The organism is Pseudorhodoferax sp. Leaf267 (assembly GCF_001422405.1).
Classification (GTDB): Bacteria; Pseudomonadota; Gammaproteobacteria; order Burkholderiales; family Burkholderiaceae_C; genus Pseudorhodoferax.
This window is the reverse complement of sequence record NZ_LMMV01000001.1, coordinates 896660-951855: the sequence shown is the minus strand read 5'-3', so window position 1 is coordinate 951855 and position 55196 is coordinate 896660. Positions and strand designations below refer to the sequence as shown.

The 55196-nt window shown below is 69.1% G+C and carries 51 protein-coding genes, 1 tRNA gene and 2 pseudogenes (2 of these 54 running past the window's edge); 19 read left to right on the top strand and 35 right to left on the bottom strand.

Features of this window, described 5'->3' with window-relative positions; genetic code table 11:
- Nucleotides 1–511 carry the 3' portion of a tripartite tricarboxylate transporter substrate binding protein gene (locus tag ASF43_RS04185; protein ID WP_056177017.1) on the top strand. It extends 467 nt beyond the left edge of the window, so 511 of the gene's 978 nt are visible here — the last part of the coding sequence; its start codon lies off the left edge, out of view; the stop codon is at nt 509–511.
- Between the two features lie 36 nt (nt 512–547).
- On the opposite strand, the gene ASF43_RS04180 is transcribed toward ASF43_RS04185, so the two are convergent.
- The 9 genes from ASF43_RS04180 to ASF43_RS04140 form a co-directional block, all read right to left on the bottom strand.
- Nucleotides 548–829: a type II toxin-antitoxin system RelE/ParE family toxin gene (locus tag ASF43_RS04180; protein WP_056177014.1), complete on the bottom strand. Its 282-nt coding sequence runs from the start codon at nt 827–829 to the stop codon at nt 548–550.
- Complete coding sequence (locus tag ASF43_RS04175; protein ID WP_056178095.1) at nt 826–1089, bottom strand: CopG family ribbon-helix-helix protein; 264 nt, start codon at nt 1087–1089, stop codon at nt 826–828. The genes ASF43_RS04180 and ASF43_RS04175 overlap by 4 nt, the downstream gene beginning before the upstream one ends.
- A 91-nt stretch (nt 1090–1180) precedes the next feature.
- Complete coding sequence (locus ASF43_RS04170) at nt 1181–1621, bottom strand: BLUF domain-containing protein (RefSeq protein WP_056177010.1); 441 nt, start codon at nt 1619–1621, stop codon at nt 1181–1183.
- 66 nt (nt 1622–1687) lie between these two features.
- The gene (locus tag ASF43_RS04165; protein ID WP_056177008.1) at nt 1688–2785 is read right to left on the bottom strand and encodes an SMP-30/gluconolactonase/LRE family protein; all 1098 of its coding nucleotides are present in this window, start codon (nt 2783–2785) and stop codon (nt 1688–1690) included.
- A gap of 30 nt (nt 2786–2815) precedes the next feature.
- On the bottom strand, nt 2816–3604 hold the full coding sequence (locus tag ASF43_RS04160) for an HpcH/HpaI aldolase/citrate lyase family protein (protein WP_056177005.1): 789 nt from the start codon (nt 3602–3604) through the stop codon (nt 2816–2818).
- 40 nt (nt 3605–3644) lie between these two features.
- Nucleotides 3645–4529, bottom strand: coding sequence for a 2-hydroxy-3-oxopropionate reductase (locus ASF43_RS04155; protein ID WP_056177002.1), 885 nt, complete (start codon nt 4527–4529; stop codon nt 3645–3647).
- A 43-nt stretch (nt 4530–4572) separates the two neighbouring features.
- Nucleotides 4573–6153 (bottom strand): galactarate dehydratase, encoded by a 1581-nt coding sequence (gene garD, locus ASF43_RS04150; protein WP_056176999.1) that lies wholly within the window; start codon nt 6151–6153, stop codon nt 4573–4575.
- Nucleotides 6154–6181: 28 nt separating this feature from the next.
- Nucleotides 6182–7312 carry a mandelate racemase/muconate lactonizing enzyme family protein gene (locus ASF43_RS04145; RefSeq protein ID WP_056176997.1) on the bottom strand — a complete coding sequence of 377 codons (1131 nt, stop codon included), beginning with the start codon at nt 7310–7312 and terminating at the stop codon, nt 6182–6184.
- Between the two features lie 165 nt (nt 7313–7477).
- A complete protein-coding gene (locus tag ASF43_RS04140; protein ID WP_056176994.1) occupies nt 7478–8434 on the bottom strand; it encodes a tripartite tricarboxylate transporter substrate binding protein in 957 nt (318 codons plus the stop codon).
- 163 nt (nt 8435–8597) lie between these two features.
- On the opposite strand from ASF43_RS04140, the gene ASF43_RS04135 reads away from it, so the two are divergent.
- Nucleotides 8598–9605, top strand: a complete 1008-nt coding sequence (locus ASF43_RS04135; protein WP_056176992.1) for a LacI family DNA-binding transcriptional regulator — start codon at nt 8598–8600, stop codon at nt 9603–9605.
- Nucleotides 9606–9663: 58 nt separating this feature from the next.
- On the opposite strand, the gene ASF43_RS04130 is transcribed toward ASF43_RS04135, so the two are convergent.
- From ASF43_RS04130 to ASF43_RS04110, 6 genes are all read right to left on the bottom strand, one after another.
- Entirely contained in the window at nt 9664–9996 is a 333-nt protein-coding gene (locus ASF43_RS04130; RefSeq protein WP_056176989.1) for a DUF4148 domain-containing protein, read from the bottom strand.
- 168 nt (nt 9997–10164) lie between these two features.
- On the bottom strand, nt 10165–10725 hold the full coding sequence (gene rrtA / locus ASF43_RS04125; RefSeq protein WP_156373121.1) for a rhombosortase: 561 nt from the start codon (nt 10723–10725) through the stop codon (nt 10165–10167).
- A gap of 59 nt (nt 10726–10784) precedes the next feature.
- A complete protein-coding gene (locus ASF43_RS04120) occupies nt 10785–12602 on the bottom strand; it encodes a hypothetical protein (RefSeq protein WP_156373120.1) in 1818 nt (605 codons plus the stop codon).
- A 69-nt stretch (nt 12603–12671) separates the two neighbouring features.
- Nucleotides 12672–14810, bottom strand: a complete 2139-nt coding sequence (locus ASF43_RS04115; RefSeq protein ID WP_056176980.1) for a M14 family zinc carboxypeptidase — start codon at nt 14808–14810, stop codon at nt 12672–12674.
- A gap of 291 nt (nt 14811–15101) precedes the next feature.
- Nucleotides 15102–15190: transfer RNA gene (locus ASF43_RS30380), tRNA-Sec, on the bottom strand.
- 8 nt (nt 15191–15198) lie between these two features.
- Nucleotides 15199–15498: a hypothetical protein gene (locus tag ASF43_RS04110; RefSeq protein ID WP_056176978.1), complete on the bottom strand. Its 300-nt coding sequence runs from the start codon at nt 15496–15498 to the stop codon at nt 15199–15201.
- A 279-nt stretch (nt 15499–15777) separates the two neighbouring features.
- On the opposite strand from ASF43_RS04110, the gene ASF43_RS04105 reads away from it, so the two are divergent.
- The 3 genes from ASF43_RS04105 (at nt 15778) to pgm (ending at nt 19456) form a co-directional block, all read left to right on the top strand.
- Nucleotides 15778–16746, top strand: coding sequence for a ferritin-like domain-containing protein (locus ASF43_RS04105; RefSeq protein WP_056176975.1), 969 nt, complete (start codon nt 15778–15780; stop codon nt 16744–16746).
- Nucleotides 16747–16850: 104 nt separating this feature from the next.
- Nucleotides 16851–17738 carry a ZIP family metal transporter gene (locus tag ASF43_RS04100; protein ID WP_056176972.1) on the top strand — a complete coding sequence of 296 codons (888 nt, stop codon included), beginning with the start codon at nt 16851–16853 and terminating at the stop codon, nt 17736–17738.
- A gap of 68 nt (nt 17739–17806) precedes the next feature.
- Entirely contained in the window at nt 17807–19456 is a 1650-nt protein-coding gene (gene pgm, locus ASF43_RS04095) for a phosphoglucomutase (alpha-D-glucose-1,6-bisphosphate-dependent) (RefSeq protein ID WP_056176969.1), read from the top strand.
- 12 nt (nt 19457–19468) lie between these two features.
- Here pgm and ASF43_RS04090 read toward each other — a convergent pair whose 3' ends face one another.
- Together ASF43_RS04090 and ASF43_RS04085 are read right to left on the bottom strand one after the other, a co-directional pair.
- Nucleotides 19469–24850 carry a diguanylate cyclase gene (locus ASF43_RS04090; RefSeq protein WP_162241754.1) on the bottom strand — a complete coding sequence of 1794 codons (5382 nt, stop codon included), beginning with the start codon at nt 24848–24850 and terminating at the stop codon, nt 19469–19471.
- Nucleotides 24851–24883: 33 nt separating this feature from the next.
- Entirely contained in the window at nt 24884–25522 is a 639-nt protein-coding gene (locus ASF43_RS04085; protein WP_056176962.1) for a phosphatidylcholine/phosphatidylserine synthase, read from the bottom strand.
- A 119-nt stretch (nt 25523–25641) separates the two neighbouring features.
- Here ASF43_RS04085 and ASF43_RS04080 point away from each other — a divergent pair, with 119 nt between their 5' ends.
- Nucleotides 25642–26487: an amidohydrolase gene (locus ASF43_RS04080; RefSeq protein WP_056176959.1), complete on the top strand. Its 846-nt coding sequence runs from the start codon at nt 25642–25644 to the stop codon at nt 26485–26487.
- A 3-nt stretch (nt 26488–26490) separates the two neighbouring features.
- Here the strand turns inward: ASF43_RS04080 and ASF43_RS04075 are convergent, their stop codons facing one another.
- From ASF43_RS04075 to ASF43_RS04065, 3 genes are all read right to left on the bottom strand, one after another.
- On the bottom strand, nt 26491–26787 hold the full coding sequence (locus tag ASF43_RS04075) for a BrnA antitoxin family protein (protein ID WP_056176955.1): 297 nt from the start codon (nt 26785–26787) through the stop codon (nt 26491–26493).
- A complete protein-coding gene (locus tag ASF43_RS04070; protein ID WP_369803216.1) occupies nt 26741–26974 on the bottom strand; it encodes a BrnT family toxin in 234 nt (77 codons plus the stop codon). The genes ASF43_RS04075 and ASF43_RS04070 overlap by 47 nt, the downstream gene beginning before the upstream one ends.
- Before the next feature lie 120 nt (nt 26975–27094).
- Nucleotides 27095–27868, bottom strand: a complete 774-nt coding sequence (locus tag ASF43_RS04065; protein ID WP_056176949.1) for an acyltransferase — start codon at nt 27866–27868, stop codon at nt 27095–27097.
- 139 nt (nt 27869–28007) lie between these two features.
- On the opposite strand from ASF43_RS04065, the gene ligD reads away from it, so the two are divergent.
- The 7 genes from ligD to ASF43_RS04030 all read left to right on the top strand — a co-directional run bounded on the left by ligD (nt 28008) and on the right by ASF43_RS04030 (nt 36345).
- Complete coding sequence (ligD, locus tag ASF43_RS04060; protein ID WP_056176946.1) at nt 28008–30488, top strand: DNA ligase D; 2481 nt, start codon at nt 28008–28010, stop codon at nt 30486–30488.
- Nucleotides 30489–30492: 4 nt separating this feature from the next.
- Nucleotides 30493–31377 (top strand): Ku protein, encoded by an 885-nt coding sequence (locus ASF43_RS04055; protein WP_056176943.1) that lies wholly within the window; start codon nt 30493–30495, stop codon nt 31375–31377.
- A 98-nt stretch (nt 31378–31475) separates the two neighbouring features.
- Entirely contained in the window at nt 31476–32390 is a 915-nt protein-coding gene (locus tag ASF43_RS04050) for a hypothetical protein (RefSeq protein WP_235578116.1), read from the top strand.
- Between the two features lie 173 nt (nt 32391–32563).
- Nucleotides 32564–34672, top strand: a complete 2109-nt coding sequence (gene glgX, locus ASF43_RS04045) for a glycogen debranching protein GlgX (RefSeq protein WP_056176937.1) — start codon at nt 32564–32566, stop codon at nt 34670–34672.
- 145 nt (nt 34673–34817) lie between these two features.
- Complete coding sequence (locus tag ASF43_RS04040) at nt 34818–35075, top strand: hypothetical protein (protein WP_056176934.1); 258 nt, start codon at nt 34818–34820, stop codon at nt 35073–35075.
- Between the two features lie 207 nt (nt 35076–35282).
- A complete protein-coding gene (locus ASF43_RS04035; protein ID WP_056176931.1) occupies nt 35283–35882 on the top strand; it encodes a superoxide dismutase family protein in 600 nt (199 codons plus the stop codon).
- A 25-nt stretch (nt 35883–35907) separates the two neighbouring features.
- Nucleotides 35908–36345, top strand: a complete 438-nt coding sequence (locus ASF43_RS04030; RefSeq protein ID WP_056178094.1) for an OsmC family protein — start codon at nt 35908–35910, stop codon at nt 36343–36345.
- Here ASF43_RS04030 and ASF43_RS04025 read toward each other — a convergent pair.
- The 8 genes from ASF43_RS04025 to trxB all read right to left on the bottom strand — a co-directional run bounded on the left by ASF43_RS04025 (nt 36336) and on the right by trxB (nt 42450).
- Entirely contained in the window at nt 36336–37682 is a 1347-nt protein-coding gene (locus ASF43_RS04025) for a tryptophan--tRNA ligase (protein ID WP_082497574.1), read from the bottom strand. The genes ASF43_RS04030 and ASF43_RS04025 overlap by 10 nt on opposite strands.
- A gap of 7 nt (nt 37683–37689) precedes the next feature.
- A complete protein-coding gene (locus ASF43_RS04020) occupies nt 37690–38358 on the bottom strand; it encodes a site-2 protease family protein (protein ID WP_200932420.1) in 669 nt (222 codons plus the stop codon).
- A gap of 33 nt (nt 38359–38391) precedes the next feature.
- Complete coding sequence (locus ASF43_RS04015; RefSeq protein ID WP_056176926.1) at nt 38392–39027, bottom strand: L-threonylcarbamoyladenylate synthase; 636 nt, start codon at nt 39025–39027, stop codon at nt 38392–38394.
- A 13-nt stretch (nt 39028–39040) separates the two neighbouring features.
- A complete protein-coding gene (locus tag ASF43_RS04010; protein WP_056176923.1) occupies nt 39041–39925 on the bottom strand; it encodes a DMT family transporter in 885 nt (294 codons plus the stop codon).
- Entirely contained in the window at nt 39922–40776 is an 855-nt protein-coding gene (locus ASF43_RS04005; RefSeq protein WP_056178092.1) for a 3',5'-nucleoside bisphosphate phosphatase, read from the bottom strand. Before ASF43_RS04005 ends, ASF43_RS04010 begins: the two co-directional genes overlap by 4 nt.
- 129 nt (nt 40777–40905) lie before the next feature.
- Nucleotides 40906–41076: a 50S ribosomal protein L33 gene (gene rpmG / locus ASF43_RS04000; RefSeq protein WP_055834453.1), complete on the bottom strand. Its 171-nt coding sequence runs from the start codon at nt 41074–41076 to the stop codon at nt 40906–40908.
- A gap of 12 nt (nt 41077–41088) precedes the next feature.
- Entirely contained in the window at nt 41089–41322 is a 234-nt protein-coding gene (gene rpmB, locus ASF43_RS03995; protein ID WP_056176919.1) for a 50S ribosomal protein L28, read from the bottom strand.
- A 177-nt stretch (nt 41323–41499) separates the two neighbouring features.
- The gene (gene trxB, locus ASF43_RS03990) at nt 41500–42450 is read right to left on the bottom strand and encodes a thioredoxin-disulfide reductase (protein WP_056176916.1); all 951 of its coding nucleotides are present in this window, start codon (nt 42448–42450) and stop codon (nt 41500–41502) included.
- Between the two features lie 167 nt (nt 42451–42617).
- On the opposite strand from trxB, the gene ASF43_RS03985 reads away from it, so the two are divergent.
- From ASF43_RS03985 to ASF43_RS03970, 4 genes are all read left to right on the top strand, one after another.
- Nucleotides 42618–43292: a Crp/Fnr family transcriptional regulator gene (locus ASF43_RS03985; RefSeq protein WP_056176914.1), complete on the top strand. Its 675-nt coding sequence runs from the start codon at nt 42618–42620 to the stop codon at nt 43290–43292.
- A 64-nt stretch (nt 43293–43356) separates the two neighbouring features.
- On the top strand, nt 43357–45735 hold the full coding sequence (locus ASF43_RS03980) for a DNA translocase FtsK (RefSeq protein WP_056176911.1): 2379 nt from the start codon (nt 43357–43359) through the stop codon (nt 45733–45735).
- A gap of 56 nt (nt 45736–45791) precedes the next feature.
- On the top strand, nt 45792–46427 hold the full coding sequence (gene lolA / locus ASF43_RS03975) for an outer membrane lipoprotein chaperone LolA (protein ID WP_056176909.1): 636 nt from the start codon (nt 45792–45794) through the stop codon (nt 46425–46427).
- A gap of 3 nt (nt 46428–46430) precedes the next feature.
- Nucleotides 46431–46907, top strand: coding sequence for a C40 family peptidase (locus ASF43_RS03970; RefSeq protein WP_056176906.1), 477 nt, complete (start codon nt 46431–46433; stop codon nt 46905–46907).
- Between the two features lie 144 nt (nt 46908–47051).
- Here the strand turns inward: ASF43_RS03970 and ASF43_RS03965 are convergent.
- The 6 genes and pseudogenes from ASF43_RS03965 to ASF43_RS03945 form a co-directional block, all read right to left on the bottom strand.
- Nucleotides 47052–48134: pseudogene (locus ASF43_RS03965) on the bottom strand (IS5 family transposase); the annotation flags it as partial.
- Nucleotide 48135: 1 nt separating this feature from the next.
- Nucleotides 48136–48279 (bottom strand): annotated as a pseudogene (locus ASF43_RS32155) (IS5/IS1182 family transposase); the annotation flags it as partial.
- A 198-nt stretch (nt 48280–48477) separates the two neighbouring features.
- Nucleotides 48478–49563: a DUF1513 domain-containing protein gene (locus tag ASF43_RS03960; protein ID WP_056176899.1), complete on the bottom strand. Its 1086-nt coding sequence runs from the start codon at nt 49561–49563 to the stop codon at nt 48478–48480.
- Entirely contained in the window at nt 49547–50626 is a 1080-nt protein-coding gene (locus ASF43_RS03955; protein ID WP_056176896.1) for an imelysin family protein, read from the bottom strand. Before ASF43_RS03955 ends, ASF43_RS03960 begins: the two co-directional genes overlap by 17 nt.
- Nucleotides 50626–52053, bottom strand: coding sequence for a di-heme oxidoredictase family protein (locus ASF43_RS03950; protein ID WP_056176893.1), 1428 nt, complete (start codon nt 52051–52053; stop codon nt 50626–50628). The genes ASF43_RS03955 and ASF43_RS03950 overlap by 1 nt, the downstream gene beginning before the upstream one ends.
- On the bottom strand, nt 52050–53225 hold the full coding sequence (locus ASF43_RS03945) for an imelysin family protein (protein ID WP_056176889.1): 1176 nt from the start codon (nt 53223–53225) through the stop codon (nt 52050–52052). Before ASF43_RS03945 ends, ASF43_RS03950 begins: the two co-directional genes overlap by 4 nt.
- A 139-nt stretch (nt 53226–53364) precedes the next feature.
- Here ASF43_RS03945 and ASF43_RS31320 point away from each other — a divergent pair, with 139 nt between their 5' ends.
- The gene (locus ASF43_RS31320) at nt 53365–53535 is read left to right on the top strand and encodes a hypothetical protein (RefSeq protein WP_200932416.1); all 171 of its coding nucleotides are present in this window, start codon (nt 53365–53367) and stop codon (nt 53533–53535) included.
- Between the two features lie 115 nt (nt 53536–53650).
- Nucleotides 53651–54547: a transglutaminase family protein gene (locus ASF43_RS03940; protein ID WP_056176886.1), complete on the top strand. Its 897-nt coding sequence runs from the start codon at nt 53651–53653 to the stop codon at nt 54545–54547.
- A gap of 1 nt (nt 54548) precedes the next feature.
- On the opposite strand, the gene ASF43_RS03935 is transcribed toward ASF43_RS03940, so the two are convergent.
- On the bottom strand, nt 54549–55196 hold the 3' portion of the coding sequence (locus ASF43_RS03935; protein WP_056176883.1) for a YgiQ family radical SAM protein. Its footprint extends 1665 nt past the window's final position; 648 of the gene's 2313 nt are visible here — the last part of the coding sequence; its start codon lies beyond the right edge, outside the window — the gene reads right to left on this strand; its stop codon occupies nt 54549–54551.

The window sequence follows — 55196 nt, the reverse complement described above, 5'->3', positions numbered from 1 at the left end:
GTCGTATGCCTCGGCCGGCACCGGCACGCCGCCGCACCTGGCGTGCGAGCTGTTCAAGCTGGCCACGGGCACGGCCATCACCCATGTGCCCTACCGCGGCGCCGCCCCGGCGCTGCAGGACGTGCTGTCGGGCCAGGCCGATTTCGTGTGCGACCCGGGCATCGCGTTCCCGCACATCCGCACCGGCAAGGCCAGGCTGCTGGGCGTCGTCAGCGCCAAGCGCTCGCCGTTCTTCCCGGATGTGCCGACGGTGGGCGAGCAGGGCTTCGAGGGTGCGAACCTGGACATCTGGTTCGGCGCCTGGGCGCCCAAGGGCACGTCGCCCGAGATCGTCGCGCGCCTCAGTGAAGCGATCGCCAGGGCCATGGCGCAGGCCAGCGTGAAGAGCCGCTATGCCGAGCTGGGGGCCGAGCCGGTGCAGGTCGGTACGGCCGAGTTCCGCAAGCTGCTGGCCGACGAGGGCGCGCTGCTGGAGAAGGTGATCCGCGAGCAGAAGATCGTGGTGGAGTGATCTGCGAGATGCCGCACGCATGGCTTGCGCAGAGCACTACCGATGCTCGCGTGTGTGCCAGATCCGCAGCAGGTAGATCTTGCGATCTACCAACTCGTAGCGGATCTCGTACTGCGCGACCAGAAGTCGGCGCACCTCACGCGGCGCAAAGTCCTGAAGTGGTTCGCCGATTCTCGGGTGCTCCAGCAACCTTTCTGGCGCTCGGGTCAGGGCTTGCACGGCCTTGGCCGCCGCCGCTGGATTGACAGGGGCGAGGAACTCGTGCAAGCGGACCAAGTCGCCCAAAGCCTTGCTGGTCCACCGCAGCTCCCAGGTCATGCCGAGGGCAGTGGTCTTGGCTGGGCGCTGCCCAGGCTCGCAGCCCAGGCCAGCACGGCCTGGTGGTCCACGAGACGGCCGGCGTCCACGTCGTCCAGCGCTTCGCGTGTGCGCTGGTTACGTACATCTTCGTCATGCAGCCAGGCTGACAGGGCCTGCTCTACGATCCAGCCGCGTGGCTGACGCAGACGCTCGGCGACTCGATCAATCTTCTCGGCCAACTCTTGCGGTACGTTTGCTGTGAGAACAATGGTTTCCATGGCGGACTCCTTCGGCGTCATCATAGTGACCACCAAATCTCGCGTGGTTTGGCGCGAAGCTCACGGGAGCACGCGGCGCGCTCTTTCGGGGCTAGTGCCGGGCGCCCCACGGCGCCACCGCCTTCCAGTAGTCGGCCACCAGTTCCAGCCCCTCCGTCGGCCGCTCCGCGCCGTCGATGGCGGCACCGGTCGCCGTCCACTCGGCCTGTGACAGTTGGAGGATGGCGGACTTCGGTGTCTGGGCGAAACCCATTTGCCAATCCGCGAAGAACACCTGCGTGATCGGCCCGCGGCACAGCTCGAAGATCGTGTAGTGGCGGCCGGACCGGTGAATGCGCGCGTAGACCTGGGCCACGGCATCTTCGGGCCCCTCAAAGTACTGGAAGAAGCTGCCGTCGTGGTGCAGCAGCACGCCGGTGACGCCGACGCTGCGGTTGAAGGTGAGGGCTTGCTCCAGCAGGGCCTCCAGTTCGGCTTCGGTGACCAGCGTGGCGGAACTGCTCAGGGAGGCGACGGCTGTCAAGGTGGACATCTGCGACCCTCTCCTGGTGGACCGGGGGCGGCCCAGGAGAAGCGACTGTGCAGCGGCCACCAGGCTTCAAACCGCCCCGTGCGCCTCCACGTACAACGCGTACAGCGAGTGGCTGCTGGCCATGTACAACCGGTTGCGCTTGGGGCCGCCGAACTCCAGGTTGGCGCAGCGCTCGGGCAGGCGGATGAAGCCGATGGGCTTGCCGTCCTTGTTAAAGACTTTCACGCCGTCCATCTCGTCGGATCTGGCCAGCGGCAGGTGGGCTTTCATGCCGCCGCCGATGTCGGTGGCCTCGGGCGCGAATGCGCCTGAGAAGCCCCAGCCGCACCACAGGTTGCCGTCGCGGTCCACGCGGAAGCCGTCGAAGGCCCCCGGGCCACCGGCATCGATGAGCTTGGTCTTGTTCGAGAGCGTGGCGCCGTCGGCCGATACGTCATAGCTCCACATGCTGCGGTTGGGCGTGCCCTTCCATTCGACGACGTAGAGCTTCTTTTCGTCCGGCGAGAACGCCAGGCCGTTGGGGTTCACGAGGTCGGTGATGACGGCCGTGATCTGGCCGTCCGCGGCGATGCGGTAGACGTTGGTCGTGGCCTGCTCGGGCGTGGCGCGCGAGCCTTCCCATTCGCCATTGATGCCGAACAGCGGGTCGGTGAACCAGATGCTGTCGTCGCTCTTCACCACGATGTCGTTGGGCGCGTTCAGGCGCTTGCCCTCGAAGCGGTCGGCCAGCACGGTCATGCGGCCGTCCTTCTCGGTGCGCACGATACGGCGCGTGACCGAGTGCTCGCAGCTCACCAGGCGGCCCTGGCGGTCGCGCGTGTTGCCGTTGGCGTAGTTCACGCCTTCCTTGTGCACCGAAAACTTGCCCGTGCGCTCCTCGAACTTCATGAGGCGGTTGTTCGGGATGTCGCTCACGATCAGCGTGCCGGTCTCGGCGAAGTAAGCCGGCCCCTCGGCCCAGCGCATGCCGGTGCCGACCTGCTCGATGGTGCTGCTGTAGATGCGGTACTTGGCGAAGCTCGGGTCGAGGATGAAGACGTTGGGGTCAGGGTAGCGCTGGGCGGGCTTGAAGTCGAAGGACTGGGCAAGCGCGCCGGCGCCCGCCGTGGTCAGGGCGCTGGCGGCGGCGGCTTTCAGGAAGTGTCTGCGGGTGTCTCTGTGCATATCGGCTCGTCTCCTCGTTGTGGTGGATCTTCAATAGCCGCTGGTGGGCGCGGCGGTGGGCTGCGCGCGCATGGCTGCCACGATCTGCTGCGCCCCGGCTGCCATCAGCCGCGCGTCCGAGCTCACGGTCATGAACTGGAAGCCCTGCGCGATGCGCTTGCGCGCGCCTTCGGCGTTGCCGTTGTGGATGCCGGCCACCACGCCATGCGCCTTGGCGCGCGCCAGGATGTGGTCGATGGCCTGCTGGGCTTTCGGGTCCACGTCGTCGAACACCGGGCGGCAGCCCAGCGACAGCGACAGGTCCGACGGGCCGATGTAGACCGCGTCCAGCCCCTCGACCGACAGGATGTCGTCCAGGTTGTCCAGCGCCTGCGCGGTCTCGATCATGGCGAAGCGCACGACGAAATCGTTGGCCTTCTCGGCGTAGTCGGCACCGTGGATCAGCAGCGAGCGGATGGGGCCGAAGCTGCGCGTGCCGCGCGGCGCGTAGCTGGTCCAGTGGACGAGCTTTTGCGCGTCCTCGCGCGTGTTGACCATGGGGCAGATCACGGCCGATGCGCCGGCGTCCAGCGTCTTCATGAGGATGCCGGGCTCCAGCCAGGGCACGCGCACCACGGGCACGGTCTCGGTCGTGGCGATGGCCTGCAGCATGGGCAGCATGGCCTGGTAGTCGACCACGCCGTGCTGCAGGTCGATGGTCAATGAGTCCCAGCCCTGGTGGGCCATGGTCTCGGCCGAGAAACTGTTCGGAATGGCGAGCCAGCCGTTGACGGCTGCACCCCCCGATTTCCACAGTGTGCGCAATCGGTTGTCTCGCATGGGGTGCTCCTGTTGTGGTTCGTTGTGCGGCGCTAAAGGCTTAGTCCGGGGCCACCTGGTGCTTGGCCATCAATTCGAGTGACTTGACCAGGGCCGAGTGGTCCAGCTGGTCCCAGCCCTGCGCGGCGCAGGTCTGCATGAGTTGCGCCGCACTCGCGGTCTGCGGCAGTGCCACGCCCATGGACTTGGCGCCGGCCAAAGCGAGGCCCAGGTCCTTCTGGTGCAGGCCGATGCGAAAGCCCGGGTTGAAGGTGCGCTTGATCATGCGCTCGCCGTGCACTTCCAGAATGCGGCTGGCCGCGAAGCCACCCATCAGCGCCTGGCGCACCTTGGCCGGATCGGCGCCGGCCTTGCTGGCGAACAGCAGGGCCTCGCCCACGGCGGCGATGTTCAGCGCCACGATGATCTGGTTGGCCACCTTGGTGGTCTGGCCGTCACCCACGCCGCCCACGTGCGTGATGTTCTTGCCCATCTTCTCGAACAGGGGCTTGGCCTTGGCGAAGCCTTCCTCGGTGCCGCCGACCATGATGGTCAGGCTGGCGGCCTTGGCGCCGACTTCGCCGCCGCTGACGGGCGCGTCCAGGTAGTCGCAGCCCAGCGCGGCGATCTTCTCGGCGAAGGCCTTGGTCTCGATGGGCGAGATCGAGCTCATGTCGATCACGGTCTTGCCCTTGGTCAGGCCCTCGGCCACGCCGTTCTCGCCGAACAGCACGGCCTGCACGTCGGGCGTGTCGGGCAGCATCAGGATGATGACGTCGGCCGCCTGCGCCACTTCCTTGGCCGTGGCCACACCCTTGGCGCTGCTGGCCGCGATCTCGGCGTTGGTCTTGCTGCGCTTGACGTAGGTGACCTCGTGGCCGGCGTTGACGAGGTGCAGGGCCATGGGCGCGCCCATGATGCCCAGGCCGATGAATCCGATCTTCATGTGTTGCTCCTTGCGTGATGTATGAGGGTTGGTGTGCGAAGTGTCAGGTCACGGGTGCGGGGTTGAACAGGACCAGCGCGTTGTGCAGCTTCCAGTGCTCGGCCCAGGTCTTCTTGCGGCCGCTGGCCACGTCCAGCATCAGCTGGAACATCTCCCAGCCGACATCGGCGATGGTCTTCTCGCCAGTGGCGATGGTGCCGGCGTTGATGTCCATCAGGTCGTGCCAGCGCCGCGCCAGGTCGGCGCGCGTGGCCACCTTGATCACGGGCACCTCGGCCAGGCCGTAGGGCGTGCCGCGGCCGGTGGTGAACACGTGCAGGTTCATGCCGGCGGCCAGCTGCAGCGTGCCACAGATGAAGTCGCTGGCTGGCGTGGCCGCGTAGATCAGGCCTTTCTGCTTGAGCTTCTCGCCGGGGGAGATCACACCCGAGATCGGCGCGCTGCCGCTCTTGACGATGGAGCCCATGGCCTTCTCGACGATGTTCGACAGGCCGCCCTTCTTGTTGCCCGGCGTGGTGTTGGCGCTGCGGTCCACGCGGCCCTTGTCGAGGTAGGCGTCGTACCAGGCCATCTCGCGGATCATGGCCTCGGCCACTTCCGGCGTGCTGGCGCGGCTGGTGAGCTGGTCGATGCCGTCGCGCACCTCGGTCACCTCGCTGAACATCACGCTGGCACCGGCGCGCACCAGCAAATCGGTGCAGTAGCCCACGGCCGGGTTGGCCGTGACGCCGCTGAACGCATCGCTGCCGCCGCACTGCACGCCCACCACGAGTTCGCTGGCCGGCACGGTGACGCGGCGGCGCGTGTTCAGGCGCTCCAGGTGTTCCTCGGCCTGGCGCATGACGGACTCGATCATGGACATGAAGCCCACGTGCGCATCGTCCTGCAGGCAGACCACGTCGAGCTTGGCCTCGGCGCTGTCGCCGACATCGGCCACGTTGCGCTCGTCCACGATGGGGATGGAGCCGGGCGGCAGCAGCCGCTCGGGCTGCAGCTTCTCGCAGCCCAGGCTCACCACCATGACCTCGCCGCCGAAGTTCGGGTTCAGGCTGATGTTGCGCAGCGTGCGGATCGGGATCTCGGCGCCGGGCGCGTCGATGGCCACGCCGCAGCCGTAGGTGTGCTCCAGCGCCACCACATCGTCCACATGGGGGTACTTGGGCAGCAGCTCGGCCTTGATGCGCTGCACGGCGAAGTCGGTCACGCCGGCCACGCACTGCACGGTCTGCGTGATGGCCAGGATGTTGCGCGTGCCCACCGAGCCGTCCAGGTTGCGGTAGCCCTCGAAGGTGTAGCCCTCCAGCGGCTCCTGCGGTGGCGGCTTGACGGTGGCGATCGGCAGGCCTTCGAGCTCGCGCGCGGCCGGCATCTTCAGCAGGCGCTCGTGCACCCAGCTGCCGCGCGCCAGGGGCTGGGCGGCATAGCCGATGGTCACGTTGTAGCGGCGCACGGGCGCGCCTTCTGAGATGTCGACGAGCGCGACCTTGTGCGCCTGCGGCACCTTGTCGACCAGGGTCAGGCCGCAGGGGAAGACGGTGCCGGCGGGCAGGCCGCCGTCGTTGGCCACGATGGCCACGTTGTCGGCCTCGTGCATGGTGATGTAGAGCGGGGCTTGGGTGGTCATCGTGGTCTCTTTGTCGTTCTGGCGAGGATCAGGCGCGCTGGCCGACCTCCGCCGTCTCGCGCGTCCAGGCACGGGCTTGCTCGCTCAAGGACAGGCCCAGGCCGGGGCGCGTGGGCACCAGCATGCGGCCATTCTTGGTTTCCAGCCGTTCGTTGAACAGCGGCTCCAGCCAGTCGAAATGCTCGACCCATGGCTCGGTGGCGTAGCAGGCGCCCAGGTGCACGTGCAGCTCCATCGCGAAGTGCGGGCCCAGGGCGATGCCGGCGTGTTCGGCCAGCGCGGCGATCTTGAGGAAGGGCGTGATGCCGCCCACGCGCGGCGCGTCGGGCATCAGGTAGTCGGCCGCGCGGTGGCGGATCAGGTCGTAGTGCTCCGACAGGCTGGTCAGCATCTCGCCCGTGGCGATCGGCGTGTCGAAGGTGGCGGCCAGCGCAGCGTGGCCTTCGTGGTCGTAGGCGTCCAGCGGCTCCTCGATCCATACCAGGTTGAACTGCTCGAAGATGCGGCACATGCGCTGGGCCGTGGGCCGGTCCCATTGCTGGTTGGCGTCCACCATCAGCGGCACGTGGTCGCCCAGGTGCTTGCGCACGGCCTCCACGCGCTGGATATCGATCTTGCCGTCGGGCTGGCCCACCTTGAGCTTGATGCCGCCGATGCCGCGCTCGATGGAGGCGGCCGCGTTGACGGAGAGCTGGTCGATCGGGGTGTGCAGGAAGCCGCCCGAGGTGTTGTAGCAACGCACCGAGTCGCGCTGCGAGCCCAGCAGCTTCGAGAGCGACAGCCCGGCACGGCGCGCCTTCAGGTCGTACAGCGCCACGTCGAACGCGCCGTAGGCCTGCACGGCCAGGCCGCTGCGGCCCACCGAGGCGCCGGCCCAGCACAGCTTGGTCCACAGCTTGGCGATGTCACTGGGGTCTTCGCCGATCAACGCGCCGGCCACTTCCTTGGCATGCGCGAACTGGCCGGGGCCGCCGGCGCGCTTGCTGTACGAGAAACCCAGGCCGGTGTGCCCGTCCTTGGTCTGAACTTCAGCGAACAGCATCGCGATCTCGGTCATGGGCTTTTGCCGGCCCGTCAGCACCTTGGCGTCGCTGATCGGGTTGGCCAGCGGCAGGTAGCAGGACGAGAGGCGGATGTGGGCGATGCTGTCTTGGGTCATGGCGGTGCTTGAGTTGCGTCGGCGGTAGCAGGTAGCAGTTCAGACGGCCGCGGAGCAGGCCATCCCAGGGCACCCGCAGAACTGGCTCTGCCAGGCCGCTGGGTGCGCCCCCCTCGCGCAGCAGAGGGGGGTTGGCGGAGCGCGCAGCGCGCAGACTGGGGGGTGTTATTCGAGTGTTATCTTGCCGGCTTCGATGACCTGCTTCCACTTCGCGTATTCCTTTTGCTGGAAGGCTTCGAACTCGGCCGGCGTGTTGGCCACCATCTCGAAGCCGATGCTGGTGAACTGGTCCTTGACCTTGGGGCTGTTCAGTGCCTCGACGAAGGCCGCATGCGCCTTGGTGCGCACGTCGGCCGGCAGGCCCTTGGGCGCCACGATGGCCTGCCAGGACGTGACTTCCACGTTCTTCACGCCGGCTTCGGCCATGGTGGGCACGTCCGGCAGCACGGCCGAGCGCTTGGCGCTCGTCACCGCCAGCGCGCGCATCTTGCCGCCCTTGATGTACTGCAGCACCGAGTTGACGTTCTGGAACGACGCATCCACCTGGCCGCCCATCAGGTCGGTGTGGGCCGGTGCGCCGCCCTTGTAGGGCACGTGGATGCCCTTGGTACCCACTTGTTGCCAGAACAGCTCGGCCGTCAGGTGGTCGGAAGAGCCGTTGCCGGCCGAGGCGAAGGTCATCTTGCCGGGGTTGGCTTTGTTGTAGGCCACCACGTCCGCCAGGCTCTTGTGCGGCGAGTTGGCCGGCACCACCAGCACGTTGGGCGACTGCACAGCCACCGTGATGGTGTCGAAGTCCTTCAGCGGGTCGAATTGCATGCCCTTGAGCAGGTGCGGCACGATGACCAGCGGGCCCAGCGAGGTGACGAGGAAGGTGTAGCCGTCCGGCGCGGCGCGCTTGACGAAGGTGGCGCCGATGGTGCCCGTGGCGCCGGCCTTGTTGTCCACCAGGAAGGATTGCTTGAGCTTGTCCGTCAGCAGCGGGCCGACGGCGCGGGCCACCTGGTCGGTGGAGCCGCCGGGCGGGAAGGGCACGACCATGGTCACGGCCTTCTCGGGCCACGTCTGGGCGCTGGCGGCGAAGGTCGCAACCAGGCCGGCGGCGAGCAGAAATTTCTTCATGGAGTCTCCTAAACGGGGGCAGAGGGTGAAAAAAAGCGCAGTATCTGGCTGGGGATGTCTGACGTCTACGGGGGTTTTTGCTGTTTTGATGTTAGTTGTACGACGACTGCGACGGGTTGGATGATATCGTTGTCATTTTTCAAGTCAAGCGGATTTGCGTTGCATGCATGAGGCTTCTCGGTCCCCCAAGCCGGCCACGCTGCACGAGGTGGCGCGGGCCGCCGGCGTGTCGCTGATCACGGCCTCGCGTGCGCTCAGCAACCCGGGCGTGGTCTCGGCCACGACCATTGCGCGCGTGCAGCAGGCCGTGGAGGCCACGGGATACATCCCCAACCTGCTGGCCGGCGGGCTCAAGTCCAAGCGCAGCCGCATGGTGGCCGGCATCGTGCCGGCGCTGAACGTCGCGCAGTTCCTGCCGTCGGTGCAGACGCTCACCGAGATCCTCGCGGCCGAGGGTTACCAGCTGCTGCTGGGCCAGACCGGCTACGACCGCGCGCGCGAAGAACTCGTGCTCAACACCATGATCAGCCGCCAGCCCGACGGCATCGTCTTCACCGGCCTGGTGCAGGACGAGGCCGTGCGTGCGCGGTTGCGCCGCACGCGCGTGCCCGTGGTGGAGACCTGGGATTTGTCCGACGCGCCGGTGGACATGCTGGTCGGCTTCTCGCAGGAGCGGGTGGGCTGCGCGGTGGGTGAGTACTTCCGCGCCAAGGGCTGGCAGCACGTAGGCATCGCCACGGCGGGCGACCCGCGCGCGCTGCAGCGCAAGGCCGGCTTCGAGGCGGCGTTCGGCGCCACCGTGCCCACGGCGACCGTGCCCGCGCCCAGCAGCCTGCAGCGCGGCCGCCAGGCACTGGCCGAGCTGCTGGCGCGAGAGCCGCGCCTGCAGGCCGTGAGCTGCAGTTCGGACCAACTGGCCCAGGGCGTGCTGGTGGAGGCCCAGGCGCGCGGCCTGCGCGTGCCGCAGGACCTGGCGGTCTGCGGCTTCGGCAACGCCGACTTCGCCGCGCACCTGCTGCCCACGCTCAGCACCGTGTTGATCGACGGGCCGGCCATCGGCCGCATGGCGGCGCAGCTGGTGCTGGCGCGCTGCCGCGGCGAGACGGTGGCCCAGCCCATCGTCGACATCGGCTTTCGCATCGTCGAGCGGCAGTCCACCGGCGGCGGCTGAGCCGGGCCGCGCACGCAAAAAAGCCGCCCGAGGGCGGCTCGTTGCGCGCGGGGCAGCCTCAGACTTCGCCGCCGACCGAATGGCCGCGTTGCTGCATGGCCGCGATGGCTTCGGAGCGGACCTGTGCGCGCGTCACGTCGGTGGTGCTCTGGGTCGCCGCGCGGGCTTCGGCGGTCGAGAACTCGCCCACTTCGCCGTCGCGCGGCAGTGTGCCGTTGCGCTGGGCCTGCAGGTAGTCGGCGCGCACTTCGGCACGCGTGGTGTTGCTCGTGGAGGGCTGGACCTGGGGCACGTAGCCCACTTCGCCGTATACCAGCGTGTCGGCGAAGCTGGAGGTGGCCGCGAAACCGGCGGCGGCGATGACGGCGGAGGCGAAAAGCTTGCGGTTCATGGAATCAATCCCTTGTGCTGACGGACGCCGCGGCCCATGTGTGCCAGGCGAACCCCGTGTCCACCTGTCGGGCCACTGCAAAAAAGCGCTCCGTCGATGGGAGGACTGTGCCGTGCAGCCAGGCGCCGGGGTGCCCGCCGAGGGACCGTGCGTTCGTCGGCCGCCCGCCTACGTTCCGGCCAGCGAACGGCCCGCGCGCCTGGCGGCCAGCACCAGCGCGGCGCAGGCCACGCCGAACACATGGGCCTGCACGATGATGGGGCCGCCGATGAGTTCCATCTCGCGGCGGTCCGGCCCCAGCAGCCACTGGCCGCACAGCCATGCGGCGATGGTGCTGAGCGCGGCGATGGCGACGGGGTCGACCCGGCGCGCGCCTGGCCACAGCCCCAGAACGAACAGACCGTACAGCACGCCGGACAGGCCCACGTAGTGCGACAGCGTGGGCACCAGCAGCAGGAACAGCAGCGAGATGCCCAGGCCCAGGCAGGCCGCGCGGCGTGCCAGCACCGCGGCGCCGGGCGGCCGGTCCACCAGCAGGCCGCACAGCACCAGGCCGGCCGCGTTCAGCGCCCAGTGCGCCCAACCCAGATGGATCAGGTGCCCCGTCCACAGCCGCCACAGCTCGCCCTGCAGCAGCGCCGCGCGGTCGTAGCGCAAGGCCGCGTGCCACGCGGGCGGCAGGGCCTGCAGCGCCCCCAGCACGGCCACGGCCGCGACCAGGGTGGCCATGGCGCGGCCGTTGCGGTGCGCGGGCGCCACGTGCGGCATCGCGGTGCGCCCTCAGCCTGTCAGAACGGCACGGCGCAACGCGCCGCCGCGTTGGTCGGCCGTGCCACGGGCGTCAGTGCGACGAAGCTGGCCGGCGTGCCGTAGGCCATGCGCCGCTGCGCGTAGGTGGCCGATGCGGCGGTGCCGGTGCCGATCACGAACTGCTTCAGGACGCCGTCGGACGGGTCGATGTTGGCAAACGGTGCCGCCTGCACCGGGCAGGCCTCGGTGCTCAGCACGGGCACGTTCGTGAACGACTGGATGTCGCCCGGCCCCTTCACGTACAGGTACTCGACGACCGCGCTGGCGCCCGTGCCCGACAGCGTGCGGCTGAAGTAGCGGCCCGACCAGATGCGCGAGCGCGTGGCCTCGGTGAAGCCGGCTACGGCCTGCGCGCCCAGCGTACTGCCCAGCTTGACCAGGCGCAGGCCGGCCAGCGAAAGGCTGCCGTCGGCCTGCACGCTGGCCGCGCCGGGGTTGCCGGGCACGGACAGGTTGCCGTTGAAGTCGATCGTGGTCTCGCCGAAGTCGATCACCTTGGCGTCGGCCGCGTTGACGGCGTAGCTGCCCACCTGCAGGCCCACGCTCTTCGCGGTCTCCAGCGCCGTCGCCGTGCCGGTCTGGCGGTCGTTCTGGTAGTAGAAGGTGCCGTGCACGTAGCGGCCGTCGGCGAACACCACCAGGTACTCGGGCCGGCTCAGGCCCATGGGCCGCACCCAGGCGCCGACCAGCGGGTTGCCGGCGCTCGCGACGCGGGTCAGGCTGGCGCCGTTAAGCGTCATCGCGTCCTGCGCGATGGCCACGCTGTGCGCGCCTGCCGCCGGGCCGCGGGCGTTGGCCGCCTCCAGCAGTTCCAGCGTCAGCGTGCCGCCGGCCAGGCTGTAGCGGCCGTAGCGGTAGGCCAGGCCGTTGTCGAACGCGTAGTTGGCGCCGACCGGCGTCTCGATGACCTGGTGCACGAAGCTGCCGTCGCCTGCGAACAGGTACAGCTCGCGCGTGGCGCCGTCGGTCTTGATCCAGGCGCCTTCGATGGGCTGGGCGGCCGTGGCGGCCTTGGCCTTGGCGATGCTGGCCAACGTCTTTGCTGTCGGCACCAGGCTGTCGCGCGTGGCCAGGAACAGCGACTCGCGCTGGGCCGGCGTCAGCGTGGCAGGGATCTGGTAGAGCAGCTGCTGCAGCGAGCCGGGCGCCACGGCGCTGTAGGCGTTCAACGCGGCGCGGCTGTCCGCACCCGCGCTGGCGCTGGCCTCGGCGAAACCGCGCGTGAGCAGCTGGCCCAGCGACAGCATCTTTTGCTGTGCGACCGTGGCCTCGGTGCCCGCCGCGGGCTGGTAGTTGTCGTAGAGCTGGATGCCGCCGACCTGCCCGGCCGTGCCGACCAGGAAGGACAGCAGCGTCTCCTCGGCCTGCAGCACGTTGGCCGAGCGGCCTGAGTCGATCTCGGACTGCAGCAGCGTGGTGAACGGCGTGATCACGGCGTGCCGGCCCAGCGGCGCGGTCAGCGTGTAGGGCGCGACGACGGCGCCTTCGGACGTGCGGCTCTGCGCCGTGGCCTGCACCAGCACGATGGCGTCGTTGGCCGCCGTGGTGGTGATGCTGAAGGCGCCGTTGGCGGTCATGGCCTTGGGCTCGTCGGCATCGCAGGCGCGGTTGTCGTTCAGGTCCAGGCAGGCAGTGGCGTCGCTGAGGTCGCGGTCCAGCACATAGCCCGTGACCTGCCGGGCCGGCAGCTCGGGCGTCGTCGGGCCGTCGTCATCGCTGCTGCCACCGCAGGCAGCCAGGAGAGTGGAAACGGCCAGGGCCATCGCCGAGAGCGCGTAGGTTTTGGGGGACTTCATGGAGATTCCTCGAATTCGATCTGGGTGGCACGCCAGGCCCGCGGCGCGGGCCCGGCGCAAGGGCGCGATTCAGCGTGCGTCGTCCTGCGCGGCGGCCTTGCGGCGGCGCTGCAGGCCGATGGCGGCCAGGCCGCCCAGCACGGCGACCAGGCCGCCCAGGGCGCCGCCACCGCTCTTGGGCTCGGCCTGCGCGGGCTCGGCGATGTCCAGGAAGGCCGCAGACAGCGCGCCGGGCTTGCCGTCGCTGTTCACACCCTGCACGTAGACCATGTGGCGTCCGGCGGCCAGGCCGGCGGTGTTGAGTTCGCCCGATGCGCGCTTGGTCGCGTCGGGGAAGTCGTCACGCGCCTTGTCCGAAGCGCTCAGGTCCAGCTTGACGCGCACCGCTTCGGCGCCCGCTTCCCAGGGCAGCTTGCCGATGTAGGCATAGGCCTCGGTCACGTTGTAGACCACGGGGTAGGGTGGCGGCTTGATCGTGGACTGGCCCGCGTTGCTGTAGCGGTAGCGGTTGTCGTCCACCAGCGCGGAGACCTGCACCTTGGTGCCGGCATCGACCGGGTTGGTCTGCGCGACCTGCACGTCCACCGTGTCCGGCCCGAACGGCAGCTGGTAGATGCGGTGCAGCGTGCGGCTCAGGTAGTGAAAGCCGTTGAAGTTCTCGGGATTGGTCTCGCGCTCGAACACGCCGCAGTCCTCGTAGAACGAGCGGCCCATTTCCACCGTGTACGAGGGCGCACCCAGGAAGCCGTAGAACGCGTCCTTGGTCGTGCCTTCGGTGTTGTAGCTGAGCAGCTGCTGCGACGAGTAGTTGTTGTGGTAGGCCAGGCGCTGGGCGATCACGGCCATGCCCTTGTTGTTGGGCGAATGGGTGTTGAAGCCGTTCTCGGTGCGCTCCACGCCCCAGGGCCACAGGATGGCGCGCGCGTTGCTGTGCAGGTCGATGAACATGCCGCCCGGGTATTCCTCGGAGGCACCTGTCGTCCAGTCCAGCTCGCCGGTGATGGTCGAACGGTTTTCCGGGTTGCAGTACTCGGCGCTCTTGGGCCGGCCGTCGGGCAGCGCGCCGCCTTCCCATTTGCACTGCGCCTGGTTCCAGGTGCCGCGCACGTAGTTCAGCACCGCCTGGGTTTCCGGCTCGGACGCCGGGCCCGTGCCGCGGAAGGTCTCGCCGCAGATGTTGCCGTCCGAGCCGCCCGCGCCGCCGGTGGCCCAGCCGAACGGGTAGTTGCGGTTCAGGTCCACGCCCGAGCCCAGCGGGCCGTTGCCGGTCGTGTTGGTGCAGAACGCGGTCGTGTAGTTGGTGTTCTTGCGCTGGCGGGCGGCGCGGTCCTGCTCGGCCAGCTTGCGGCCGTCGGGGTTGTGGATGATGTAGTGGAACTGGTTGTTGTCCAGCATCATCGTGGCGTTGGCGTCCTTGCCGTAGTTGTCCAGCAGCCACTCGATGAACTTGGTGCCCACCTCCTGCGGTGCGTACTCACGGGCGTGGATGCCGCCGGTCCAGACCATGCGCGGCACTTCCTTGCCTTCCTGCTTCTTGAAGTTGCCGACGACGATGGCCTTCACGTCATGCGGCTGCTCGGGGAACAGCGCCAGGTTGAAGCGCTGCAGCCACGCGGCCGGCAGGAACTTGGCCAGCAGGCTGGTGTAGCTGGACGAGGAGTTGTCGTACTGGTTGTTGACGACGGTCGGCGCCTTGATCTGCGTCTTCATCCAAGCCGGGCCCAGCGTCTTGACCTGCACCAGCTCCGGGTACTTGGCCTTGAGCTCGTCGAAGGTCGCGTAGGTCTGCTCCATCGTGCGGTAGCACGCGTGCACGCCGTCGGCGATCGAGCTGGGCTTCTCACGGTCGATGCGGGTCAGTGCGCCCGACTTCAGGTCGCGCTCGCGCGAGGCCACCCAGTTCTGGATGCGCTCGGTCTCGGCCTGGTCGATCTGCACCGTGTATCCCAGGGCCTGGATGGCCTTGAGCTCGTCGGGGCCGATCTCGGCGTGGATGAGCCGGCTCTTCTGGTCCACATAGGGGTGGTCCAGCATGGCCGTCATCTTGGACAGTTGCTCTTCGGACGCGTAGCCGATCTTCACCGAATAGATGTCGACGGTGGCATCGTCGCTGCCGTGGGCATGGATGGCCCATGAGGCGCTGGCCAGTACGACGGCGGCCACGATGGCTGCGACCGGGGTCAGGCGGGGCGGATTGAATCGTGTCATCTAACGCTAACTCCTCGACATGGAACAGGTGGCGGCCCTGCGGCATCCGCAGTCGGCCCTGGGGGTTCGGCGACCGCCTCTGCCGGGTGAACGGCAGGGGGCGGGAGCGCGTAACAAATTGCAGTTCCTGTGCCAGGCGTTCTGGCGGTCGAGGCTCTTCGTAAGCCGTTGATTACAAACACATTACAAACCCGCCTATTCCCTGCGCGGCGTACGGAAACCCGCCTTTGCCACAGCGCCGCGCGCGGTTTTCCGTGCCGCGTTGGTTGGCGTCGCAGACAGTTGGATGGGCGCACGGGAGTGGGAGTCGAAGCCACCCGGCGACGCGTGACGTCACCCACCGGGTTTGAAGCCCGGCCGTGCCACCAGGCACGCTTCCCGATGCGTGTCAGCCGCCGTCGGTGAACAGCGCGCTGTCGGTGCGCATGCCGTACACGTCGCCCACGCGGCGCAGCAGGCCGAGGCGGTCTAAGTACTCCAACTGCCTTCGAGATCGGCCTGCGCCAGCAGCGGCGCGATGCGCTGAGCCATGCGCCTGCCGGTCGGCCATCAGCGCGCGGCCCAGGTTGGTGTGGACCACGGTGAGCGTGGCAGCGCCGGGGGCGCGCAGCAGGCGGTCGACCGAGGGCAGGGCCTGGGAGCCTGGCCCGGCACCGTCGTCCATGGATGCGTTGGGCAGTGACGGCATGGTTGTCGTGGCGGTGGATGGATTCGCCGCGCGGTGTCGCAGGGCGGCCGGCGCCGAAACATCAGGGACGCGGCACTGTCCTACTCGAAGGCGCTGATCCGGATCCACAGCCGCCCGCGTACTTGCGGAGGACAACGCGTCCATTGGATCGCCGGTCCTGCACCGAACACCAACGCACGTTGCCAAGGTTCGTTCGCGGCTCTCGCGAGCGCCTGTCTAGGCAAGAGCGGATCGGTGGTCCCCGAGGGGGTCATGCGTCCGCATGAAAAGGAGCTTTCCATGCTGGGTCACTTTCTCACACGCAACCAGGTCACCGAGATCGCCACGCGCCGCGCCGAACGGCGTGCCTTCTTCCGCAAGACCAGCGGGTTCGCGGCCGGTGTCGCTGGCGGCGCCATCCTGACCGCCTGCGGCGGCGGCTCCAGCGACTCCAATGCGCAGGCCAACGAGGTGTCGGACGCCGACGTGCTGAACTTCGCGCTGAACCTGGAATACCTGGAGGCGCAGTTCTATGCCTATGCCGCCACGGGCGTGGGCCTGCCGGCATCGCAGCTCGGCGGCACAGGCACGCAGGGCGCCGTCACCGGCGGCCGTGCCGTCACCTTCACCGACCCCATCGTGCGCCAGTACGCCAAGGAGATCGCACAGGACGAGATCGCCCACGTGGCCTTCCTGCGCACGGCGCTGGGCGCCTCGGCCGTGGCGCAGCCGGCCATTGACATCGGCTCCGACCCGAATGGCGCCTTCTCCAGCGCGGCGCGCGCGGCCGGGCTCGTCGGCGCGGGCCAGTCCTTCGACCCCTACGCCAGCGACGAGAACTTCCTGCTGGCCGCCTACATCTTCGAAGACGTGGGCGTCACCGCCTACAAGGGCGCCTCGCCGCTGATCCAGAACAAGACCTTCCTGGAAGCCGCCGCCGGCATCCTGGCGGTCGAGGCCTACCACGCCGGCCTGGTGCGCACGGTGCTGTATTCGAAGGGCCTGGCGACGCCGGCCCTGCGCACGGCCACCGATGCCATCTCCGGCGCGCGTGACAGCCTGGACGCCAGCACCGACGTGGACCAGGGCGTGACGGGCATGAACGACATGTCCAACATCGTGCCCACCGATGCGAACGGCATCGCCTACAGCCGCTCGCCCGGCGATGTGCTCAACATCGTCTACCTGAACCCGGGCGCGGTGTCGCGCGGTGGTTTCTACCCCGCCGGCGTCAATGGCGCGCTGGCCATCAGCAGCGCACTGGCCTGATGCCTCAGGCAGGGCCCCGCGGCGCGGGGCCATGCCGCATGCACAGCACACCCCACGAGGACAGCACCATGGACACCCACCACGCGCACACCCCGGCTGCCCCCATGCCGTCGTCGTTCCATCCGCGCTGGCGATGGCGCTACCTGACCGGCATCGCGCTGATGCTGGCCGCGGTGGTGATCGTGCTGTCGCAGATCGCGCAGTTGCCGCTGTGGCAGGACCCGCGCATGCACGGCGCGCTGCTGGGCGGCTCCATGGCCGCGCTGGCCACGGCATTGGGCACCTTGCCGGTGCTGCTCTCGCAAAAATTCTCGCAACGCAGCTACGACACCATGCTGGGCTTCGGCGCCGGCGTGATGCTGGCGGCCAGCTCGTTCTCGCTCATCATCCCCGCGCTGGCCGCGGCCAAGGCGCAGGGCGCCGGGAGCTGGGGCGCGGGCGGCCTGGTCGGCATGGGCATCGCGATGGGCGCGCTGCTGCTCATGGTGATCGACCGCGTGGTGCCGCACGAGCATTTCGTGAAGGGGCTCGAGGGCCGCGAGGCCAAGGCCATGAAGCGCGTCTGGCTGTTCGTGCTGGCCATTGCGGTGCACAACCTGCCCGAGGGCCTGGCAATTGGCGTGGCCGCGGCCGGCACCGACCCGGCGGCTGCGATGGCGCTGGCCACGGGCATCTCGATCCAGGACGTGCCCGAGGGCATGGTCGTGGCGCTGGCGCTGCGTGGTGTGGGCTACGGCCGCATCACCTCGGCGGGGCTGGGCGTGCTGTCGGGCCTGGTGGAGCCGATTGCGGCGGTGTTCGGTGCGGCGGTGATCGGCATCTCGGCCGGTCTGCTGCCCTGGGGCCTGGCCGCCGCGGCCGGTGCCATGCTGTACGTGATCAGCCACGAGATCATCCCCGAGTCGCACCGCGCCGGGCACGAGCGCTGGGCCACCTGCGGCCTGATGCTGGGCTTCATCGTGATGATGCTTCTGGATACCGCTCTGGCGTGATGGCGCAAGGGGAGCCGCGCTATGCTGCGGCGTGGCCCCGGGCGATGGGCCATCAGCCAAAGGATTCCATGAGCTCCCACCTGCACCCCCTGGCCGGCCAGACCGCGCCACAAGACTCCCTGATCGACCTGTCGCGGCTGCGCGCGGCCTATGCCGACGACAAGCCCGATCCGTCCGTGGCCGCGCAGCGCGTGGCCTTCGGCACGTCCGGCCACCGCGGCTCGTCGCTGGACCGGTCCTTCAACGACTGGCATGTGCTGGCCATCACGCAGGCCATCTGCGACCACCGCCGCGCGCAGGGCATCACCGGCCCGCTGTTCCTCGGCGCGGACACGCATGGCCTGTCCGAGCCGGCCGTGGCCAGCGCGCTGCAGGTGCTGGCGGCCAACGGGGTCGAGGTGATGCTGTCGGCCCACGACGAGCCCACGCCCACGCCGGCCGTGTCGCACGCGATCCTGGTCTACAACAAGGGGCGCACTGCGGGCCTGGCCGATGGCATCCTGGTCACGCCCTCGCACAACCCGCCGCGCGATGGCGGCTTCAAGTACAACCCGCCCAACGGCGGCCCGGCCGGTGGCGAGATCACCGGCCCCATCGAGGCGGCGGCCAACCAGTACCTGGAGGCCAGCCTGGCTGGGGTGCGCAGCGTGCCGCTGGCGCAGGCGCTGGCCGCATCGACCACGCACCGCCACGACTACCTGAACCTGTATGTCGCCGACCTGGGCAACGTGCTGGACATGGAGCTGATCCGCGGCTCGGGCCTGCGCCTGGGCGTGGACCCGCTGGGCGGCGCCGGCGTGCACTATTGGGGCGCCATCGCCGAGCGCTACAAGCTGAACCTCACCGTGGTCAGCGAGACCGTGGACCCACGCTTTGCGTTCATGACGCTGGACTGGGACGGCCAGATCCGCATGGACCCCTCGTCGCCGCACGCCATGCAGTCGCTGCTGAAGATGAAGGACCGCTTCGACGTCGCCTTCGCCTGCGACACCGACCACGACCGCCACGGCATCGTGACGCCGGGCACCGGCCTGCTGCCGCCCAACCATTACCTGGCGGTGTGCATCGACTACCTGTTCCGCAACCGGCCGCAGTGGAGCCCGGCTGCAGCCGTGGGCAAGACCATCGTCAGCACCAGCGTGATCGACGGCGTGGCCGCGCGGCTGGGCCGGCGGCTGTACGAGGTGCCGGTGGGCTTCAAGTGGTTCGCCGACGGCCTGTTCGACGGCTCGCTGGGCTTCGGTGGCGAGGAAAGCGCGGGCGCCAGCTTCCTGCGGCGCGACGGCACGGTGTGGACGACCGACAAGGACGGCATGGCCGCGGCCCTGCTGGCCGGCGAGATCACCGCGCGCGACGGCCGCGACCCCGGCGCGCAGTACGCTGCGCTGGCGGGCGAGTTCGGCAACCCCGTGTTCAGCCGCAAGGACGCACCGGCCACGCCGGCGCAGAAGAAGCTGCTGGGCAAGCTGGCGCCCGGGCAGATCAGGTCGGCCGAGCTGGCCGGCGATGCCATCACCGACGTGCGGACCACGGCGCCCGGCAATGGTGCGGCCATCGGCGGCATCAAGGTCAGCACGGCCGGCGGCTGGTTCGCGGCCCGGCCCTCGGGCACCGAGAACGTCTACAAGATCTACGCCGAGAGCCGCCGCGGCGACGACCATCTGCAGCGCATCTTCGCCGAGGCGCAGGCCGTGGTGGACGCGGCGATCAGCGGCTGACCGCCGCCACGCTCAACCCGCGACCGGCGTCTGCAGGCTGACCCGGTTGCGCCCGCCGTGCTTGGATGCGTACAGCGCCCGGTCGGCGCGCGCGATCAGCTGCTCCACGTCGTCGCCATCGCGCAGCGCGCTCACGCCGAAGCTGGCCGTCATGCGGATCTCGCCGTGGTCGGGCAGCGCGACATCCAGCGCCGCGATGTGGGCGCGCAGGCGCTCGGCCAGCAGGTAGGCCGCGTCCAGGTCGGTCTCGGGCATCAGGATGCCGAACTCCTCGCCGCCCAGGCGCCCGACCAGGTCCTGGTGCCGGACCATGTCGGCGCAGGCCACCGTCAGCCCGCGGATCGCCGCGTCGCCGCCCGAGTGGCCGTGGCGGTCGTTGATCTTCTTGAAGTGGTCGATGTCCAGCATCAGCATGGCCAGCGGCCGGCCGTAGCGCTGGGCACGCTCCACCTCGCTGGCCGTGCAGTGCATGAAGTGCCCGCGGCTGCTGACGCCGGTCAGTGCGTCGGTCGTGGCCAGGCGGCGCAGCGCTTCCTCCATGGCCTTGCGTTCGGTGATGTCGATGATGGTGGCCAGGTCCGCAGCTTCGCCGTCGTAGACGATGGGCACCAGAGAGATCAGCGTCCAGCGCTCCTGGCCGTCCTGCGTCAGCAGGCAGGCTTCGGCATCGCGCAGCACGCCCTGGCGCCGGTACTGGGCGAACAGCCGCGCGCGGTCGGCCGGGTCGCGGTAGCGCGTCTGCGCCGGCTTTCCCATCAGCGTGGCCTGCGTGAAGCCCACCGCGGCCGCGGCTGGCGCGTTCACGTAGACCAGCACGCCGTCGCTGCGGCGGGTGACCGTCATCGGCACCGGCGCGTTCTGCAGGATGCTCAGCGTGCGGGCCTCGCTGTCGCGCAGCTCGCGCGTGCGCTCGGCCACGCGCTGCTCCAGCGTCTCGGCCTGCACCCGCAGTTGCTGCACCAGGCGGGCGTTGTCGATCGCATTGACCACGTTGCCCGACAGCAGGTGCAGGAACTCCATGCGCTGCGGCGAGAAGGCCGCGGCCACGGCGCCGTTTTCCAGGTAGAGCGCGCCCACCACCTGGGCCTGCTGCACCAGCGGCATGCACAGCACGGAACGCCCGCCGACGCGCACGAAGTACTCCAGCCGCTGCCAGCGCGCATCGCCCGGCAGGTCGTCGATGAGCACCGGGCTGCCGGTGTTCAGCGCCGTGCGCAGCATGGGCAGCGGCAGGGCATCGCCCGCGGCTTCCATGGGCCGCGCCGGCCCGGTGCCGGCGCTGTCGGCCTGCAGCGTCCAGCCCTCGGCGTCCTGCAGCACGATGGCCACGCGCTGCGCGCCCGCGTTCTCGCGCAGCACATGCAGCATGCGCTCGAGCAGCGGGCCCAGCGCGGTCTGCGCGGTCACGGCCTGCACGGCCTTCATCAGCGTGACCAGGTCCAGCGCCTGGCTGCCGGCCGAGGTGCTGTGCAGGCTGAGCTGCAGGGCATGCGGCGGTGGCACCGTGGGCGGCTCGGCCAGCGCCTCGGTCAGGGCGCGTGCGCCCCAGCGCAGGAAGGCCGTGCGCGCCTCGGCGCGTTCCACCCGCGCGCCTGTGTCGCCCAGGCTGGCCAGCAGCAGCGCGCGCTGCCAGTGCACCACGCCGCGCAGGAACAGGTTGCCCTGTGGCGCGGCGGCCTGCGATGCGGCCTGCAGCTCGGCGCGTACCTGGGCACGGTCGTCGTCCAGCAGGGCCTGGCCGGCGCGCAGCAGCCGCCACAGCGGAGCCAGTTCGGTGTTGTGCTGCGCCCAGTGCTGCAGGCGCGCCAGCGCGGCGGCCACCTGGCTGCGCCGCTGTGCCGATGCCGGGGCCGCGTCGCCGGCTTCGTCCTGCCGTGCCAGAGCCAGCGCGGCGGTGGCCGTGAAGAACACGCAGTACGGCTGGATGGACATGCCGCGGCCGGCCGGGAACAGCGCCATCGCGGCAAGGCCCTCGGACTCGGCCTGGGCATGGCGGCCGGCCAGGCCATGCAGCAGGCCGGCGAAGGCATGCAGGAACATCGCGCCGGTCTGGTCGCTGCGGGCCTCGTAGGTCTGCCGCAGCTCGCGCATGGAAAAGCGCGCGTTCTCCAGCGGCGCGGCATCGAGCTGCTGCTGCTGGAGCGCGTACACGGTCTCGCGCAGCACCCACAGGTAGTCGTGCGCGACGGGCTGGCGGATGCGGCGCAGCGTGGCCGCATGGGCTTCCAGCTGCGGGGCGAGCTCGGCCAGCGGCTCGCCGGCCAGCAGCGCATGGACCCCGTGCACATACAGCGCCAGGCCGGGGTGGCGCAGGTTGCCGAACTCCTGGCCGTTCTCGTTGACGGCCAGCAGCGCGGGTAGCCCGGCCGCGACGGGCTCGACCCAGTGGCGCAGGAAGGCATTGAACGAAAAGCCGGCATGCGCCTGCACCTGGCGCCAGCCGTGGCGCTCGATGAGGTCCATGGACATGCGGCCCAGCGCATAGCCGAACGGCGTGTCGCCCAGGAACTCGACCGCCATGAGCCCCATGACCGAGTAGGCCGACAGCGCGGCCGGCGCGTGGCCGTGCGCCATCATCGATCGCACCTGCACCACCGTCAGCAGCGGCAGCAGGGCCGGGCGTGCAATATAGGCGGCGGCCGTCATCTTGGCGATGATGCTGTGCTGCTGCAGGCATAGCGCATCGTGCATCGGCGGCCGGGCGGCCAGCGCCGCCAGGCCCATGGCCTCGATTTCCTGCTTGACGGCCGCCACCAGGGCCACCACGTCCTGCGGCGAGGCGGCGGCCGGCAGCGCCAGGCCGAGCAGGCCCAGCGCGGCCAGGCCCTGGTCCAGCGTGGCTGGCAGCTGGCCCGCGGCGTAGAACGACTCGATGCGCACGTCCATCAGCCGTGCCTGCTCCAGCGGCGCGTGCGCATGGGGCAGCGCCGTCTGCAGCAGCATCTCCATGCGCTCGGGCTGGCCGCCCAGGTAGGCCATGCGCGCGGCGTGGGCGTGCAGCACCAGCGCGCCTGCCGGGTCGGCCTGCCAGGCCGCGGGGCCGTGCAGCGCGATGGCGCGGTCGGCGTAGTGCGCGGCCAGCTCGAAGGCGGCCGCGTCCTGGGCCAGGCCGGAGGCGCGGGCATTCAGGGCGGCCAGGTCGGCGCGTTCGGCCGGGCTGTCCATCACGTCCACGCCCAGGTTCAGGTGGTTGACCACGTCGAAGGGCGGGCGCTGCGGGTCGATGCCGCTGCGCAGCAGCCGGCCGATGCGCAGGTGCAGGGCCGGGCGCTCGGCCGCACCGGCCAGCGAATAGGCGGCCTCCTGCACGCGGTCGTGCGCGAAGCCCAGGCCCACGTGCAGGCCGGCGCGCTCGGCGGCGTCGAGCACGGCCACCCACTTGTAGCGCGCGTCGTCCGGCACCAGCAGGCCGGCTTCCAGCGCCGGGCGCAGCGCCTGCAGCACGGCATGCTCGTCCTGCCCGCTGACCGTGGCCAGCGCCGCGAGCTCGAAGTGCGTGCCCAGGCAGGCGGCCGTGGTCAGCAGCCGCGCCGTGTCGGCCGGCAGGCGCCGCAGCTGCTCGACCATCAGGTCGACCACGTTGTCGGCCATGCGCTCGGCCTGGATGCGTTCGATCGCCCAGCACCAGCGCGCCGCGCCGCGGTCCAGCCAGATCAGCCCGCGCCGGGCCACGTCCTGCACGAAGCGGCGCAGGAAGAAGGGGTTGCCGCCGGTCTTGGCCTGGCACAGCACGGCCAGGGCGTCCACGGCCTCGGGCGTGCTGTGCAGCGTGTCGGCCAGCAGGCGGCGCGTGTCCTCCAGTTGCAGCGGGCCGATCTGCAGGGCCAGCGCGCGCGGGCCGAGGGCCGCGAAGAGCTGCAGGTCCTGCGCCAGCGGGTGGTCGGCGGGCACCTCGTTGGAGCGGTAGGCACCGATCAGGAGCACATGGCGCAGGCCCTCGTCCAGCGCCAGCTCGCGCAGCAGGCGGCGCGAGGCGCGGTCGGCCCACTGCAGGTCGTCGATGAACAGCACCAGCGGCGCATCGGCCGCGGCCAGCGCGGCGATGCACTGCTGCAGGCTGCGCACGACACGGTTCTCGGCCTCGGTGGGGCCGAGCGGCAACACGGCGGGCAGCGGTCCCAGCAGCCGCGCCAGATCGGGCACGGCATCCGCCACCAGGGCCGCATTGGCGCCCAGCGCCTGCAGCAGCGCCGCACGCCAGCGCTGCTGCTCGTCGGCATGCAGGGCCAGCACCTGGCGCCCGCGCTGCTGCAATGCCGCCGTGAACGCCGCGTACGGCGCATGCTGGCCGAACTGGTTGAACTTGCCGCTGATGAAGTGGCCATGGCTGCCCAGCAGCGCCGTTTGCAGCTCGTGCACCAGCGCCGTCTTGCCGATGCCCGAGAAGCCGGCGACCGTGACCAGCTGCGCCGTGCCGCGCGCCGCCGCCGTAAACGCATCCAGCATGCGGCCGACCTGCGCGCAGCGGCCGTACAGCAGGCCCGACACCTGCAGACGCGCCGACAGGTCGTTGGCCGCCAGCGGGTAGCCCACCAGTGCATCGGGTGTGTCCAGGTGCGCCAGGATGTAGGCCAGGTCGCGCTGCAGCGCCACGTGGCTCTGGTAGCGCGCCCCGGGCTCCTTGGCCAGCAGCTTGGCGACCAGGTCGGCCAGCAGCGGCGCCAGCGTGGGCTGCAGCTCGGTCACCCGGCGCGGCTGGTGCGTGAGGTGGGCATGCACGGCTTCCAGCGGGTCGGCGTAGCGCAGCGGCGGCTCGCCGGTCAGCAGCTCGAACAGCGTGGCGCCCAGTGCATAGAAATCGGCGCGGTAGTCCACGTCGCGGTTCATGCGGCCGCTTTGCTCGGGCGCCATGGTGGACAGCGTGCCTTCCAGGTCCTCGGGGCGGGCCAGCTCCGGGCGTTCGCTGGACAGCTCGGCCGCGATGCCGAAGTCGATCAGCTTGACCGTGCCGGCCGCGAAGTTGGCCACGATGTTGCCGGGCGCGATGTCCTTGTGCACCACGTTGCGCGCATGCACGGCCTCCAGCGCCTGGACTACGGCAATGGCCGCCTGCAGGGCCTGCCGGGCCGGCAGCGCGTGGCCCTGCAGCAGGTCGCGCAGGGCGACGGCGTTGTCGTCGGGCATGGCCATGAACAGCAGGCCTTCGTGGCTGCCCATGGCCGTGGCGCTGACCACGTGCGCATGGGCCAGGCGGCGCGACAGCTCGAACTCGCGCCGAAAGCGCGCCACCTCGCCGGGGCTGGGTGCCGCGGCGCGCAGGAACTTGACGACCTTGCGCCCGCTGGCGTCCAGGCAGCGCAACACCACGGAGCGCTGGCTTTCATGCAGCCGCTCCAGCACGGTGAAATCGCCGAAGCGGCTGCCGACCGGCAAGAAGCCCGAAGTTGTATCCATGCGTGATTGTTGCGCGCGCATGGAAACGGATGCTCACAGCTTGGGGATGCGCAGCGTCTTGCTGATCATGAGCGTGCCCGACAGCCCGAACAGCAGGGCCAGCGGATGCAGTTGCCACGGCCCCAGCATGAGGCCGCCGCCGTACAGCGCATCGCCGATGCGGCCCTGCCAGGCGGCGAAGGCCAAAACCGCGGTCAAGACCACGCTGGTCGGGATCGGCGTGCCCTCGAAGTAGGCGACCTTGTCGCCGCCCTCGGCCAGCGTCTCGGCCGTGACGTTGAAGCGCGCCAGCCGGCTCACGCCGCAGCAGACGAAGTACACCAGCAGCGCCACGTCCCAGCCGCCCTGCAGGCCGGCCGCGAAACCCAGGGCCGCGGGGCCGACGCCGAAGGACACGATGTCGGCCAGCGAGTCGAGCTCGCGGCCCAGCGAGGAGTGCTGCTGGCGCCAGCGCGCGATGCGGCCGTCGAAGATGTCGAACACCAGCGCGATCGGCGTCATCAGCGCCGACAGCAGGAAGTGGCGCAGCTCGCCGGTCGCCATGAACTGCATGGCGAAGAAGACCGAGGCCATGCCGCAGGCCGCATTGCCCAGCGTGAAGAAGTCCGCCAGGTGGAAGCCGCGCAGCATCGAGAAATGACGGGGAGTGGTGCGTTCTGGGGCGGCGCTCATGGCAGGCTTTCAGGTTGGATCTTGCGGCTGACTGTGTCCGATTGTGCGTGGCGGCGCTGTCCGTGGAGCCGGCCTGTGGCTGTAGGCCGGTGCCGGCAAGCTGCGCTATCGTCCCGGCCATGCACGACGCCCTGCCTTCCACCTGCGCCGCCATCGACTGCCATGTGCACGTGTTCGATCCGCGGCGCTTCGCCTATGCAGCCGACGCCTGGTATGTGCCCACGCCGGCCGAGACCGGTACGCCCGCGCAGCTGGACCACGTGCTGCAGGCCCATGGGGTGCGCCATGCGCTGCTGGTCGGCCCGAACTCGGGCTATGGCCTGGACAACCGCTGCCTGCTCGACACCATCGCGCGCGGCCAGGGCCGCTACAAGGGCATCGCGGTCGTGCCCAACGGTGCCAGCCTGGGCCAGCTGCAGGACCTGCAGGCCGCCGGCGTGGTCGGCATCGCGTTCAACGTGGCCCTGCTGGGTGTGGACTTCTACCGGGGCACCGGCCCGCTGCTGCAGCGCCTGCGCGAGCTGGGCCTCGTGGCCAACGTGCAGGTCGAGGGCGACCAGCTGACGGCCTTGACGGGCCTGCTGGCCGACAGCGGCGCGCAGCTGGTGTTCGACCACTGCGGGCGACCGGTGCCTGCCGGTGGCGTCGGGCAAGCGGGCTTTGCAGCGCTGCTGGCGCTGGCGCAGACGGGCCGTGCGGCGGTCAAGCTGTCGGGCCACGCCAAGATCTCGGCCCTGCCGTTCCCCCACACCGACCTGGACCCGTTCGTGTGGGCGCTCGTCGAGGCCTTCACGCCGCACCACCTGGTCTGGGCCTCGGACTGGCCGTTCCTGCGCGCGCCGTCCCGCATCGACTACGGGCCGCTGCGCGCGCTGCTGGTGCAGCATCTGCCGGACGCGGCGGACCGGCAAGCCGTGGAGTGGGAGACGCCGCGGCGCCTTTTCGGGTTCGACGCGGCGGGTTGAGCGTCAGGCCGAAAGCTTGCCGCGGCGCACGGCCTCGCGCAACACCTGGTTCACGCGCGTCTGCCAGCCGGGGCCACCGGCCTTGATGGCCTCCAGCACGTCCGCGTCCACGCGCATCGTCATCGGCACCTTGGGGCGCTCGGCCAGCGGCCGGCCGGGGCGGCGCAGCGGCTGCAGGCGCGCTATGTCCTGCGCCGTCAGCGCCTGCGTGTCGGGGTCGGCCGCGATACCGGCGTCGATCGCCACGTCTTCCTCAGGGCTCGGAATCGCGAGCCCCATGTTCCTGGAACGCTTGGTCATATAGGTTCACCTCTCGCGCATTGGCCTTGCGCAGGCTGATGATGCGCATCACCTCGCCGCGCTGTACGAACACCACCACGTACAGCCGGTCATCCACTACGGCGAAGCCGATCTCACGCAGCTCGCCATAGTCTTGCCGGCTGTCCGGGAAGCACAGGACATCAGCCCACGCGATGCGTTTCGCCAAGGCCAGGGCACGCCGTGCTTGGCTTGATTGGTCGCGTCCTTGGCCGGGTCGAAGCTGATGTTCACGAGTAATTATTGTACGTACATTAAAAAACTTTGGCGCCGCATGGAAGAAGTCATCTCAGGCAGCCGAGGCCATGCGTTCGACGCCGAACCCGTCACGGCGCGCGAATAGATCGAACGCAGCCTCGGGGCCAGGCCTTTCACGTTGCAGGGCGTGCAGGCTGGTCAGGGCCGCCCGGCCTGAAGTGCCCGCCGCGGCCGCCCGGTGGACGCGCCCCTGTGCTGGCGCTCCGGGGAACCTGCGGTGCTCGACCCGCGGGCGCATTGCACACTCGCACCACTCACTGCGTTCGTTCAGCTCGGCACCGCGCCCCAGGCCAGTGCCTCGCGGGCAGCGCGCGTCAGCGCGAGCCTGGCCATGTCTTGCGCCATGACGAACAGCGTGCAAAACCAGCAGGTACGCGACGAACCACAGATGGTTCCAGGTCGGGATCGGCGTGCGAAATCTCTGATCACCACGCAAGTAACGGCTCCAGAACGCGAGAAAGCTGCCCTGGTACCTCCCAGCGTCAATGACTTCGAAATACACCTGCGGTACGACAGCCACCACCATGCTGAACAGCAGCGGGATTCCAAGTCGCCAGGCGCGCCGGCGTGCCAGCGCATTGCGATCGAGCGTGCGCATCATGTAGCCGGTGGCCAGCCCCGAAACGACGAATAGCAGCGACAGGCGCCAGGGGTTCAGCGCGAGCATCAGCGCGGTCGTCAATGGCCCACCGCTGTAGGCGCTCTTGACGTGAAATGCCCAGGGCACATAGAGCATGCCGACGTGGTAGCCGTTCAGCAGCCCGAAGGCCCCGATCCGCAACCAGTCGAGGTCATAGCGTCGCATGCCGGGGATATTCGTGTTGCTTTGCGGCGGCTGCGGCGCGCATGGCCGCCATGTCAGCCCAGCGACGCGGCTTGGACTGACATGGCATGTGATCCGCCGCTGACGCTTGCCCACGCGTCATCGCCACACCATCAGGAAGATGGACGCCCATGCCGCGCTGAAAACCTACCGCGCCAAGCGCAATTTCGCCGTGACGGCCGAACCGGCCGACGGCGGCGAGGCATCGGAGGCTGGCACGCTCTCGTTCGTCGTGCAGAAGCACTGGGCCAGCAGCCTGCACTATGACTTCCGGCTGGAGGTGGGCGGCACCATGAAGAGCTGGGCCGTGCCCAAGGGCCCCAGCTTCGACCCGGCGGACAAGCGCCTGGCCGTGCAGGTCGAGGACCACCCCATCGCCTATTCCAGCTTCGAGGGCCAGATCCCCAAGGGCCAGTACGGCGCGGGCAAGGTCATCATCTGGGACAAGGGCCTGTGGACGCCGGTGGGCGACCCGGCCAAGGGGCTGCGCGCCGGCAAGCTGGTGTTCGAACTGCATGGCCACAAGCTGCATGGCAAGTGGGCGCTGGTGCGCATGAAGGGCAAGGGCGACAAGCAGCCGCCCTGGCTGCTGCTCAAGGAGAAGGACGATTTCGTGCGGCCGGCCGCCGAGTTCAGCGTGGTCGACGAGATGCCCGACAGCGTCAAGCGCCTGAAGGCACCCAGGCCCGCTGCGTCCGCGCCGGCTGCCGATGTCCCGCCCGAAGCTGCGCTGCCCGAGACACTGGCGCCGCAACTGGCCACGCTGGTGGACAAGCCGCCCTCCGACCCAGGCGACTGGGTCTACGAGATCAAGTTCGACGGCTACCGCCTGCTTGCGCGCGTGCAGGGCAAGAAGCTGCAGCTGTTCACGCGCAACGGCAACGACTGGACGCACAGGCTCAAACCGCTGCAGGCCGAGCTGCAGCGCATGGAGCTGCCCGAGGGCTGGTACGACGGCGAAATCGTCGTGCTCGACAAGCAGGGCAAGCCGGATTTCGGCGCGCTGCAGCAGTCGTTCGATGCCGCCAAGACCTCGCCCATCGTCTACTACCTGTTCGATGTGCCGTACTGCGCCGGCCATGACCTGCGCGAGCAGCCGCTGGTCGCGCGCCGGGCCTTGCTGCAGCGCCTGCTGGCCGAGCGCGCATCCGAACGCGTGCGCTTTTCCGACGTGTTCGAGGCGCCGCCAGGCGATGTCGTGCTGTCGGCCTGCAAGCTCGGGCTGGAAGGCGTGATCGCCAAGCGCAAGGACTCGGCCTACCTCTCGCGCCGCGCCGACAGCTGGATCAAGCTCAAGTGCAGCCAGCGCCAGGAGTTCGTGATCGTCGGCTTCACCGATCCGCAGGGCACGCGCACGGGCCTGGGCGCGCTGCTGCTGGCCGTGCACGACAAGGCCGGCCAGCTGGTCTACGCGGGCAACGTGGGCACGGGCTTCGGCCAGGCGGTGCTGAAGGATCTCACACGCAGGCTCAAGGCCTTGCAGGCCGAGCGCAGCCCGCTCGCCGACACCCAGGGTGTCGAGGGCCGGCCGCACTGGGTGGCGCCCGAGCTGATCGCCGAGGTCAGCTTCGGCGAGTGGACGCGCAGCGGCCGCATCCGCCACGCCGTGTTCCACGGCCTGCGCAGCGACAAGCCGCCGGCCAGCATCGTGCGCGAGCGGCCCGCCGCCGCGCCCAAGGCTGCGAAGAAGAAGCCGGCTGCCGCGGGCTCGCATGCCTTGTCGACACGGCTCAAGGTGACCAACCCCGAGCGCGTGATCGATGCCTCGACCGGTGCGACCAAGGTGGAGCTGGTGCGCTACTACGCGCTGGTCGGCGATCTCATGATGGCCCACCTGAAGGGTCGGCCCGTGTCGCTGGTGCGCGCGCCGGCCGGTATCGGCAAGCAGCTGTTCTTCCAGAAGCATGCCGAGGTCGAGAAGCTGCCCGGCGTGCGCCAGCTCGACCCCGGGCTCGACGCCGAGCACCCGCCCATGCTGGCCATCGCCGCGGCGCAGGGCCTGCTGTCGGCTGCGCAATGGAACGTGGTCGAGGTGCATTCCATGAACGCGCTGGCCAGCGACTTCGAGCGGCCCGACCGCATGGTGTTCGACCTGGACCCGGGCGAGGGCGCGACCTGGCGCCAGATGCAGGAAGGCACGGAGCTGGTGCACGCCTTCCTGCAGCAGCTCAAGCTGCCGGCCTTCCTGAAGACCAGCGGGGGCAAGGGCCTGCATGTGGTCGTGCCATTGCGCCGCCAGCACGGCTGGGTGGCGGTCAAGGGCTTCGCGCAGGCCATCGTGCAGCATCTGGCGCGCACCATCCCGGAGCGCTTCGTGGCCAAGAGCGGGCCGCGCAACCGGGTCGGCAAGATCTTCATCGACTACCTGCGCAACGGCCAGGGCGCGACCACGGTCTGCGCCTGGTCGGCGCGCGCGCGGCCTGGGTTGGGGATCTCGGTGCCGCTGGCCTGGGACGAGCTGCCCGGCCTGCCCGCCAGCGACCACTGGAACATCCGCAACGTGCAGACCCGGCTCGATGCCGGCAACGGGCCGTGGGACGGCTACGCGCGCGCGGCCAGGTCGTTGACGACCGCCATGCGCATGCTCGATTTCAAGGAGTAAGACCATGTACCGTGCCATCTGGAAGGGCGCCATCAGCTTCGGGTTGGTCCACGTGCCCGTGGGCCTGTTCCCGGCCTCGCAGGACGTGGGCATCGATTTCGACTGGCTGGACAAACGCTCCATGGACCCCGTGGGCTACAAGCGCGTGAACAAGCGCACCGGCAAGGAGATCCAGCGCGAGAACATCGTCAAGGGCATCAAGCAGGAGGACGGTGACTACGTGGTGCTCAGCGAAGACCAGATCAAGGCGGCCTATCCCAAGGCCACGCAGACGATCGAGATCGAGTGCTTCGTGACGGCCGCGGAAATCCCGTTCACGCTGCTCGAGAAGCCCTATTACCTGGAGCCCATCGGCAAGGGCGAGAAGGTCTATGCCCTGCTGCGCGAGGCCATGGCGCAGGCCGGCGTGATCGGCATCGCCCGCGTGGTCATGCATTCCAAGGAACACCTGGCCGCGCTGGTGCCGGCCGGCCCGGCGCTGATGCTCAACACCATCCGCTGGGCCTCCGAGATCCGTTCGCCCGAGGAACTCAAGCTGCCCGCCGCCGGCAAGTCGACGCTCAAGCCGGCCGAGCTCAAGATGGCCGAGCAACTGATCGGCGACATGACGCAGACCTGGGACCCGGAGGCGTTCAGCGACCAGTTCACGGGCGCAATTCACGCGCTCGTCAAACGCAAGATCGAAGCCGGCGATACCAAGCAGGTGACGGCGCTGGAAGATGCGCCCGAGAGCAGCGGCGGCTCCAACGTCGTGGACCTGACCGAGCTGCTGGCCAAGAGCCTGGCCGGGCGCAGGCCCGCGGCCAAGCCCCCGGCGAAGAAGGCCGCGCCCAAGCCAGCGGCCAAGAAGACGGCCGCCGCCAAGAGCCCGGCACGCAAGCGCGCCTGATCGCTCGTTCCTCCTACAAGGCCTGGCTTAGCCGTCCGACGGTCAGGCCGCATGCCCCTCCGAACAATGGCCACGTCATCACACAGGAGTAGAACGACGTGGCATCTTTCCCAGCGGTACCCCCGGCCGATGCCTACAGCGCTCCCTCCGTCGACCAGCAGGGCCGCAGTGCCGTGTCCTGGGGCGCGATCCTGGCCGGCGCAGCCGCCACTGCGGCGCTCTCGCTGATCCTGCTGGTGCTGGGCACGGGCCTGGGCCTGACGTCGCTGTCGCCCTACGGCGGCAGTAGCGCCAGCGCGATGGCGCTGGGCTTCTCGGCCATCGTGTGGGTGATGGTCACGCAGGCGCTCGCCTCCGGCATGGGCGGCTACCTGGCCGGCCGGCTGCGCACGCGCTGGCTCTCGGTGCACTCCGATGAGGTCTATTTCCGCGACACGGCCCATGGCTTCCTGGCCTGGGCCATTGCCTCGCTGGTGACGGCTGCACTGCTGACCTCGGCCATCGGTTCCATCGTTGGCGGTGCAGTGAAGGCCGGCGCCACGGTGGCCGGCGGTGCGGCCACGTCGGCCGTCGCGGCCGCGGCCACGGGCGACAAGGCCGAGGGCAACGGCCCCACTGCGTATTTCATCGATTCCATGTTCCGCCGGCCGCAGGCTGCCACCGGCGCGATCCCGATGGCGTCCACGGCCGCGGTGCCGACCGCCGAAGTCACGCGCATCCTGATGCAGGCTGGCATCGACAAGCCGCTGGCCGCAGAGGACCAGCGTTACCTCGGCCAACTCGTGGCCGAGCGCACGGGCCTGGCGCAGGACGATGCCGAAAAGCGGGTGAGCGACACCGTGGCGGCCATGCAGGCCAAGGCCCGCGAACTCGAAGCCGCTGCCCGCGACGCGGCCGAGAAGGCGCGCAAGGCCGGCATCGGCGCCACGCTGTGGCTATTCGTTTCGCTGCTGCTGGGGGCCTTCAGTGCGAGCCTGGCCGCAACCTGGGGCGGCCGCGAGCGCGACGCCTGATTGCTTGAACCCATCCCCCTCAACCCTGGAGATCCACCATGCGTTCACTGCTCCTGTTTTTCCTCGGCGTGCCGATCCCCATCATCATCCTGATCGCACTGTTCGTGCGCTGATCCACCCCTCCACCCCTTTGTGTTCCCGCGCCGCGGCCCGGCGCTTGCTTTAGAGATTTCATGACTGACACTTGCGAACCGGGCCACCCATGGCCCATGGGCATGCACCTGCGCGACGGCGGTGCGAATTTCGCGCTGTACTCCAGCGCGGCCACTGTCGTCGATCTGTGCCTCTTCGACGCCGACGGCGTGCACGAGGTGCGGCGCATCCGGCTGCCGCGGCGCACCGACGACATCTGGCACGGCTTCGTGCCCGGCATCGAAGCCGGAACGCGGTACGGCGTGCGCGTGCATGGTGCCTACGACCCGGAGAACGGCCAGCGCTGCAACCCCAACAAGCTGCTGCTGGACCCCTACACACGCGCCATCGACAGGCCGCTGCGCGGCGAGGCCGTGACGTTCGGCTATGCCCTGGGCGGTGAAGAGGAAGACCTTGTCATGGACGAGACCGACAGCGCGCCCGTGGCTGCCAAGTCCGTCGTGATCGCGCCCGCGTTCGACTGGGAGGGCGACCAGCCCCCGGGCACGCCCATGGCCGATACCGTGTTCTACGAGATGAACGTGCGCGGCTTCACTAAGACCATGGATGAGGTGCCCGAGGAGCTGCGTGGCACCTTCGCTGGCTTGGCGAACCCGCCCGCCATCGAGTACCTGAAGAAGCTGGGCGTGACCGCCGTGCAGCTGCTGCCCGTGCAGGCCTTCAACGACGAGGGCCGGCTCATCGACGCCGGCCTGGCCAACTACTGGGGCTACAACACCATCGGCTTCTTCGCGCCCGAGCCGCGCTACTGCTACAAGGGCACGGACGGCGGCGTGGCCGAGTTCCGCGGCATGGTCAAGGCGCTGCACCGTGCCGGCATCGAGGTCATCCTGGACGTGGTCTACAACCACACCTGCGAAGGCAACCACATGGGCCCCACGATGTCGTTCAAGGGCATCGACAACGACGCCTATTACCGCCTGATGGACGAGCGGCGCTACTACAACGACTTCAGCGGCACCGGCAACACGCTGGACGTGAGCAACCCGCCCGTGCTGCGCATGGTGATGGACAGCCTGCGCTACTGGGTCGAAGAGATGCACGTGGACGGCTTCCGCTTCGACCTGGCGCCGGCGATCGCACGCGACGCGGCGGGCGCGTTCGAGCACCGCACGCCCTTCCTGTCGGCCGTTGCGCAGGACCCGGTGCTGCGCCGCGTGAAGATGATCGCCGAGCCCTGGGACCTGGGCGACTACGGCTACCAGGTCGGCGGCTTTCCTGTCGGCTGGTCGGAATGGAACGGCGGCTACCGCGACGAGGTGCGCGACTTCTGGCGCAGTGCCGATCAGAGCCTGCCGGCCTTCGCCGCGCGCCTGTCCGGCTCGCAGGAGATCTTCGCGCCGTCGCGCCGCCCGCCATCGGCCACCGTCAACATCGTGACCGTGCACGACGGCTTCACGCTGCGTGACCTGGTCAGCTACAACGAGAAGCACAACGAGGCCAATGGCGAGGACAACCGCGACGGGGAGAGCCACAACCGCAGCTGGAACTGCGGCGTCGAGGGCGAGACCGACGACGAGGCCGTGCTGGCGCTGCGCGCGCGGCAGCAGCGCAACTTCCTGACGACGCTGTTCATGTCGCGCGGCGTGCCGTTGCTGCTGGGTGGCGACGAGATGGGACGCACGCAACGCGGCAGCAACAACGCCTACTGCCAGGACAGCGACATCAGCTGGTACGACTGGAGCGAGGAGCGGCGAAAAGACCCGCTGATCGGCTTCACGGCCGGGCTGATCGCGCTGCGCAAATCGCTGCCCGTGCTGCGCAGCGAGCACTGGCCGACCGGCGAGGGCGATCGGCCCGATGCGGTCTGGTACAGCGTCTGGGGCCTGCCGATGGAGCAGGAGGAATGGGACCATCCGGCTGCGCGCTGCCTGTCCGTGGTGTTCGACGGCGGGGCCGACAACGCGGTCGAGCCCGGGCCCTCGGTCCTGCTGATGTTCAACGGTGCGCCCGAAGCGCATACGTTCACGGTGCCCAAGGAGCAGCGCTTCGGCCCGGCCTGGACCTTGCGTGTGTCCACCGAAGACGGCACCTTGCCGGAAGGCGAGGCCAAGGTGCTGGCGCCGGGCGAGGAGGTGAGCATCGAGGCCCATGCCATGCTGGTGCTGACGCAGGACGCGCCGGCCTGATCGTCCAGGGCGCGGCGCGATGCATTCCTACTTCGGCTTGGCACGGCGGCCGATCCTGTGCCGCCGCCGCCCGCTCTAATCTGGAGTTCCAAGCCCCCGTCCCTGACGGTTGTTCGCTTCCTTTCCTCGATTCGGAGAATCGGCCATGACGCAAGCCAACCGCAGCATTTCTGACGCCCTGGACGAGCATGCCGACACCGCCTTGTACGCGGCGATCGCGCTGGCCTGCGTGGCCTTCGGCGGCATGCTGCTGGTGCCAGGCGAACAAGCGGAAGACCTGCTGAGCCTGGGCTGGCTGTGCATGCTGGGCGCCATGGGCTGCCTGCTGGGCAAGCTGGCCCTGGGCCTCATCACGGGGCGGACGGAAGAGGGCGGGGCCGCCCTGCGCACGCCGCAGCAGTGACGCGGCGGCCCGCGCTTGGGGGCCTGCACCGCATGCGCTCCCGGTGCCTGCTGCGCGCCCGTGCTGCCTTCCCGCCGGGCCTGCATCGGCAAACAAAAGAACCGCGCAGTTGCGCAAGGCGCTCCCCTCCTACACGGGCCGGCGCGGCTGGCGGTTAGATTGCCTTGGCCTTCGGATCCCGAAGGAGTTGCGTGACGAGGAGAGAGCATGCGGAATCTGGAATTCATGTTGTTTGCAGCGGTCGTCGTCCCCCTGGTCGCGATCGCGCAGGGTGGGGCGGCCCCCGCAGCGCCACAGCGCGCCGGTGCCACGGCCATGGTGAAGCTGCAGACGGCCAAGGGCGAGCCGGCGGGCCAGGCGGTGTTGACGGCCGTGCCGGACGGCGTGGAGATCGTGCTGAACGTCGAGAAGCTGACGCCTGGCCTGCACGGCTTTCACATCCACACCAACGGCAGCTGCGCGCCCGGGCCGGACCCGAGCGGCAAGACGATCGACTTCGGTGCGGCCGGCGGGCATTTCGACCCCGCCGCCACGGCGCGCCACGGACACCCCGAACACGATGCGCAGCGCCATGCCGGCGATGCGCCCAACCTGACAGCCGACGCGCAGGGCAAGGCCACGCTGCGCTACACGAACACCATGGTCACGCTGGTGCCGGGCAAGACCTCGGTCATTGGCAAGGCGCTGGTCGTGCATGCCGATGCGGACGACTACAAGACCAACCCGGCCGGCAACTCCGGCGCCCGCGTGCTGTGCGGCGTGATCGAGCCGGCGCGTGATGCCGTGGTCGGTAGCGTGGCACGCTGATCTTCAACCAAGCGAAGGAATGACCATGAGCGAGAAAAAAGCCAGCGTGCACTGGGAAGGTGCGGGCAAGACGGGCAAGGGCGCAATCAGCACCGAAACGGGTGCGCTGAAGGACTACCCGTACGGCTTTGCCAGCCGCTTCGAGGACGACCGGCGCGGCACCAACCCCGAGGAGATCGTGGGTGCGGCGCATGCGGCCTGCTTCACGATGGCGTTCGCGTTTGCCTGCGAGAAGGCGGGCGTGGCGCTGGAGTCGGCCGACACCCAGGCCAGCGTGCGCCTGGTGAAGGACGGCGACGGTTTCAAGATCGACCGCATTGCGTTGACGCTGGTGGCCAAGTCGGCCGGGCTGGACGAAGCCAAATTCCAGGAACTGGCCAATGGCGCCAAGGCAGGCTGCCCGCTGTCCAAGGCGCTGGCCGCCGTGCCGGAGATCACGCTCTCCGCAACGCTTCAGAGCTGAACGTCGCCGGCGGCACCGGGGTCTTCTTCGCCGGCCACCGAGTTCGGGTCGGCCTTGGGCGCTGCCAACTGGGCCAATGCCGCCAGAGCGCCATCGGCAGTGGTGTGCAGCAGTGGCGCCAGGGCCACCAGCGCCGCCGCCCCTTCGCCGGTCAGCCGCGCAATGGCCTGGCCCGCTTCCTTGGGCGAGGCAAAGCCATGGCTTTGCAGCAGCAAAACGCCAGTGGCATCGACCAGCTTGAAATAGAACTGGCCATCGGCTTCGCGGTATTGCTTGAAGGCAGGCCCGCCGGCCTTCGCCTTCCTGGCGGCCTTGGCCGTGCCCCCTGAACTTTCGAGCCTGCGCAAGCCGACGGCGGCCCGCAGGCTGGTCGTGAACGGGGCGGAGATGCGCCTGGCTTTCTGCGCGCCGGCGAGCAGTACGCGTTCGACCTGGGCCGGGTCTTCCATGTAGCCCTGGTAGGCCGCGCGCATCGGCGCGATCTCGCGGTCCACGCGCTCGAAGAGGGCCTGCTTGGCATCGGCCCAGGAGATGCCGTCGGCGAAGGCCTGGCGCAGCGCCTCGGTCTCCTGCGCGTCGGCGAAGGCCTGGTAGATCTGGAACAGCGCCGAGCCTTCGGAGCTCTTGGGCTCGCCGGGGCCGCGCGAGTCGGTCACGATGCCGGCGATCAGCTTTTTCAGCTGCTCGCGCGGCGCGAACAGGGGGATGGTGTTGTCGTAGCTCTTGCTCATCTTGCGGCCATCCAGACCGGGCAAGGTGGCGACGCTCTCCTCGATGGCGGCCTCGGGCAGCGTGAAGTGCTCGCCATACAGGTGGTTGAAGCGCTGCGCGATGTCGCGCGCCATCTCGATGTGCTGCACCTGGTCGCGGCCCACGGGCACCTTGTGCGCGTTGAAGAGCAGGATGTCGGCGGCCATCAGCACCGGGTACATGAACAGGCCGGCCGTCACGTCGGCATCCACGTCGCTACCGGCGGCGTTGTTGCGGTCCACCGCGGCCTTGTAGGCGTGGGCGCGGTTCAGGATGCCCTTGCCGGTCACGCAGGTCAGGAACCAGGTGAGCTCGGGAATCTCGGGGATGTCGGACTGGCGGTAGAAGGTCACGCGCTCCGGGTCCAGGCCGGCGGCCAGCCAGGTGGCGGCGATCTCCAGTGTGGAGCGCTGGATGCGCTGCGGGTCGTCGACCTTGATCAGCGCGTGGTAGTCGGCCAGGAAGTAGAAGCTCTCGGTGCCGGCCGCCTGGCTGGCACGCACGGAGGGCCGCACGGCGCCGACGTAGTTGCCCAGGTGGGGCGTGCCCGAGGTGGTGATACCGGTCAGAACGCGCAGCGTGGTCATGGTGGTCTCAGCGGATCAGAAAGGAAAGAGGGCTCAGCAGGATGTCGAGGAAGCCGAAGGTCAGGCCCATGATGGGGCGCAGCCACAGCGTGCCGACCACGCCCGCCAGCACCAGGCCCATCACGATAAAGAAGCCCCAGGGCTCCACGCGCGAGACCAGTGCCGCCTGCTTGTAGGGCAGCAGGCCCACGAGCACGCGGCCGCCATCGAGCGGCGGCAGCGGGAACAGGTTGAACGCGAACATCACGACGTTGACCAGCATGCCGGCCTGGCACATCTTGACGAAGAAGGGCTCATCGATGCCCATGCCGACCAGCAGGTACAGCACGATGCCCCAGATCAGGGCCTGCACCAGGTTCACGCCGGGGCCGGCGAGGGCCACCCACACCATGTCGCGCTTGGGGTTGCGCAGCCGGCCGAACTGCACCGGCACCGGCTTGGCATAGCCGAACACGAAGGCGCCCGAGGTCGCCAGGTACAGCATGATGGGCATCACGATGGTGCCCAGCGGGTCGATGTGCTTGATCGGGTTCAGCGTCACGCGGCCCAGCATGTAGGCCGTGTTGTCGCCGTAGTGCCGGGCCACGTAGCCGTGCGCGGCCTCGTGCACGGTGATGGCGAAGATGACCGGGATCGCGTAGATCAGCAGGTTCTGGATCAGGTTGTCGAAATTCACCGGCGGGATTCTCTCAGAGGGGTTGCAGGGGGCTCACAGCCCCAACGCGGCCAGCGAGCCGCGGCCTTCGCGCACGACCGTGGGGTCGCCGCCTTGTTCCATGGTGGTCAGGTCGACCACGGTGGTGGGTTCGGAAGGGCAGGCGCCGGCGTCCAGCACCGCGGCCACCTGGTGCTCGAAGCGCGCACGGATGTCCTGCGCGTCGTTCAGCGGCTCGGTCTCGCCGGGCGGGATCAGGGTCGTGGCGAGGAGCGGCGCGCCGTGCAGCGCCAGCAGTTCCTGCAGCGCCTTATGGTCGGGCACGCGCAGGCCGATGGTCTTGCGCGAAGGGTGGCTCACGCGGCGCGGCACTTCCTTGCTGGCTTCCAGGATGAAGGTGTAGGCACCGGGCGTGGCGGACTTGAGCAGGCGGTACTGCTTGTTGTCCACCCGTGCGTAATTGGCCAGCTCGGACAGGTCGCGGCACAGCAGCGTCAGGTGGTGGCGCTCGTCCACGCCGCGCAGGCGGCGCATGCGGTCCACGGCAGCCTTGTCGTCCAGGTGGCAGACCAGCGCGTAGCTGGAATCCGTGGGCACGGCGACGATGTCGCCCTTGGCCAGCAGCGCCACGGTCTGCTTGAGCAGGCGCACCTGCGGGTTCTCGGGGTGGAGTTCGAAGTACTGGGCCATGGTGTCGTCGTCTCTACAGGGTGGTGGCAGGGCCGATGCGGCTTTCGCGCACGGTGAGCCAGGCGCCGGCAGCGCCGCAAAAGGCCACCAGCGCCATGCCCAGCATGGCCCACTGGTCGGGCACATGCGAGAACACGAGCCAGCCGCCCAGCATCGCGAAGCCGATCTGGCCGTACAGGTAGGGCGTGAGCGTGGCCGCCGGCGCACGCGCGTAGCCCAGGATCAGCATGAAGTGGCCCACCGTGGCCATCAAGCCCATCAGCAGCAGTGCGGCCCATAGTTGCCAGCTCTCGATGTGCACCCAGACGAAGGGCAGGGACAGCGACGCCAGCAGCGTGCCGACCCAGCCCGTGTACAGGTGCGTGGTCAGGGGCGCCTCGGTCTTGGCCAGCCTGCTGGTCAGCAGCTGGAAGCAGGCGTTCGTGCCGACCAGGGCCAGCGGCAGCAGCAGCTTCCAGTCGAAGGCTTCGCCGCCCGGCCGGATGATGACCATGGTGCCGACGAAACCGCCCAGCACCAGCGCCCAGCGCAGCGGCGACACACGCTCGCCCAGCGCATAGGCCGCCAGCAGCGTGATGACCAGCGGCGTGATCATGACGATGGCGGTGAACTCGCCGACCGGCATGAAGCGCAGGCTGAAGAAGGCCAGCAGGCTGCTCACCAGCAGCAGCAGGCCGCGCAGGATCTGGAACTTCGGGTGTGCCGTGCGCAGCAGGGCCAGGCCGTGGCGCGGCAGCACGAGCACGGTGGTGGCGATGGCCTGGAAGGCGTAGCGGAACCACAGCGCCATCAGCAGCGGGACGCTGGCGCTGATGGCCTTGGTGGTGATGTCCAGCACCGCGAAACAGGCCACGGCGGCCAGCACCAGGGCGATGCCGGCCAGCGGCGAGGCGTTCACTGAATGCGGTCCGCCAGCAGTTCCCACACGGGGGTCAGGTCGCCCGGCAGGTAGGGCAGGGCGCCCAGGTCGGTGTGGCTCTCGTCGGGGCTGTGGAAGTCGCTGCCGCGCGAGGCGGCCAGGCCGAAGTCGCGCGCCATGGTGGCGTATTCCACGTACTCGGCGGTCGTGTGGCTGCCCGTGACGACTTCGACACCACGGCCGCCATGCGCCTTGAACTCGCTGAACAGCGCGTACTCTTCGTTGGCCGTGAACTTGTAGCGGCCTGGGTGCGCGATCACGGCGATGCCGCCGCACTGCGTGATCCAGGTGATTGCGTCCTTCAGCGTCGCCCAGCGGTGTGGCACGTAGCCAGGCTTGCCTTCCGTCAGGTACTTGCGGAACACCTCGGGCGTGTCCTTGCAATGCCCGGCCTCGACGAGGAAGCGTGCGAAGTGCGTGCGCGAGATCAGCGCCGGGTTGCCGACGAATTTGAGCGCGCCCTCGTAGGCGTTCTGGATGCCGACCTTGGCCAGGCCGGCTGCCATCTCCATGGCCCGCGGCCCGCGGCCGTCGCGCGTGTCGGCCAGGCCCTGCTGCATGCGCGGGTCTTCGGCATCGAAGCCCAGACCCACGATGTGCACGGTCTCGCCAGCGAAGGTGACGGAGATCTCGGCGCCGGTCAGGTAGCGCATGCCCTGGGCCTTGGCGGCCGCGGCGGCGCGCCGCTGGCCGCCGATCTCGTCGTGGTCCGTCAGGGCCCACAGTTCCACGCCATTGGCCTTGGCCCGCTCGGCGAGTGCCTCCGGCGTCAGCGTGCCATCGGACACGATGGAGTGGCAGTGCAGGTCGGCGTTGAGGATGGAGGACACGGCGGGCATTTTAGGTGGGGGCGCGGTGTTCGGCGGTCGCCTGTGCGGCAAGCCCCTGTGCGCCAAAAAGAAAACCCGCTCGGAGGCGGGTTTCGGTGTGTGCGGGGAGCCGTTGCCGGCCCGGATGCATCACTTCAGCTTGATTTCCTTGTACTCGACGTGCTTGCGAGCCTTGGGATCGAACTTCGTGATCAGCATCTTTTCAGGCATCGTCTTCTTGTTCTTGGTCGTTGTGTAGAAGTGACCGGTGCCGGCAGTGGATTCCAGCTTGATCTTCTCGCGTCCGCCTTTGGTAGCCATGGTGGTGTCCTCTTAAGCTTGGCCGCGTGCACGCAGGTCTGCGAGCACGGCATCGATGCCGTTCTTGTCGATCAGGCGCAGGCCGGCGTTGGAGATGCGCAGGCGCACCCAGCGGTTTTCCGACTCGACCCAGAAGCGGCGGTACTGCAGGTTCGGCAGGAACCGGCGCTTCGTCTTGTTGTTGGCGTGGGAAACGTTGTTCCCGGTAATCGGGCCCTTGCCCGTGACTTCACATACGCGTGACATGGTCACTCTTCCTATGAACAGCTGGCACCATGCAACGCCTGGGCGTGCGCGGTGTGTGACAGCTTGACCTCGCCAAAAGCAGGTGGCGGTTCCCTGTCTGCCGTGCGCAGCGCGACCCTTGCGGCTGCGGAGAATTCGGCAAAGCCCGCGATTATAGCCAGCTTCGCCGAAGCGGCCTCACTCCTGTTCCAGGAAGCGCTGGGCGTCCAGTGCCGCCATGCAACCCGTGCCGGCGCTGGTGATGGCCTGGCGGTAGATATGGTCCTGCACGTCGCCGGCCGCGAACACGCCCGGCACGCTGGTCATGGTGGCCATGCCCGACAGGCCGGACTTGGTGACGATGTAGCCGTCCTTGAGCTCCAGCTGGCCCACGAACAGCTCGGTGTTGGGCCGGTGGCCGATGGCGATGAAGCAGCCCTTCAGCTCGATGTCGCGATGGCTGCCGTCGCGCTGGTCCTTGAGCCGGACGCCGGTCACGCCGGTCGCGTCGCCCTTGACCTCGTCCAGCGTGTGGAACAGCTGCAGCTCGATCTTGCCTTCGGCCACTTTCGCGTGGAGCTTGTCGACCAGGATGGGCTCGGCGCGGAACTTGTCGCGCCGGTGCACGAGCGTGACCTTGCGCGCGATGTTGGACAGGTATAGCGCCTCCTCGACGGCCGTGTTGCCGCCGCCGATCACGCACACGTCCTGCTCGCGGTAGAAGAAGCCGTCGCAGGTCGCGCAGGCCGACACGCCCTTGCCCATGAACGCTTCCTCGGAGGGCAGGCCCAGGTACTGCGCCGAGGCGCCGGTGGCCAGGATCAAGGCATCGCAGGTGTAGCTGCCGCTGTCGCCCTGCAGTGTGAACGGGCGCTTGGACAGGTCGACCTTGTTGATGTGGTCGAACACGATCTCGGTCTTGAAGCGCTCCGCATGCTCGAGGAAGCGCTGCATCAGCTCGGGCCCTTGCACACCATGCACGTCGGCGGGCCAGTTGTCGACCTCGGTGGTCGTCATGAGCTGGCCCCCCTGCGCGATGCCGGTGATGAGAACCGGATTCAAGTTGGCGCGTGCGGCGTAGACCGCCGCGGTGTACCCCGCAGGCCCCGATCCCAGGATCAAGACTTTGGTGTGTTTTACAGTCGACATGGAAGCTGCTTTCGTGCGAATAAAGCGCGTGTGCTGTGTACAGTTTGGGACTTTTCCCACAGAATCAAGCGCGAAGGGGCGTTGTGCGAGGGCGTGGATTTTGCCCCGGATCACATCTGCCTGGTCCCACAGGGAAACCGACGAATGAGAAGAAGGAGTCCTGACCGATGTCGATGCTGTCCAATCTCGAGCTGCTCATGCGCGTGCCCTTGTTCTCGATGCTCACGGGCGAGCAGGCCAATGCCGTGGCGCAGGCCGTGAGCAAACGGCGCTTCAAGCGCGGCGAGGCCATCGTCGAGCAGGGCCGCAAGTCCAATGCCTTGTTCATCGTGCTGAGCGGCCGTTGCCGCGTCGTGACGACCGATGCGCGCGGGCGCGAGGTGATCATCGCGACGCTGCGGCCTGTCGACTGCGTCGGCGAGATGAGCCTCATCGACAACGAGCCGCACTCGGCCAGCGTGCTGGCCGAGGTGCAGAGCGACATGCTGGTGCTGGGCCGTGCCGAGTTCGACCGCTGCGTGGCCGACAACCTGCAGATGGCCCGCGCCGTGATGACCGGCCTGGTCAAGCGCCTGCGCCATGCGGACCAGAAGATCGAGTCGTTGGCGCTGATGGACGTCTACGGCCGCGTCGCCCATGCGCTGCTGGAGCAGGCCAGCCCCGATGCGCAGGGCCAGCTGTTCATCCGCGACAAGATCTCGCGCCAGGACATCGCCAAGATGGTCGGCGCCTCGCGCGAGATGGTCAGCCGCGTCATGAAGGACCTGGAAGAACGCGGCTACATCGAGACCCAGGACGCCGGTTCCATCATCATCCGCGAGCGCCTGACGACCCTGGTTTGATGCCCTGCGCCTGCGCTGCGCGCGCAGGGCCATGGGGTAAGCTTGGGCGCAGATTCCTGCCTCCATGACCTATTCGCTCAACACACTCAATTCCTCCACTGGCACGGAGCTGCCGGTGCGTTCCGGCATCGTGCGCTTCGCCCGCGAATTCGGCTTGCTGCTGGGCCTGCTCGCGCTGTCGTTCTGGTTCATCTCGCTGATCAGCTATTCGCTGCAGGACGCGGCCTGGTCCACGTCCGGCGGCCCCGGCGCCACGCGCAACTGGGGCGGCCGCCTGGGCGCCTGGGTGGCCGACATCAGCTACTTCAGCCTGGGATTTTCGGTCTGGTGGTGCCTGGCCGCCGGCGCGCGAGCATGGCTGGCCAACCTGGCCGACTGGATGCGCCCGCCGCAGGCTCGGCTGCCCGTGCATGCCCATCGGCCGGCTGGCGGCGCTCTGGTGTTCGGCCTGGGCCTGGTGCTGTTGCTGGCGGCCAGCTGCGCGCTGGAATGGTCTCGGCTGTACCGGCTGGAGCCGCAGCTGCCCGGCCATGGCGGTGGCATCGTGGGCTACTTCGTCGGCCCGGCCGCGCTGCAGTGGCTGGGCTTTGCCGGCTCCGGCCTCGTGGGCATCGTGGCCGGCATCATCGGTGTGGCGGCGGTGTTCCGGTTCTCGTGGGCGCATGTGGCCGAGCGTGTCGGCGCGCGCGTGTATTCGCTGGTCGAGTCGCGCCGCGAAAAGCGCGAGGTCGCCGAAGACCTGGCGCTGGGCAAGCAGGCCGTGCGCGAGCGGCAGGAGGGCACCTTCGACGACCGCTTCGAGCCCGACGTGTCGGATGCCGTGGACGCGCCCGCCGCCCGGCTGGTGCGCACCGGCAAGCCCGCCAAGCCGCCGGTGGTTATCGAGCCCGCGCCTGTCGAGGCGCCGCCGAGCACGCGCGTCGTCAAGGAACGGCAAAAGCCGCTGTTCAAGGAGCTGCCCGATTCCAAGCTGCCCCAGGTCGACCTGCTGGACGCCGCGCAGCTGCGCCAGGAAACCGTCTCGAACGACACGCTGGAAATGACCAGCCGCATGATCGAGAAGAAGCTCAAGGACTTCGGCGTGGAGGTCAGCGTGGTGCTGGCCTCGCCCGGCCCGGTGATCACGCGCTACGAGATCGAACCGGCCACCGGCGTCAAGGGTTCGCAGATCGTGGGCCTGGCCAAGGACCTGGCGCGCAGCCTGAGCCTGGTATCGATCCGCGTGGTCGAGACCATTCCGGGCAAGAACTACATGGCGCTCGAACTGCCCAACGCCAAGCGCCAGTCGATCAAGCTGTCGGAGATCCTGGGCTCGCAGGTCTACCACGAGGCCAAGTCCATGCTGACCATGGGCCTGGGCAAGGACATCGTGGGCAACCCCATCGTGGCCGACCTGGCCAAGATGCCGCACGTGCTGGTGGCCGGCACCACGGGCTCGGGCAAGTCGGTCGGCATCAACGCGATGATTTTGTCGCTGCTCTACAAGGCCGAGGCGCGCGACGTGCGGCTGTTGATGATCGACCCCAAGATGCTGGAAATGTCGGTCTACGAGGGCATCCCGCACCTGCTGGCGCCGGTGGTCACCGACATGAAGCAGGCCGCGCACGGCCTGAACTGGTGCGTGGCCGAGATGGAGCGCCGCTACAAGCTGATGAGCAAGCTGGGCGTGCGCAACCTGGCCGGCTACAACGTGAAGATCGACGAAGCCAAGGCGCGCGAGGAGTTCATCTACAACCCCTTCAGCCTGACGCCCGACGACCCCGAGCCGCTCAAGCGCGAACCGCACATCGTGGTCATCATCGACGAGCTGGCCGACCTGATGATGGTGGTCGGCAAGAAGATCGAGGAGCTGATCGCGCGGCTGGCGCAAAAGGCCCGCGCGGCCGGCATCCACCTGATCCTGGCCACGCAGCGGCCCAGCGTCGACGTGATCACCGGCCTCATCAAGGCCAACATCCCCACGCGGATCGCGTTCTCGGTCGGCTCCAAGATCGACAGCCGCACCATCCTCGACCAGATGGGCGCCGAGGCCTTGCTGGGCATGGGCGACATGCTCTACATGGCCAGCGGTAGCGGCCTGCCGATCCGCGTGCACGGCGCCTTCGTCAGCGACGAGGAAGTGCACCGCGTGGTGGCCTACCTGAAGAGCCAGGGCGAGCCCGACTACATCGAGGGCGTGCTCGAAGGCGGCACCGTCGATGGCGAGAGCACCGACTACGGCAGCGAGGGTGGCGGCGACGCCGAGAAGGACCCGATGTACGACCAGGCGGTCGAGGTCGTGCTCAAGCACCGCAAGCCCAGCATCTCGCTGGTGCAGCGGCACTTGAAGATCGGCTACAACCGCGCCGCGCGGCTGGTGGAAGACATGGAAAAGGCCGGCCTGGTCAGCTCCATGAGCGGCAGCGGCCAGCGCGAGATCCTCGTGCCCGAACGCTCCGAATGAACCAAGCCGCGCACGCCGCACTCAGAACGCCCATGCATTTCAAACCTTTGCGGACCATGGCGTTCGGCGCACTGCTCACGCTGGGCACCTTGGCCGCCCATGCCGACGCGATCGACAGCCTGGAAACCTTCGTCAAGACCGTCAAGAGCGGCCGCGCCGCGTTCACGCAGACCGTAACATCGCCGCCGCGCGAGGGCCAGGCTGCGCGGACCAAGACCTCGACAGGCAGTTTCGAATTCCAGCGGCCCAGCCGCTTTCGCTTCGTCTACACCAAGCCCTTCGAGCAGACCATCGTGGCCGACGGCCAGACGCTGTGGCTGCACGACGTGGACCTGAACCAGGTCACTGCGCGCAAGCAGGCTGATGTGTTGGGCTCCACGCCCGCCGCATTGGTCGCCGCCGCGCCCGACCTGGCCGCGCTGCGCGCCGACTTCGACCTGAAGGCCGCGCCCGATGCGGATGGCCTGCAATGGGTCGAGGCCACGCCCAAGACCAAGGACGGCCAGCTGGCTGCCGTGCGCGTGGGGCTCAAGCCCGGCGACAAGGGCCCCGAGCTGGCCGCGCTGGACATCCAGGACAGCTTCGGCCAGCGCTCCGTGCTGCGCTTCAGCCAGGTCGAGGTCAACCCGTCGCTGCCCGCCGCGAGCTTCCAGTTCAAGCCGCCGGCCGGGGCCGACGTGCTGCGCCAATAAGGCATGCAGCGGCGCGCCGCCCTGCCACTGGCCCTGGCCGCCCTGCTGGCCGCCTGCGGCACGGCGCCCCCCGCACCGCGCCAGCCCGTCGACAGCCGCCTCACACCCGATGCCGCCAGCGACGTGGCCGTGCACGCGCTGGGCCTGGTCGGCACGCCGTACCGCTACGGCGGCAACACGCCCGATGGCGGCTTCGACTGCAGCGGCCTGATCGGCTACGTGTACCGCCACGGCGTCACGCCGGTCGTGCCGCGCACGGTGGCGCAACTGGCGGGCTGGGGCACGGGCATCGATGCCGATGCGCTGCGCACCGGCGACCTCGTGATCTTCAGCCCGCGCAATTCGCGGCCCACGCACGCCGGCATCTATGTGGGCGAGGGCCGCTTCGTGCATGCGCCGTCCACGGGTGGAACGGTGCGGCTGGACCGGCTGGACGGACCGTATTGGTCGCGCCAGCAGGTGGCGTACCGGCGGCCTTAGCAGGCTGCTGAAATACCCGACGCCGCAGCTCGCCTCACCTCGGTGAGAGCGCGGATTCAGCAGGGTGTTCGGCGCTGACGGCTCATTGACGCGTGCGCAGCCCAATTCGAGCCGCGCCAGCGCCGGTTGGCGCGCCTTTTCCCCTCATCGCGCACCTTGCAGACGCACCTGTCCCAGCGAGCGCATGCGCACAAGGTTGTAGAGCGAGCGCATGCGCACAAGGTTGTAGGCGGCCATGTTCAGCACGAACATCTGGCCGACCTTCTTGAGCCCGCGCACCATCACTTGCCGGATCTGACCGATGGTCTTGGCCCAGCCGAAGCCCTGCTMGATGCGYTTGCGACACTGGATCGATTTGCCRTAGCCGTCGCTCTTGGCGATCTCATCGGGMACGGCYGAGCGGCGCCCCGATGTGTTCTGCGCCACATGCGGCTGTACTTTGAGCCTGCGCATCTCGGCGACGAACTCCTTGGCGTCATAACCCYTGTCGGCTCCCAAGGTGATGGCCGCTTCGGGGTTGGCCTGCCGGAGCTTGCCGATCATGGCTTTGGCTGCCACGCGYTCGGCATACCCATCGGCCTGGGTGACTGCAGCATCGACGATCAGGCCGTTGCGGTTCTCCATGAGCGTGTGCCCCATGAAGCGCAGTTCGCTGGCGGTCTTGCCCTTGCGGTACAGCCGGCTGTCCGGGTCGGTCTTGGACGCGTGGGTGTCGTTGCTGCGCGGACGACCTCGGAAGTCGCTGCCATCACCGTCGGTATCGTCGCTGCCATCACCCTTGGGCACGAAGCTCTTGTGGCTGGCCCAGGCCTGGATCAACGTGCCGTCCACGCTGAAGTGTTCCTTGGACAGCCAGTTCTGGCGTTCGGCCTGCGSGAGCACTTGGTCGAASAAAGCCACCACCGCGCCATGCTCGATCAGGCGTTGGCGGTTTTTGCTGAACACCGTGGGCACCCAGACGCTGTCGTCCATGGACAGCCCGATGAACCAGCGAAACAGCAGGTTGTATTGCACCTGCTCCATCAGCAACCGCTCCGAGCGCACCGAGTACAGCACCTGCAGCAGCATGGCGCGCAGCAGCTTTTGTGGGGCGATGCTGGGGCGTCCGCCCTTGGAGGCGTCCTCATACATGCCTGCGAACAGGTCTTCGAGTCCGCTGAGCGCGTCGTTGACCATGGCCCGGATGGCTCGCAACGGGTGCGTTGCAGGCACGAAGTCATCGAGCTTNCATGCCTGCGAACAGGTCTTCGAGTCCGCTGAGCGCGTCGTTGACCATGGCCCGGATGGCTCGCAACGGGTGCGTTGCAGGCACGAAGTCATCGAGCTTCTTGATGCTGAACAGGCTTTCGGTGAAGGTGTCGGATCCGCGCATGCCGCATTGTCCTGCGCGCTACCGCTTGCGGATCAGGACACGCGGCAGGGACCTCGGTAGCTTTCGGTGAAGGTGTCGGATCCGCGCATGCCGCATTGTCCTGCGCGCTACCGCTTGCGGATCAGGACACGCGGCAGGGACCTCGGTATTTCAGCAGCCTGCTAATGGCGGGTCGGCTGGGCCCGGCGCGCCGCGGCTTCAGCCCAGGGCCAGCCAGTGGTTGTCCAGCCGCAAGCCGTGCACGCTGCTGGCGGACGTGGCCGCAGCCGTGTGCAGCGCGCGCTCCAGGCCGCCGGCCCACAGGCCTGCGCCGTCACCGGCCAGCGAGCAGGCTTCGGCCAACGGCGTGAAGCCCTGCCACGCGCCATCGGCGCCGTAGCGTGCGAAGCCATTTGCGCGCGGGCAACTCACAGCGAAGGCGCCGTTGGCCCAGGCGATGTCCCCGCCGTAGCCGGCCAGCGGCTGCGGCGCCCCGGCCACGCGCAGGGCCTGGCCATCGAACAGCGCCAGCACGGGCGCGGCCTGGCGCACTTCGGCGTCGGCGTGTTCGGCCTGCAGCGCGATGCCCAGCAGGCGCCGGCCCGGCGTGCCGCCCCAGGCAATGTGGCGCAGACTCAGGCGCGGGTCGGGCAGGCGCCACTGGCCGCGCAGCGCACCGCTGCGCGTGTCCAGCCGCACGAGCGAGGCGTCCATGCGCTCCAGGCCGATCTTGAGGCGGCCGGTCTCGGGCAGCGTCGGGACGCCGCCGTTGGCCACCAGCAGCGTGCCGTCGGCATCCAGCAGCAGCTCGTGCGGGTCCATGCCCTGCGTGGGCCACTCGGCGGCCTTTTCCAGCGAGGCGGCATCGCGCACGCCGATCCAGCCGGCGCCGGTTTCCAGGTCGGTCTCGGTCGTATAGAGCCGCTGGCCGTCGCGGCTGGCGATCACGTGGCCGTTGAACGCGCGGTCGGGCTCGATCCAGGCCGTCTGGGGCTCGGCCTGGCCGGGCGTCCAGCGCAGCATCCAGTCGCCAGGCCGGCGCGCGACGGCGAGCACGGAGCCGCCGGCTTCGGCCAGCAGTCCGTGGGCGCGCGTGGGCACATCCAGCGCGTGCAGCACCTGCAGTGCACCGCCCTGCGCGGCCAGCAGGCCGATCTGGTAGCGCGCAGCATCGGCAGTGTCCTGCGGCTCGGTCTGCCAGGCGGCCAGCAGGCGCGGCGCGCGGCCGGCCATGGCGGGCGCCGCCAGCACGGCCAGGGTCAGTGCCAGCCAGTGCCGGCGCGAGAGCTCAATCACCGTCGGCATCGGAAAAGCCGATCCGGATGTCGAGCGCCGGCGCCAGTTCGGCTTCGGCCAGCTGCTTGAGGCCGGCGACGGCCTTGGTCGCGGCCTGCACGCTGGCCGGCGCGTCGGGACGCGCGGCGGCGATGGCGTCATCGACCCGGCGCACCGTGGCCGCCCAGCGGTCGGCCAGCGGGTTCAGGCCACGGCCACGCATGTAGGTTTCCAGCGTGACGAGGTCCTTGCCCGGCTGGGGCACGGCGTTGTCGGCCGCCACGGCCAGTGCGCGCAGGCCCTGCCACTGCGCGGCCCAGGCCTGGGCGGACAGGCCGCTCGTGGCACGCGGATAGGCCGGCGGCTTGCCCTTGGGCGCGCTCCTGAGCGGCTTGTCCATGAACGGCCAGCGCAGGCGCTCCACGCCGCCCACCCACTGGTTCACGAGCTCGGCCATGGCTACGGCGGCAGCCTGGTCGGCAGCCTCGTCGTCCGGGTCTGGCGTGGCAGCGCCCAGGGCGCCGAAGGCCTGCTCGAGCGCGCGGGCCTCGGCCAGCACGTTCTCGGCCAGCAGCGTGGCGAAGCGGCAGCCTGGCGTACCGGGTGCAGGCGGTTGCGACCACAGCAGCCATTCCAGCGCCGGCAGGCCGCGCGCCGGCGTGCCGACGCGCTCCAGTGCGGCCAGGTCGGCCGGCGCGGTGGCGATGGCGCGGCGGATCAGCTCGGGCCGCGTCGGCGCGAAGTCGATCTGCCGTGTGGAGCGGCGCTGCAGTTGCGGGCCGACGGACACGGCCGACAGCCGGCCGAAAGCCAGCGCCGCCTCGCCCCAGGCCATGCGCGCGGCCTGCAACGCAGCGGTGTCCGCCGCAGGCGCGGCGCAGGCCGTGGACAAGGCCGCCACCAGGCCCTGCGCGCGCTGCACGAACTCCTGCGCGCGCGGCACGTACCAGCGGCGCCACGCACCTTGCATGAAGTCCGGCGGGCCGTAGAACGGTAGCGCCACGTTGGCCGGAATCTGCTGGGACAGGGCCGGCAGCGCCATGCTTGCCAGGCCGGCACCGAGAAAGCGCCTGCGCGCCCATTGCATCGTCATTACAGAGACTCCACGAACTTGACCAGGGCCGCACGCTCGTCGGCGGAGAACTTGAGCACCGCGTCGCGGCTGGCCTGCGCTTCGCCGCCATGCCACAGCACCGCCTCCAGCACGCCGTCGGCGCGGCCGTCGTGCAGCAGCCTCTGGTGGCTGTTGACGTCGCGGATCAGGCCGATGCCCCACAGCGGCGGTGTGCGCCACTGTTGGCCGCTGGCCTTGAAGTCGGGCCGGCCGTCGGCCAGGGCCTCGCCCATATCGTGCAGCAGCATGTCGGTGTAGGGGTAGATGGTCTGGCCCGACAGCGATTTGCTGGTCAGGCGCGGGAACGGCCCTTCGGCTGTCCTGTAGCTGGGCCGGTGGCAGACGGCGCACTGCGCCTGCGCGAACAGCTGCTGGCCCTGCAGCACCTGGGCATCGCGCGCGTTGCGCCGCGCCGGCGGCGCCAACGTGGCGGTGTAGAACACCACCTCGTCGAAAGTCTTGTCGTCGATCTCGGGCGCCTTGCCCTTGGCACCGCGCGGCGCGGCCAGGCAGTCCTTCTGCGCCGGCATGCAGGTCTCGTCCGGGAACAGACTGGAGGTGATGCCCATGTCGCCATGGAAGGCGCCGGCCGTCTGGTGCGCCACGGTGGCGACATTGGCCTTCCAGCCGAAGCGGCCGATGCGCATCTGCTGCGAGGGCTGGTCCCAGACCTCGTTGACCTGGCCGCGGATCGGCCCGCCGGCCTCGGCCTGCGCGCGCACGTTGGCCAGGATGTCGTCGTCGGCGATGGCCTCCAGCAAGCCCATGCCGATGACCTGCGGCGCAAGCCGCGGGCTGACCATCACGTCCTTGGCCATGGGGCCGTAGTTCAGGCCCGCGAAGCCGTAGACAGGCCGCTGCAACGTGTAGCGCGTGCCGTCGGCGAAACGGCCGCGCACGGGCTCGTAGCGGATCGTGATGCGGCCCTCGGGCTGGACGCCCTGCACCGCGAAGTTCAGGAACTGGTCGCCGTAGACCGGCTCGGGCAGCGGGCCACCGGCCTTGTCCTGCCCGGGCACGGACAGGCGCAGCAGCAAGCCCACGGGCTGGTCGGACAGGCCGCGTTTGAAGTCCGGCGGCTCACCGCGGCCGTCCTGCGTGTGGCAGCCGCCGCACGAGCGCGCGATGAAGTGCGGCCCCAGGCCGTCGCGCGCCCGCGTGGAAGCCGGTGCCTGCACCCAGTTGCGCTTGAAGAAGGAGTTGCCGATCGCAAAGCGCGTGCGCTCGGCGTCTGGCAAGTTGGCGGACGGGAACGAGAAGGCGTTGCGGCCGGTCGCGTACACGGTGGTGGCGCCCCCGACGGCGGTGTCGTCCCCGGACGGCGCCTGCAGGGCCAGCGCGGCGCCGCCCGCCAGCACCACGGCCAGGCCGGACGCCGCGAGCGCGGCGCGCGGGACCCGGGTCAAGGCTGCACCAGCGTCAGGCGCGTGATGCCCACGGCATTGGCGGCTTCGACCAGGTCCTTGGACTGCTGCGTGAGGCTGTCGATGGTCTGCTGGATCTTGGCACGCGCCGCCGGATCGCCGCCGACCTTGATGGCCTGGTCGAACGGCGCGGGGATGGCCTGGGCCGCAGCCAACGAGGTGGCGATCTGCTTGGTCGTGCGCTCTGCGACGGCTGCATCGCGCGCGGCGACGAGGTCACGCAGGCCGGGGCCTTGCAGCGTCGTGCCATCGCGGCGCTTGAACTGGCCCAGCCACACGTTCTGGATGCCGGTGGCGTTGGCCACGGCGTCGCGGTGTGTGTTGTCGGAAAAGCAGGAATGCTCGTCTTCCTGGTCCTGGCTGGCCATGGCCACCTCGAGCCGTTCGCCGGCCAGTTCGCCGCGCGACAACGAGCCCAGGCCGACCAGCATCTTGCGCACCGATTCCATGCCGCCGCGCTCGAAGCGCGCGCGGTAGTTCCTGGCGTTGTTCGGCGTCCACGCGTTGTTCACGAAGCGCAGGTCGTCGACCAGCAGCTCGGTGACCACGCGCAGGTACTGGCGGCGGCGGTCGGCATTGGGCTTCTTGCCGTCCACGTAGTCCTCGAACGGGCGCGCGCCGGGGCCGGTGTCGGACAGGTCCTGGCCCCACAACAGGAACTCGATGGCATGCCAGCCGGTGGCGATGTTCTCTTCGCCGTCGCGCTCGTTCAGCGAGGACAGCTGCTTCTTGGTGATCGGCAGCTTGCGGTTGTTGATGATGCCGGCGTTGGGCGCATCGACCACGTAGTCCACATAGGACTCGTCCATGGGCCAGGCATTGATGCGGCCCTCGGGGCCGTTGTCGTCGTCGATGGGGCCGCCGTAGAAGCGGAACGCCTCGGTCTGGCCGTAGAACTCACGCGCGTCGAGCCAGGCCTTGCGCGCCGCATCCAGGCCGGCCTGCGTGGGGCTGGCCAGGAAGGCAGCGATGGCCTGCTGCAATGCCAGCGCGCCCTGCAGCGCGTCTTCGTATCCGGCGCTGACCAGCACGGCGTGGTGCCGCAATATGGGCGCCACGTCGGTGGCCACGGCGATCCTGGCGGGTGCGGACTTGGTGGCAGGCGCTGGCTGGGACCAGGCCGGCACGGCAGTCACGCTGGCGGAGAGGAGCATCCAGGCGAGGACGGTAGGTTTCAACACGTTGTTCCCAGGGAAGGTTGCGAGCCAGCGGATTTTATAGATAAGAATCGTTATCAATCTGGCCAGTGTGCGATCATCTCGGGTTTTCGTTATCGCCAACCAGGAGCACCCCATGGGCAACAAGATCTTCACCGAAGCCGACCGCAAGGCCACCCCCGCACCCACCCCCGCCGGTGGCTTCAACGCCCGTCGCGCAGGCAACGGCCAGAAGGTCAGCCTGGAACGCGGCGTCGCCACGCGCAGCAAGAAGAACCCGGGCAAGCGTCCGCACAAGGGCGGCTGATCCGCCTTCACCGCAGCTGCCGCCCTCGCTGGCGGCGGGCTGCTGTCGGACATGGCCGCGTCCGTGGCGGAGTTCCTGGCGCACCGCTGGCGCCCTCCAGAGAATCTTCGCCCTCATGACCACACACTACGACATCCTCCACACGACGACGTACCGATACCACGAGCCCGTGCAGTTCGGATTGCACCGCGTCATGTTCCGCCCCCGCGACAGCCACGACCTGCGCGTGCTGGCCACCGACCTGCAGGTCAGCCCCGCGGCCCAGATCCGCCTGATCCAGGACCCGCATTCCAATTCCGTCGCGCTGGTGCAGCCGCAGGGGCCGGCCAGCGAACTGACCATCTGCTGCGCGTTCACCATCGAGCACGTGCCCTCACTGGACGACGACCTGGAACTGGACCCAACGGCCGAGTTCCTGCCCTTTGCCTACTCCCTGCAGGAACGCCCGGACCTGGAGCACTACCTGCGCCCGCACCATGACGACCCCGACGGCGTGCTGATCCGGTGGGCGCACCAGTTCCTGCAAAGCGATGCGCCGAACAGCACGCGCGCCACGCTCAAGCGCATGAACGCGCACATCCACGACAGCCTGAAGTACCAGTCGCGCGACGAGGAAGGCACGCAGTCGCCGCTGGAGACGCTGGCCAAGGGCGGGGGCAGCTGCCGCGACTACGCCCTGCTGATGATGGAAGCGGCGCGCCGCCTGGGCGTCGCCACACGCTTCGTTTCGGGCTATCTCTACGACCCGGCGCTCGATGCCGGGACCCAGCAGCCCGGCGACAGCATCGTCGGCGCGGGCGCCACGCATGCCTGGCTGCAGGCCTACCTGCCCGGCGCGGGCTGGGTCGCGTTCGACCCCACGAACAACCTCATGGGCAGCGGCCACTTGCTGCGCGTGGGCGTCGCGCGCGACCCGGCGCAGGCCCCGCCGATCGCCGGCAGCTGGTTCGGCGAGCCCGATGCCTACGCCGGCATGGAAGTGGCGGTGAAGGTCACGCGGCGCCGGCAGTGATCTAGCGGCGCTTGCTCGGCTTGGGCTGGGGCGCCGAGCCGGTCACGCGCGGCGGCAGGCCGGTGTGCTGCGTCAGCACACGGCCCTTGGCTGGCGTGCCCGGCGCGGGCGTGGAATTCTTGCGCCGCGCGCTCTGGTAGGCCCCATCGTTCAGCGGCTGCCAGGTCGGGATCAGGTGGTGCTTGCCATTGCCGATCAGGTCGGCCCGGCCCATGGTCTTGAGCGCCTCGCGCAGCAGCGGCCAGTTGTTCGGGTCGTGGTAGCGCAGGAAGGCCTTGTGCAGCCGGCGACGCTTCTCACCGCGCACGATGTCCACGCCTTCGCTGTCGCGCGTGATCTTGCGCAGCGGGTTCTTGTTGCTGTGGTACATGGCCGTGGCCGTGGCCATGGGGCTGGGGTAGAAAGTCTGCACCTGGTCGGCGCGAAAGCCGTTCTTCTTGAGCCAGATGGCCAGGTGCATCATGTCCGAGTCGCTGGTGCCAGGATGCGCGGCGATGAAGTACGGAATCAGGTATTGCTTCTTGCCCGCCTCGGCCGAGTACTTCTCGAACATCTGCTTGAACTTGTCGTAGCTGCCGATGCCGGGCTTCATCATCTTGGTGAGCGGGCCCTGCTCGGTGTGCTCGGGGGCGATCTTGAGGTAGCCGCC

What these genes read in the sequence shown, in the direction of transcription:
- ASF43_RS04035 (WP_056176931.1), top strand. Translation starts at nt 35,283, where the DNA reads ATGCGGAATCTGGAATTCATGTTGTTTGCAGCGGTCGTCGTCCCCCTG.
- ASF43_RS03980 (WP_056176911.1), top strand. Translation starts at nt 43,357, where the DNA reads ATGACCTATTCGCTCAACACACTCAATTCCTCCACTGGCACGGAGCTG.
- ASF43_RS04120 (WP_156373120.1), bottom strand. Translation starts at nt 12,602, where the DNA reads ATGAAGTCCCCCAAAACCTACGCGCTCTCGGCGATGGCCCTGGCCGTT.
- garD (WP_056176999.1), bottom strand. Translation starts at nt 6,153, where the DNA reads ATGACCACCCAAGCCCCGCTCTACATCACCATGCACGAGGCCGACAAC.
- ASF43_RS04030 (WP_056178094.1), top strand. Translation starts at nt 35,908, where the DNA reads ATGAGCGAGAAAAAAGCCAGCGTGCACTGGGAAGGTGCGGGCAAGACG.
- trxB (WP_056176916.1), bottom strand. Translation starts at nt 42,450, where the DNA reads ATGTCGACTGTAAAACACACCAAAGTCTTGATCCTGGGATCGGGGCCT.
- ASF43_RS04175 (WP_056178095.1), bottom strand. Translation starts at nt 1,089, where the DNA reads ATGGAAACCATTGTTCTCACAGCAAACGTACCGCAAGAGTTGGCCGAG.
- ASF43_RS03945 (WP_056176889.1), bottom strand. Translation starts at nt 53,225, where the DNA reads ATGCTCCTCTCCGCCAGCGTGACTGCCGTGCCGGCCTGGTCCCAGCCA.
- ASF43_RS04115 (WP_056176980.1), bottom strand. Translation starts at nt 14,810, where the DNA reads ATGACACGATTCAATCCGCCCCGCCTGACCCCGGTCGCAGCCATCGTG.
- ASF43_RS04105 (WP_056176975.1), top strand. Translation starts at nt 15,778, where the DNA reads ATGCTGGGTCACTTTCTCACACGCAACCAGGTCACCGAGATCGCCACG.
- ASF43_RS04170 (WP_056177010.1), bottom strand. Translation starts at nt 1,621, where the DNA reads ATGTCCACCTTGACAGCCGTCGCCTCCCTGAGCAGTTCCGCCACGCTG.
- pgm (WP_056176969.1), top strand. Translation starts at nt 17,807, where the DNA reads ATGAGCTCCCACCTGCACCCCCTGGCCGGCCAGACCGCGCCACAAGAC.
- ASF43_RS04055 (WP_056176943.1), top strand. Translation starts at nt 30,493, where the DNA reads ATGTACCGTGCCATCTGGAAGGGCGCCATCAGCTTCGGGTTGGTCCAC.
- ASF43_RS04025 (WP_082497574.1), bottom strand. Translation starts at nt 37,682, where the DNA reads ATGACCACGCTGCGCGTTCTGACCGGTATCACCACCTCGGGCACGCCC.
- ligD (WP_056176946.1), top strand. Translation starts at nt 28,008, where the DNA reads ATGGACGCCCATGCCGCGCTGAAAACCTACCGCGCCAAGCGCAATTTC.
- ASF43_RS04110 (WP_056176978.1), bottom strand. Translation starts at nt 15,498, where the DNA reads ATGCCGTCACTGCCCAACGCATCCATGGACGACGGTGCCGGGCCAGGC.
- lolA (WP_056176909.1), top strand. Translation starts at nt 45,792, where the DNA reads ATGGCGTTCGGCGCACTGCTCACGCTGGGCACCTTGGCCGCCCATGCC.
- ASF43_RS04075 (WP_056176955.1), bottom strand. Translation starts at nt 26,787, where the DNA reads ATGACCAAGCGTTCCAGGAACATGGGGCTCGCGATTCCGAGCCCTGAG.
- ASF43_RS03940 (WP_056176886.1), top strand. Translation starts at nt 53,651, where the DNA reads ATGACCACACACTACGACATCCTCCACACGACGACGTACCGATACCAC.
- ASF43_RS03960 (WP_056176899.1), bottom strand. Translation starts at nt 49,563, where the DNA reads ATGCCGACGGTGATTGAGCTCTCGCGCCGGCACTGGCTGGCACTGACC.
- rpmB (WP_056176919.1), bottom strand. Translation starts at nt 41,322, where the DNA reads ATGTCACGCGTATGTGAAGTCACGGGCAAGGGCCCGATTACCGGGAAC.
- ASF43_RS04065 (WP_056176949.1), bottom strand. Translation starts at nt 27,868, where the DNA reads ATGCGACGCTATGACCTCGACTGGTTGCGGATCGGGGCCTTCGGGCTG.
- ASF43_RS04165 (WP_056177008.1), bottom strand. Translation starts at nt 2,785, where the DNA reads ATGCACAGAGACACCCGCAGACACTTCCTGAAAGCCGCCGCCGCCAGC.
- ASF43_RS04080 (WP_056176959.1), top strand. Translation starts at nt 25,642, where the DNA reads ATGCACGACGCCCTGCCTTCCACCTGCGCCGCCATCGACTGCCATGTG.
- rrtA (WP_156373121.1), bottom strand. Translation starts at nt 10,725, where the DNA reads ATGGCCACCCTGGTCGCGGCCGTGGCCGTGCTGGGGGCGCTGCAGGCC.
- ASF43_RS04015 (WP_056176926.1), bottom strand. Translation starts at nt 39,027, where the DNA reads ATGGCCCAGTACTTCGAACTCCACCCCGAGAACCCGCAGGTGCGCCTG.
- ASF43_RS04145 (WP_056176997.1), bottom strand. Translation starts at nt 7,312, where the DNA reads ATGACCCAAGACAGCATCGCCCACATCCGCCTCTCGTCCTGCTACCTG.
- ASF43_RS04135 (WP_056176992.1), top strand. Translation starts at nt 8,598, where the DNA reads ATGCATGAGGCTTCTCGGTCCCCCAAGCCGGCCACGCTGCACGAGGTG.
- ASF43_RS04090 (WP_162241754.1), bottom strand. Translation starts at nt 24,850, where the DNA reads ATGGATACAACTTCGGGCTTCTTGCCGGTCGGCAGCCGCTTCGGCGAT.
- ASF43_RS04040 (WP_056176934.1), top strand. Translation starts at nt 34,818, where the DNA reads ATGACGCAAGCCAACCGCAGCATTTCTGACGCCCTGGACGAGCATGCC.
- ASF43_RS03985 (WP_056176914.1), top strand. Translation starts at nt 42,618, where the DNA reads ATGTCGATGCTGTCCAATCTCGAGCTGCTCATGCGCGTGCCCTTGTTC.
- ASF43_RS31320 (WP_200932416.1), top strand. Translation starts at nt 53,365, where the DNA reads ATGGGCAACAAGATCTTCACCGAAGCCGACCGCAAGGCCACCCCCGCA.
- ASF43_RS04160 (WP_056177005.1), bottom strand. Translation starts at nt 3,604, where the DNA reads ATGCGAGACAACCGATTGCGCACACTGTGGAAATCGGGGGGTGCAGCC.
- ASF43_RS04155 (WP_056177002.1), bottom strand. Translation starts at nt 4,529, where the DNA reads ATGAAGATCGGATTCATCGGCCTGGGCATCATGGGCGCGCCCATGGCC.
- rpmG (WP_055834453.1), bottom strand. Translation starts at nt 41,076, where the DNA reads ATGGCTACCAAAGGCGGACGCGAGAAGATCAAGCTGGAATCCACTGCC.
- ASF43_RS03970 (WP_056176906.1), top strand. Translation starts at nt 46,431, where the DNA reads ATGCAGCGGCGCGCCGCCCTGCCACTGGCCCTGGCCGCCCTGCTGGCC.
- ASF43_RS04100 (WP_056176972.1), top strand. Translation starts at nt 16,851, where the DNA reads ATGCCGTCGTCGTTCCATCCGCGCTGGCGATGGCGCTACCTGACCGGC.
- ASF43_RS04130 (WP_056176989.1), bottom strand. Translation starts at nt 9,996, where the DNA reads ATGAACCGCAAGCTTTTCGCCTCCGCCGTCATCGCCGCCGCCGGTTTC.
- ASF43_RS04140 (WP_056176994.1), bottom strand. Translation starts at nt 8,434, where the DNA reads ATGAAGAAATTTCTGCTCGCCGCCGGCCTGGTTGCGACCTTCGCCGCC.
- glgX (WP_056176937.1), top strand. Translation starts at nt 32,564, where the DNA reads ATGACTGACACTTGCGAACCGGGCCACCCATGGCCCATGGGCATGCAC.
- ASF43_RS04180 (WP_056177014.1), bottom strand. Translation starts at nt 829, where the DNA reads ATGACCTGGGAGCTGCGGTGGACCAGCAAGGCTTTGGGCGACTTGGTC.
- ASF43_RS03955 (WP_056176896.1), bottom strand. Translation starts at nt 50,626, where the DNA reads ATGACGATGCAATGGGCGCGCAGGCGCTTTCTCGGTGCCGGCCTGGCA.
- ASF43_RS04085 (WP_056176962.1), bottom strand. Translation starts at nt 25,522, where the DNA reads ATGAGCGCCGCCCCAGAACGCACCACTCCCCGTCATTTCTCGATGCTG.